At 30.3% G+C, this 57,671-nt stretch carries 62 protein-coding genes, 4 tRNA genes and 1 CRISPR repeat array (2 of these 67 only partly in view); of the genes, 20 read left to right on the top strand and 46 right to left on the bottom strand.

The genetic code is table 11. The features are described from left to right. The 18 genes from BLQ93_RS05220 to tatA all read right to left on the bottom strand — a co-directional run. A protein-coding gene (locus BLQ93_RS05220; protein ID WP_092128696.1) for a methyltransferase crosses the window boundary here: on the bottom strand, window positions 1-304 show its 5' portion. The gene continues 353 nt to the left of window position 1, outside the view; 304 of the gene's 657 nt are visible here — the first part of the coding sequence; its start codon is at window positions 302-304; its stop codon lies beyond the left edge, outside the window. After that, window positions 294-1,280 (bottom strand): UDP-glucose 4-epimerase GalE, encoded by a 987-nt coding sequence (gene galE, locus BLQ93_RS05215; protein ID WP_092128694.1) that lies wholly within the window; start codon window positions 1,278-1,280, stop codon window positions 294-296. The genes BLQ93_RS05220 and galE overlap by 11 nt, the downstream gene beginning before the upstream one ends. Window positions 1,281-1,343: 63 nt before the next feature. Further along, window positions 1,344-2,249, bottom strand: a complete 906-nt coding sequence (gene lpxC / locus BLQ93_RS05210; protein ID WP_092128692.1) for a UDP-3-O-acyl-N-acetylglucosamine deacetylase — start codon at window positions 2,247-2,249, stop codon at window positions 1,344-1,346. Beyond that, the gene (gene carA / locus BLQ93_RS05205) at window positions 2,227-3,381 is read right to left on the bottom strand and encodes a glutamine-hydrolyzing carbamoyl-phosphate synthase small subunit (protein WP_025391712.1); all 1,155 of its coding nucleotides are present in this window, start codon (window positions 3,379-3,381) and stop codon (window positions 2,227-2,229) included. The genes lpxC and carA overlap by 23 nt, the downstream gene beginning before the upstream one ends. Further along, on the bottom strand, window positions 3,378-3,653 hold the full coding sequence (locus tag BLQ93_RS09800) for a DUF507 family protein (protein ID WP_025391713.1): 276 nt from the start codon (window positions 3,651-3,653) through the stop codon (window positions 3,378-3,380). The genes carA and BLQ93_RS09800 overlap by 4 nt, the downstream gene beginning before the upstream one ends. Further along, window positions 3,650-3,931, bottom strand: a complete 282-nt coding sequence (locus tag BLQ93_RS09795; protein ID WP_092128690.1) for a DUF507 family protein — start codon at window positions 3,929-3,931, stop codon at window positions 3,650-3,652. Before BLQ93_RS09795 ends, BLQ93_RS09800 begins: the two co-directional genes overlap by 4 nt. A 2-nt stretch (window positions 3,932-3,933) precedes the next feature. Next, window positions 3,934-4,533 carry a glycerol-3-phosphate 1-O-acyltransferase PlsY gene (gene plsY / locus BLQ93_RS05190; protein ID WP_159427502.1) on the bottom strand — a complete coding sequence of 200 codons (600 nt, stop codon included), beginning with the start codon at window positions 4,531-4,533 and terminating at the stop codon, window positions 3,934-3,936. 4 nt (window positions 4,534-4,537) lie between these two features. Then, the gene (gene ftsZ, locus BLQ93_RS05185) at window positions 4,538-5,659 is read right to left on the bottom strand and encodes a cell division protein FtsZ (protein WP_092128686.1); all 1,122 of its coding nucleotides are present in this window, start codon (window positions 5,657-5,659) and stop codon (window positions 4,538-4,540) included. After that, window positions 5,660-6,898, bottom strand: a complete 1,239-nt coding sequence (gene ftsA, locus BLQ93_RS05180) for a cell division protein FtsA (protein WP_092128683.1) — start codon at window positions 6,896-6,898, stop codon at window positions 5,660-5,662. It abuts the gene before it with no gap. Further along, complete coding sequence (locus tag BLQ93_RS05175) at window positions 6,888-7,688, bottom strand: cell division protein FtsQ/DivIB (RefSeq protein WP_143338699.1); 801 nt, start codon at window positions 7,686-7,688, stop codon at window positions 6,888-6,890. The genes ftsA and BLQ93_RS05175 overlap by 11 nt, the downstream gene beginning before the upstream one ends. Then, window positions 7,675-8,571, bottom strand: a complete 897-nt coding sequence (locus BLQ93_RS05170) for a D-alanine--D-alanine ligase family protein (RefSeq protein WP_092128679.1) — start codon at window positions 8,569-8,571, stop codon at window positions 7,675-7,677. The genes BLQ93_RS05175 and BLQ93_RS05170 overlap by 14 nt, the downstream gene beginning before the upstream one ends. Then, entirely contained in the window at window positions 8,568-9,377 is an 810-nt protein-coding gene (murB, locus tag BLQ93_RS05165) for a UDP-N-acetylmuramate dehydrogenase (RefSeq protein ID WP_159427501.1), read from the bottom strand. Before murB ends, BLQ93_RS05170 begins: the two co-directional genes overlap by 4 nt. After that, window positions 9,364-10,701, bottom strand: coding sequence for a UDP-N-acetylmuramate--L-alanine ligase (murC, locus tag BLQ93_RS05160; protein WP_281182325.1), 1,338 nt, complete (start codon window positions 10,699-10,701; stop codon window positions 9,364-9,366). The genes murB and murC overlap by 14 nt, the downstream gene beginning before the upstream one ends. A gap of 29 nt (window positions 10,702-10,730) precedes the next feature. Continuing rightward, window positions 10,731-11,369, bottom strand: a complete 639-nt coding sequence (locus BLQ93_RS05155; RefSeq protein WP_092128675.1) for a beta/alpha barrel domain-containing protein — start codon at window positions 11,367-11,369, stop codon at window positions 10,731-10,733. Beyond that, a complete protein-coding gene (gene lgt, locus BLQ93_RS05150) occupies window positions 11,359-12,177 on the bottom strand; it encodes a prolipoprotein diacylglyceryl transferase (RefSeq protein ID WP_092128673.1) in 819 nt (272 codons plus the stop codon). Before lgt ends, BLQ93_RS05155 begins: the two co-directional genes overlap by 11 nt. Then, on the bottom strand, window positions 12,174-12,899 hold the full coding sequence (locus BLQ93_RS05145) for an SPOR domain-containing protein (RefSeq protein WP_092128671.1): 726 nt from the start codon (window positions 12,897-12,899) through the stop codon (window positions 12,174-12,176). The genes lgt and BLQ93_RS05145 overlap by 4 nt, the downstream gene beginning before the upstream one ends. A gap of 7 nt (window positions 12,900-12,906) precedes the next feature. After that, window positions 12,907-14,538, bottom strand: coding sequence for an arginine--tRNA ligase (gene argS, locus BLQ93_RS05140; protein ID WP_092128669.1), 1,632 nt, complete (start codon window positions 14,536-14,538; stop codon window positions 12,907-12,909). Further along, window positions 14,535-14,714 carry a twin-arginine translocase TatA/TatE family subunit gene (gene tatA, locus BLQ93_RS05135; RefSeq protein ID WP_025391725.1) on the bottom strand — a complete coding sequence of 60 codons (180 nt, stop codon included), beginning with the start codon at window positions 14,712-14,714 and terminating at the stop codon, window positions 14,535-14,537. Before tatA ends, argS begins: the two co-directional genes overlap by 4 nt. A gap of 135 nt (window positions 14,715-14,849) precedes the next feature. Here tatA and BLQ93_RS05130 point away from each other — a divergent pair. Continuing rightward, a tRNA-Pro gene (locus tag BLQ93_RS05130) sits at window positions 14,850-14,927 on the top strand. Between the two features lie 6 nt (window positions 14,928-14,933). Further along, a tRNA-Arg gene (locus BLQ93_RS05125) sits at window positions 14,934-15,010 on the top strand. Window positions 15,011-15,048: 38 nt separating this feature from the next. On the opposite strand, the gene BLQ93_RS05120 is transcribed toward BLQ93_RS05125, so the two are convergent. From BLQ93_RS05120 to wecB, 18 genes are all read right to left on the bottom strand, one after another. Further along, window positions 15,049-15,804, bottom strand: coding sequence for an NRDE family protein (locus tag BLQ93_RS05120; RefSeq protein WP_092128667.1), 756 nt, complete (start codon window positions 15,802-15,804; stop codon window positions 15,049-15,051). 12 nt (window positions 15,805-15,816) lie between these two features. Next, window positions 15,817-17,016 carry an SAM-dependent methyltransferase gene (locus BLQ93_RS05115; RefSeq protein ID WP_092128665.1) on the bottom strand — a complete coding sequence of 400 codons (1,200 nt, stop codon included), beginning with the start codon at window positions 17,014-17,016 and terminating at the stop codon, window positions 15,817-15,819. A 542-nt stretch (window positions 17,017-17,558) separates the two neighbouring features. Beyond that, a complete protein-coding gene (locus tag BLQ93_RS05110) occupies window positions 17,559-18,425 on the bottom strand; it encodes a thiamine pyrophosphate-dependent enzyme (protein WP_092128663.1) in 867 nt (288 codons plus the stop codon). Continuing rightward, complete coding sequence (locus tag BLQ93_RS05105) at window positions 18,422-19,564, bottom strand: hypothetical protein (protein WP_281182324.1); 1,143 nt, start codon at window positions 19,562-19,564, stop codon at window positions 18,422-18,424. Before BLQ93_RS05105 ends, BLQ93_RS05110 begins: the two co-directional genes overlap by 4 nt. Next, a complete protein-coding gene (locus BLQ93_RS05100) occupies window positions 19,552-20,106 on the bottom strand; it encodes a 2-oxoacid:ferredoxin oxidoreductase subunit gamma family protein (protein ID WP_092128659.1) in 555 nt (184 codons plus the stop codon). Before BLQ93_RS05100 ends, BLQ93_RS05105 begins: the two co-directional genes overlap by 13 nt. A gap of 2 nt (window positions 20,107-20,108) precedes the next feature. Then, complete coding sequence (locus BLQ93_RS05095) at window positions 20,109-20,498, bottom strand: ferritin family protein (protein ID WP_092128657.1); 390 nt, start codon at window positions 20,496-20,498, stop codon at window positions 20,109-20,111. A gap of 92 nt (window positions 20,499-20,590) precedes the next feature. Continuing rightward, on the bottom strand, window positions 20,591-21,061 hold the full coding sequence (locus tag BLQ93_RS05090) for a redoxin domain-containing protein (RefSeq protein ID WP_025391731.1): 471 nt from the start codon (window positions 21,059-21,061) through the stop codon (window positions 20,591-20,593). Between the two features lie 20 nt (window positions 21,062-21,081). Then, on the bottom strand, window positions 21,082-21,561 hold the full coding sequence (locus tag BLQ93_RS05085) for a COG4315 family predicted lipoprotein (protein ID WP_092128655.1): 480 nt from the start codon (window positions 21,559-21,561) through the stop codon (window positions 21,082-21,084). Between the two features lie 18 nt (window positions 21,562-21,579). Further along, window positions 21,580-21,813 carry a ferritin family protein gene (locus BLQ93_RS05080; RefSeq protein ID WP_092128653.1) on the bottom strand — a complete coding sequence of 78 codons (234 nt, stop codon included), beginning with the start codon at window positions 21,811-21,813 and terminating at the stop codon, window positions 21,580-21,582. Between the two features lie 23 nt (window positions 21,814-21,836). Then, window positions 21,837-22,514 (bottom strand): cytochrome b5 domain-containing protein, encoded by a 678-nt coding sequence (locus BLQ93_RS05075; protein ID WP_092128651.1) that lies wholly within the window; start codon window positions 22,512-22,514, stop codon window positions 21,837-21,839. Beyond that, on the bottom strand, window positions 22,514-24,082 hold the full coding sequence (gene acnA / locus BLQ93_RS09765; protein WP_173801015.1) for an aconitate hydratase AcnA: 1,569 nt from the start codon (window positions 24,080-24,082) through the stop codon (window positions 22,514-22,516). Before acnA ends, BLQ93_RS05075 begins: the two co-directional genes overlap by 1 nt. Before the next feature lie 25 nt (window positions 24,083-24,107). Then, a complete protein-coding gene (locus BLQ93_RS09760) occupies window positions 24,108-25,268 on the bottom strand; it encodes an aconitase family protein (protein ID WP_173801013.1) in 1,161 nt (386 codons plus the stop codon). 15 nt (window positions 25,269-25,283) lie between these two features. Beyond that, window positions 25,284-25,847 (bottom strand): nitroreductase family protein, encoded by a 564-nt coding sequence (locus BLQ93_RS05065; protein ID WP_092128649.1) that lies wholly within the window; start codon window positions 25,845-25,847, stop codon window positions 25,284-25,286. A gap of 10 nt (window positions 25,848-25,857) precedes the next feature. Then, window positions 25,858-26,163, bottom strand: a complete 306-nt coding sequence (locus BLQ93_RS05060; protein ID WP_025391737.1) for a hypothetical protein — start codon at window positions 26,161-26,163, stop codon at window positions 25,858-25,860. A 137-nt stretch (window positions 26,164-26,300) separates the two neighbouring features. Beyond that, the gene (locus BLQ93_RS05055; protein ID WP_159427500.1) at window positions 26,301-27,482 is read right to left on the bottom strand and encodes a glycosyltransferase family 4 protein; all 1,182 of its coding nucleotides are present in this window, start codon (window positions 27,480-27,482) and stop codon (window positions 26,301-26,303) included. Next, window positions 27,431-28,561, bottom strand: coding sequence for a CDP-glycerol glycerophosphotransferase family protein (locus BLQ93_RS05050; RefSeq protein ID WP_092128643.1), 1,131 nt, complete (start codon window positions 28,559-28,561; stop codon window positions 27,431-27,433). Before BLQ93_RS05050 ends, BLQ93_RS05055 begins: the two co-directional genes overlap by 52 nt. Then, on the bottom strand, window positions 28,545-29,228 hold the full coding sequence (locus BLQ93_RS05045) for a phosphocholine cytidylyltransferase family protein (protein ID WP_092128641.1): 684 nt from the start codon (window positions 29,226-29,228) through the stop codon (window positions 28,545-28,547). The genes BLQ93_RS05050 and BLQ93_RS05045 overlap by 17 nt, the downstream gene beginning before the upstream one ends. Continuing rightward, the gene (gene wecB / locus BLQ93_RS05040) at window positions 29,225-30,325 is read right to left on the bottom strand and encodes a non-hydrolyzing UDP-N-acetylglucosamine 2-epimerase (RefSeq protein ID WP_092128639.1); all 1,101 of its coding nucleotides are present in this window, start codon (window positions 30,323-30,325) and stop codon (window positions 29,225-29,227) included. Before wecB ends, BLQ93_RS05045 begins: the two co-directional genes overlap by 4 nt. Before the next feature lie 87 nt (window positions 30,326-30,412). Between wecB and BLQ93_RS05035 the strand changes: the two genes are divergently transcribed. Both BLQ93_RS05035 and queC read left to right on the top strand, forming a co-directional pair. Next, entirely contained in the window at window positions 30,413-31,063 is a 651-nt protein-coding gene (locus BLQ93_RS05035; RefSeq protein ID WP_092128637.1) for a 7-carboxy-7-deazaguanine synthase QueE, read from the top strand. Continuing rightward, the gene (gene queC / locus BLQ93_RS05030) at window positions 31,064-31,780 is read left to right on the top strand and encodes a 7-cyano-7-deazaguanine synthase QueC (protein WP_092128635.1); all 717 of its coding nucleotides are present in this window, start codon (window positions 31,064-31,066) and stop codon (window positions 31,778-31,780) included. It abuts the gene before it with no gap. Here queC and lysS read toward each other — a convergent pair. From lysS to ubiE, 5 genes are all read right to left on the bottom strand, one after another. Further along, complete coding sequence (lysS, locus tag BLQ93_RS05025; RefSeq protein WP_092128633.1) at window positions 31,746-33,218, bottom strand: lysine--tRNA ligase; 1,473 nt, start codon at window positions 33,216-33,218, stop codon at window positions 31,746-31,748. The two genes, queC and lysS, sit on opposite strands and share 35 nt — an antisense overlap. Beyond that, window positions 33,211-34,291, bottom strand: a protein-coding gene (gene prfB, locus BLQ93_RS05020) for a peptide chain release factor 2 (RefSeq protein ID WP_425389228.1) whose coding sequence is annotated in 2 segments (ribosomal slippage) — window positions 33,211-34,245 and window positions 34,247-34,291 — 1,080 coding nt in all. Because the reading frame shifts where the segments join, the coding sequence is not laid out codon by codon here. Before prfB ends, lysS begins: the two co-directional genes overlap by 8 nt. After that, entirely contained in the window at window positions 34,257-34,631 is a 375-nt protein-coding gene (locus BLQ93_RS05015) for a type II toxin-antitoxin system PemK/MazF family toxin (RefSeq protein WP_159427499.1), read from the bottom strand. Before BLQ93_RS05015 ends, prfB begins: the two co-directional genes overlap by 35 nt. Next, entirely contained in the window at window positions 34,612-34,818 is a 207-nt protein-coding gene (locus BLQ93_RS05010; protein WP_092128629.1) for a hypothetical protein, read from the bottom strand. The genes BLQ93_RS05015 and BLQ93_RS05010 overlap by 20 nt, the downstream gene beginning before the upstream one ends. Window positions 34,819-34,821: 3 nt before the next feature. Then, window positions 34,822-35,511, bottom strand: coding sequence for a bifunctional demethylmenaquinone methyltransferase/2-methoxy-6-polyprenyl-1,4-benzoquinol methylase UbiE (gene ubiE, locus BLQ93_RS05005; RefSeq protein WP_084323551.1), 690 nt, complete (start codon window positions 35,509-35,511; stop codon window positions 34,822-34,824). Between the two features lie 93 nt (window positions 35,512-35,604). Between ubiE and BLQ93_RS05000 the strand changes: the two genes are divergently transcribed. Genes BLQ93_RS05000 through BLQ93_RS04965 form a run of 8 tightly spaced genes read left to right on the top strand, consistent with a single transcriptional unit; the run spans window position 35,605 to window position 40,447 of the window. Then, complete coding sequence (locus BLQ93_RS05000; RefSeq protein WP_092128627.1) at window positions 35,605-36,753, top strand: M24 family metallopeptidase; 1,149 nt, start codon at window positions 35,605-35,607, stop codon at window positions 36,751-36,753. After that, window positions 36,750-37,094, top strand: coding sequence for a DnaJ domain-containing protein (locus tag BLQ93_RS04995; protein ID WP_092128626.1), 345 nt, complete (start codon window positions 36,750-36,752; stop codon window positions 37,092-37,094). Before BLQ93_RS05000 ends, BLQ93_RS04995 begins: the two co-directional genes overlap by 4 nt. Before the next feature lie 15 nt (window positions 37,095-37,109). Then, window positions 37,110-37,418: an MTH1187 family thiamine-binding protein gene (locus BLQ93_RS04990; protein ID WP_025391750.1), complete on the top strand. Its 309-nt coding sequence runs from the start codon at window positions 37,110-37,112 to the stop codon at window positions 37,416-37,418. Continuing rightward, on the top strand, window positions 37,418-37,753 hold the full coding sequence (locus BLQ93_RS04985; protein WP_025391751.1) for a NifB/NifX family molybdenum-iron cluster-binding protein: 336 nt from the start codon (window positions 37,418-37,420) through the stop codon (window positions 37,751-37,753). The genes BLQ93_RS04990 and BLQ93_RS04985 overlap by 1 nt, the downstream gene beginning before the upstream one ends. 12 nt (window positions 37,754-37,765) lie before the next feature. Continuing rightward, window positions 37,766-38,263, top strand: coding sequence for a ribosome hibernation-promoting factor, HPF/YfiA family (hpf, locus tag BLQ93_RS04980; protein WP_092128624.1), 498 nt, complete (start codon window positions 37,766-37,768; stop codon window positions 38,261-38,263). Between the two features lies 1 nt (window position 38,264). Next, complete coding sequence (locus tag BLQ93_RS04975) at window positions 38,265-38,717, top strand: PTS sugar transporter subunit IIA (protein ID WP_025391753.1); 453 nt, start codon at window positions 38,265-38,267, stop codon at window positions 38,715-38,717. Further along, a complete protein-coding gene (rapZ, locus tag BLQ93_RS04970; protein WP_092128622.1) occupies window positions 38,710-39,579 on the top strand; it encodes an RNase adapter RapZ in 870 nt (289 codons plus the stop codon). Before BLQ93_RS04975 ends, rapZ begins: the two co-directional genes overlap by 8 nt. A 4-nt stretch (window positions 39,580-39,583) precedes the next feature. Then, window positions 39,584-40,447 (top strand): aspartate carbamoyltransferase catalytic subunit, encoded by an 864-nt coding sequence (locus BLQ93_RS04965; RefSeq protein WP_092128620.1) that lies wholly within the window; start codon window positions 39,584-39,586, stop codon window positions 40,445-40,447. On the opposite strand, the gene BLQ93_RS04960 is transcribed toward BLQ93_RS04965, so the two are convergent. From BLQ93_RS04960 to BLQ93_RS04950, 3 genes are all read right to left on the bottom strand, one after another. Next, entirely contained in the window at window positions 40,444-41,565 is a 1,122-nt protein-coding gene (locus BLQ93_RS04960; protein WP_159427498.1) for an HD-GYP domain-containing protein, read from the bottom strand. The genes BLQ93_RS04965 and BLQ93_RS04960 overlap by 4 nt on opposite strands. Window positions 41,566-41,633: 68 nt before the next feature. Further along, window positions 41,634-42,977 (bottom strand): aminopeptidase, encoded by a 1,344-nt coding sequence (locus BLQ93_RS04955; RefSeq protein WP_092128616.1) that lies wholly within the window; start codon window positions 42,975-42,977, stop codon window positions 41,634-41,636. Further along, window positions 42,974-44,692: a proline--tRNA ligase gene (locus tag BLQ93_RS04950; RefSeq protein ID WP_092128614.1), complete on the bottom strand. Its 1,719-nt coding sequence runs from the start codon at window positions 44,690-44,692 to the stop codon at window positions 42,974-42,976. Before BLQ93_RS04950 ends, BLQ93_RS04955 begins: the two co-directional genes overlap by 4 nt. Window positions 44,693-44,898: 206 nt before the next feature. Here BLQ93_RS04950 and BLQ93_RS04945 point away from each other — a divergent pair, with 206 nt between their 5' ends. Then, a complete protein-coding gene (locus BLQ93_RS04945; RefSeq protein ID WP_216818742.1) occupies window positions 44,899-45,399 on the top strand; it encodes a septal ring lytic transglycosylase RlpA family protein in 501 nt (166 codons plus the stop codon). A gap of 46 nt (window positions 45,400-45,445) precedes the next feature. Here the strand turns inward: BLQ93_RS04945 and pckA are convergent, their stop codons facing one another. Beyond that, the gene (gene pckA, locus BLQ93_RS04940; RefSeq protein WP_092128611.1) at window positions 45,446-47,032 is read right to left on the bottom strand and encodes a phosphoenolpyruvate carboxykinase (ATP); all 1,587 of its coding nucleotides are present in this window, start codon (window positions 47,030-47,032) and stop codon (window positions 45,446-45,448) included. A gap of 122 nt (window positions 47,033-47,154) precedes the next feature. Here pckA and BLQ93_RS04935 point away from each other — a divergent pair. The 3 genes from BLQ93_RS04935 (at window position 47,155) to BLQ93_RS04925 (ending at window position 48,468) form a co-directional block, all read left to right on the top strand. Further along, window positions 47,155-47,228 (top strand) — tRNA-Gln (locus BLQ93_RS04935). Window positions 47,229-47,231: 3 nt separating this feature from the next. Next, window positions 47,232-47,306: transfer RNA gene (locus BLQ93_RS04930), tRNA-Glu, on the top strand. A 109-nt stretch (window positions 47,307-47,415) separates the two neighbouring features. After that, window positions 47,416-48,468 (top strand): O-methyltransferase, encoded by a 1,053-nt coding sequence (locus BLQ93_RS04925; RefSeq protein ID WP_092128609.1) that lies wholly within the window; start codon window positions 47,416-47,418, stop codon window positions 48,466-48,468. Between the two features lie 609 nt (window positions 48,469-49,077). Continuing rightward, window positions 49,078-49,497: direct repeats of the CRISPR family, unit length 27 nt; unit sequence CGTAATTCCCTTCAAAGCGGGAAAGAA. Window positions 49,498-49,989: 492 nt separating this feature from the next. On the opposite strand, the gene lptE is transcribed toward BLQ93_RS04925, so the two are convergent. Next, entirely contained in the window at window positions 49,990-50,523 is a 534-nt protein-coding gene (lptE, locus tag BLQ93_RS04915) for an LPS assembly lipoprotein LptE (RefSeq protein ID WP_092128606.1), read from the bottom strand. Between the two features lie 170 nt (window positions 50,524-50,693). Here lptE and BLQ93_RS04910 point away from each other — a divergent pair, with 170 nt between their 5' ends. The 4 genes in view from BLQ93_RS04910 to BLQ93_RS04895 are tightly spaced (at most 35 nt apart) and all read left to right on the top strand, a layout consistent with a single transcriptional unit that may run on beyond the window. Next, window positions 50,694-51,170 (top strand): YuxH family protein, encoded by a 477-nt coding sequence (locus BLQ93_RS04910; protein WP_092128604.1) that lies wholly within the window; start codon window positions 50,694-50,696, stop codon window positions 51,168-51,170. Further along, window positions 51,154-51,915 carry an EAL and HDOD domain-containing protein gene (locus BLQ93_RS04905; protein ID WP_159427497.1) on the top strand — a complete coding sequence of 254 codons (762 nt, stop codon included), beginning with the start codon at window positions 51,154-51,156 and terminating at the stop codon, window positions 51,913-51,915. The genes BLQ93_RS04910 and BLQ93_RS04905 overlap by 17 nt, the downstream gene beginning before the upstream one ends. Before the next feature lie 35 nt (window positions 51,916-51,950). Then, window positions 51,951-55,013 (top strand): UvrD-helicase domain-containing protein, encoded by a 3,063-nt coding sequence (locus BLQ93_RS04900; protein WP_092128600.1) that lies wholly within the window; start codon window positions 51,951-51,953, stop codon window positions 55,011-55,013. Further along, on the top strand, window positions 54,991-57,671 hold the 5' portion of the coding sequence (locus tag BLQ93_RS04895) for a PD-(D/E)XK nuclease family protein (protein ID WP_159427496.1). Its footprint extends 85 nt past the window's final position; 2,681 of the gene's 2,766 nt are visible here — the first part of the coding sequence; its start codon is at window positions 54,991-54,993; its stop codon lies beyond the right edge, outside the window. Before BLQ93_RS04900 ends, BLQ93_RS04895 begins: the two co-directional genes overlap by 23 nt.

The following is a 57,671-nucleotide window of genomic DNA, read 5'->3' as shown; positions in this document are numbered from 1 at the left end:
TATTATCTGGCAACTTTTCAATACCATCTATAATCTCAATGTTTTTAGCATTATTTATACACATATTTTTTTGTATTATTTTAATATAATCAACGTTTGTTTCAACTGCAAATATTTTTTCTAAATGAAACTTTTTTGATAGTAAAATTGCAATAATTCCACAACCACTGCCAAAATCGGCTGCGAATTTGATATGTTTTGGTAAATCTATATCGGTTAGAATAAATGGTTCGAAACTGAAACGATAGCCAAATTTTGGTTGATAAAGCTGAATAAACTTAAAATCGCAAAGTTCAAGCTCCATAATAACTAAGTTTTTTTTCCCATTCCCACGCTGTTTGTATAATATATTCTAAATTATTATATTTAGGCTCCCATTTAAGTAATTCTTTAATTTTATCATTTGAAGCTACAAGATAGGCTGGATCACCTTGTCGTCTTTTTGCTTCAACAACCTTAAAATCAATTTTTGTTACTTCTTTGACCTTATTAATTACTTCTTTTACAGAATAGCCATTTGAGTAGCCCACATTGAACGCTTCATTTTTTGTATTGTTGAACAGTGCTTTAAGTGAAAGCAGGTGTGCAAAAGCCAGATCATCAACGTGTATATAATCTCTTATACAGGTACCATCTGGTGTAGGATAATCTGTTCCGTATATTTCTAATTTTTCAAATTTACCTTTGGCAGTTTTTAGTGCTCGTGTTATCAAGTGCGTAGCAAATTTGTATGCCTGTCCAATTTGTGCATCTTTGTCAGCGCCAGCAGCATTAAAATACCTTAGCGCAATGTACTCAATTTGATTTGCGAAAGCCATATCGGATAATATTTTTTCTATCATTAATTTTGTTTGACCGTATGGGTTAATAGGCAAAGTCTGGCATGTTTCTTTTACGGGATTGTTGTCTTTTGGTATTCCGTAAACTGCAGCACTTGATGAAAATACAATTTTGTTTACATTGTTTTTTATCATAGCATTTAGCAGGTTGATTGTATTTTTTACATTGTTTGAATAATACAAAAGAGGATTTACAACAGATTCTCCAACCTGTATTGATGCTGCAAAGTGAATGACTGCATCTGGCTTGAAGTAAACAATTGCTTTATTTATAGCTTCAATGTCTGCTAAATCACCTACAAATAATTTTTCGCCCAGTAAAGCCCATTTATGTCCAGTTGATAGATTGTCAAATGTTAGTGTATCTATACCTTCATTTTTTAAAGATTTAATTGTATGTGAACCAATATAACCAGCACCGCCAGTAACTAGAACTTTCATTGTTTTTCCTTTTAGTTGACATAATGTAAATTATACGAAGTTAAATATTTTTCTAAATCTGATTCAACCAATAGCTGGTTTTAAAAAGCCTAAATCTTCCAATACTTGCACTTCTTGCTTTGGAGAACCAATTATTACATAAGATTTTTTATCTTTTAATAAACTTGAAACAAGTTTATAATTTAAATTGTGACCTGATTTATATGCAATATAATGAGCTTTTAAATCATAATTTAAAATTGATAAGTCTCCAATCGCATCAAGTATTTTATGTCTTACAAATTCATTTTCATACCTAAGGGGATCTTCATTAATTACACCGTAATCATCAACCACAACTGCATTGTCAAGGCTTCCGCCAAGTGCTAAATTATTTTGCTGCATATATTCAATGTCTCTTAAAAAACAAAAAGTTCTTGCCTTGCTTATTTCTTTAATAAAACTTTGTTCATTAACTTCAAGTTCATATTTTTGTTTATTAATGAAAGTACCTTCAAATGAAATTGCATAACTTATTTTAAATTTTCTACATGGCACAAGTGCGACAAATTTACCATTTTCTTTAATTTTTACAGGCTTTGTTATTATTAAAACTTTTTTATAATGTTTTTGCTCAACATAGGAAGCATTTTTTAATAAATATACCCATGGAGCACTAGAACCATCCAATATAGGCACTTCTTCATTATCTATTCTTATAATGCAGTTATCTATATTTAATGCATACAAACTTGCAAGCAAATGTTCAACAGTTTTAACATAGACTCCATTTAAACCTATTGTAGTGGATAAAGTTGTATCTACAACATTGTTTTGATTTACCGGTATTAGAACGTTTTTATCTGTTCTATAAAAAACTATGCCTGTATCATCTGGAGCTGGTTCTATTATAACATCAACTTTTTTCCCAGTATGGACGCCTATACCAGAAACTTTCACAATTTCTTTAATTGTTCTTTGTTTTCTCAATTTCGCCTCCTGTAACCATTTTATAAAACTCATCAAAAAGATAATTTGAATCGTGAGGTCCAGCACTGGCTTCTGGGTGGTATTGAACAGCAAATATTGGTAATTTTTTGTGCTTTATGCCTTCTATGCTATTATCGTTTAGATTCTTATGTGTTATTTCAAAATCATTTTTTAATAAACTATCTTCTGTAGCTGCATAATTATGGTTTTGAACAGTTATTTCTATTTTTTCAGTAAGTAAATTTTTAACGGGATGATTTGCTCCATGATGACCAAATTTTAATTTATAAATTTCTGCGTTAAAAATTCTGGCAATTATTTGTAATCCAAAACAAATACCAAATGTTGGATATTCTAAAATTGTTTTTTTTACTTCTGTTAAGTGTTTATCACTAAGACCTCTTGGGTCTCCTGGTCCATTGGATAAAAAAATAGCATCAGGTGATAATTTTTTAATATCTTCGTATGTAGTGTAAGCATTTACAACCATTACTTCAAAACCTGTGCTATATAGGTGTCGTAAAATATTTCTTTTTGTGCCAAAATCGAATACTATAACTCTGGGTCTTTTTTGTATATTTTTTGTTTGCGTTTTGTTTTCAAAATCAAAGTGATATAATGGTTCGTCCCATCTATATGAAGTTGAGCATGTAACATATTGTACTAAATCTTTTCCCACAATTGTGCCTAAATTTTTAGATTTAGCTATAAGTTCATTTTTTGTGAGTTCTTCAGTTGTTATCATGCCCATCATACTACCGTATTCACGTAAAATTTTGGTCAAATACCTTGTATCTATATCCGAAATGCCAACTATTGAGTACATTTTAAGATACTCATCAAGTGTATATTTGCTTCTGAAATTTGAGGCTATTGGAGACAATTCTTTTATAATAAAACCTTCAACTGTTGGTTTTTCACTTTCAAGATCTATATCATTTGTTCCATAATTGCCAATTTGGGGGTATGTCATAAGTACAATTTGACCTTTATATGAAGGATCTGTCAGTATTTCCTGGTAACCGCTCATGCTTGTATTGAATACAATTTCACCTATTGTCGTACCTTGAGCACCAAATGACTTTCCTTCAAATATAGTGCCATTTTCCAAAACTAAATAAGCTTTTGTCATTTTAATAACCTTTTATTTAACTCTTGTTCGTATATCTGATTAAACGTTATATCCCACTCAATGCTTCCAGCCATAATTTTCTTTTTCTTTTTAATTTCTTCCAAAGCAGCTTCGTAAGCTTGAATATTTATTTTAAAATAATCCTCAATAACATTTTCAATCTCTGACAATAGAATATCTCTTGATACTAAAAAGTCAACAACTTTGTTGTTTTCTAGATTTTTTACTATATTTCTAGCTATATTGCGTATTCTATCCTTTGAGTATTTCATAAAACAAATCCTTCTCTTTCTGCAATTTTTCGTTTTATCATTTGAAAAAATTTTGCTTGATCAATATTTTCCTGTTTTATTTGTTCTTTGTAGTTTTCAATGTACAAAAGTGTTTTTTGATCAATTTCTTTTTCTCTTTGAGCATCTTGTTCTAAAGTTTGTTTAACAAAATCTACTATTACCGGCTTATCTTTTTTTAATTGAATAAGGCCTTTTCTAATAAGAGTATTGACAATTTTATCAGCTATAAAATAGATTTCTTTTTCATTTAATGCCATATTTAAACTCTCCCTTCAATTTTATGTTCTTTTCCTTCTAATATTCTTTTTATATTGCTGAAATGTCTAATTATCATTAGACATAATAAAATTAAAAAAGTGATTTTTACTTTAATGCTTGTTTCAAATATTAAAACAAGCAGAACCGTAATGCTAAACGACAATAAAGAAGCAAGGGAGGCGTATTTTGTGATTTTTAAAATAATTAGCCATAGCAGTAAACCAATATAAGCATAGTTAGAGTATATAAGTATGCTACCATATGTTGTAGCTACGCCTTTCCCACCTTTAAATTTTAAGAAAATTGAAAAATCATGACCTAAAACTACAAATACTATTGCAATAGGAATTAAAAATTCTTTTAAATTTTGAGCAAACGGGAGATTTTTGACACATATAACGACAATAAAACCTTTTGCCATATCAAATAGTAGAGTAAGTAAAGCCTCTTTTTTGCCAAGAACTCTATACGCATTTGATGCGCCAATATTACCACTACCAGTGGATTTTAAATCTACACCTTTAGTTTTTCCTATCAAATAACCAGAAGGTATACTCCCAATCAAAAAAGAAAAAAAAGCAATTAAAAATATTAGGCCCAATTTTCTACTCTTCTTTATTTCTTATGTAAGTTGGTATATCAAATTTATCTTCAATTGGCATTTCAGATATTTTCCTTATTTCATTGAAGTAATTTTTATCTATATTTTTATACTTTATATTGGTTTTTTTTATTGAATCTTTATTTTTTTCTTCAAAACCAGTTGCAATAATTGTTACTCTTACTTTATCTTCTAATGCATCATTGACAATAAAACCATATTTAAATATTGCTTGCTCATTCATGGCATTTTGGATTATGCTAGCCGCTTCTTCCAATTCTTGTAATCCAAAATTACTGCTTGCTGTGATATTCATTAAAATACCTTTTGCGCCTTCAATGCTAGTATTTTCAAGCAAAGGGTTTGATATTGCCATTTCTGTAGCTATTTTAATTCTGTTATCGCCAGTTGCTTCGCCTATTCCCATTAGAGCAATACCTTTTTCACTCATTATTGTTTGTGCATCTGCAAAATCAATATTAATAATAAATGAAGCATTATCAGAAGGTTTTTGAACAAGTTCAACTATACTTTGTACTGCTTGTCTTAAAATATCATCAACTTTTTTAAAAGCATCAATAAGTGTTAAGTTTTTATAAAAATCAAACAGTTTTTGATTAGGCACGATAATTATACTATCAACAATTTGTTTAAGCGATTCTAAGCCTTCTTTAGCAATTTTTTCTTTATTTTTTCCTTCATAGCTGAATGGTTTTGTTACAACACCAATTGTTAGTGCCCCTAATTCTTTAGCTACCTTTGCTATTATTGGGCTTGCGCCTGTGCCTGTGCCACCTCCCATTCCTGCTGTTATAAAAACCATATCAGCGCCTTGAAGTGTTTTTTTGATATCTTCAATGCTTTCTTCTGCGGCTTGTTTGCCTTTTTGAGGATCACTGCCTGCACCTAATCCTTTTGTTAAATTAACACCGATTTGTAATTTATTTGGGGCCAAAGATAAATCCAAAGCTTGTTTATCTGTGTTAATTGATATGAATTCTACATGTTTTATTCCATATTTAACCATATTGTTTACTGCGTTAGATCCACCACCGCCTACGCCAACAACCTTTATAATAGCCCCATCACGAAATGTCTCAGTTATTTTTTGCTTTGCTTCACTCATTTAAAACATCTCCTTAATCCATTTCTTCATTTTTGAAATAATTGAAGAAAAAGACGTATCACCACTATTTGGTGTTGCTAACACATCACCTTTTTCTTGTCTATTTTCTACTGCATACATTGTAAGACCAATAGCCGTTGAATACATTGGGTTATCCAATGCATCTTTTATACCACCAATGTTTATAGGATAACCTACCCTAACAGGTAATTTAAATATGTTTTCCGCTAAATCTGTTATATTTTCAAGCATAGCAGTTCCACCAGTTAAAACTACACCAGCACCTAATAGTCCTAAAATATTCATTTTATCAAGTTCTTCTTTCACTAAAGAAAATATTTCTTCTATTCTTGGTTCTATTACTTGAGCTAAATCACTTTTGTAGATTTGTTTAATTTTTGATGAAAAATTTCTTTGAAGTTCGATTGTTTCGTCTTCGTAGTTACCTTCTATCATGGCTGTACCATAGTTGATTTTTAAATTTTCCGCTTCTTTATATGGCAGTCTGAATGCTACGGAAATGTCATTTGTTATATGATCTCCACCAATTGATAAAACAAAAGTATGTCTTAGTGAATTGTTTAAAAATACAGCTACATCAGTAGTGCCACCGCCAATATCAACCAAACAAACTCCAATATCTTTTTCATCTTGTGTTAATACAGCAAGTGATGATGCTATTGGTTGCAAAACAATATCAACTACATTTAAACTACTTTTTTGGCAGCATTTTATAATATTTTGTATATTTGATACGCTACCTGTGACAACATGTACTTTGGCTTCAAGCCTGGTGCAAGACATACCAAGTGGTTCTTTTATTCCAGTTTGTTCGTCAACAATGAATTCTTGAGGTATGACATGTATAATTTCTCTATCTGGAGGAATAATAATAGCTTTAGCGCCATCAATTACCCTTTTTATATCGGATTCTGTAACTTCGTTACCTTTTACAGCTATCACGCCAGTCGAATTATAAGAACGTATGTGGCTGCCAGAAATACCAGCATAAACATTTGTTATTTTAATACCGCTCATTTGCTCAGCTTTGAAGATGGATTTTTTGATTGAATCAACAGCTTGATCTATGTTTATTACAATACCTTTTCTAAGGCCGGAAGATGGGTTTGTTCCAATACCAATTATTTTTAGCTCTGTTGAATCATATTTGCCTACAACTGTGCACACTTTGGTTGTACCTATGTCCAAACCTACTATAATTCTACCGCTATCTTCCACTTTTTGTCTCCTTTGTTTTCCATTTTATAATAATTCTATCTGGATAACATATTGATACATTTTCAATCTTATCAGCGTCAGGCAAAAGTTTTGGCCAAATCGTTTCAAGCCTTTCTACTGATTTATCATAATCACAATTAAACATATTAGCTGTTACCATAATCCCATTTTTCAAATTAACCCCAAACTTATTGTCTTCCATTATAATATAACTAATTTTTTCTAGTTTGTCTAATTTTTTGTATAAATTTACAAGCTCTAATACGACCTTTTTATTGTTAATTTGAGGTGTTAAATTCGCCATTTTAATGTGTAAAATTTTATCGACCTTAATTTTTTTAGGATCAATATTATCAGTTATATATTGACCATCATTAGAGAATAGTAACTGTTTGTTATTTACCTCTAAGATACATAATGGGGTCTTTTCATTAATATCAATATAAAGCGTATCTGGTTTAATAATAGCAATTTTTGCGTTTGCAATAAATGGGTTTTTTGTTAATTTGTTGTAAACATCTAATTTTAAGTGTGAATTTAGTTTTGTATTATTGGTTATCCCTAAACTGTGAATTAGATAGCTTGATTCAAGAATTTTATTTCCTTTTAGATATACGTATCTTAATTTTGATTCTTGAGCATTTTTTAAGATATGCAAAACTTGATATATTCCATAAGAAAAAATAATGAGTATTAATACAAGTAATAAATTCAAAAATATTTTTCTTTTAATTATAGAATAGTTTTTTTTTGGTTTTTTATAAGTTTTAAAATTCTTAAAATCCTTCATATGCAGATTTAAGTATTTTTTCAACAAGCATTTCAAAATTTATATTGACACTTTTTGCTGCTTTTGGTAACAGACTTGTTTGAGTCATACCAGGAATTGTATTTATTTCTAAAACGTATGGTATGTTTTTTTCTATCATCATATCAATTCTTATTGCACCTTTACAATAAAATGCTTTATATATTGTTTTTCCAATTCTATTAATTTCGTCAATAGTTGATTGATTTATTCTTGCGGGTATTATATATTCGGTTGCACCAGATGTGTATTTGTTTTGATAATCATAAAAGCCTTTTTTGGGTGCAATTTCTATTAAAGGTAGGCATTCTGAGTTTATCATGCTAAGTGTTACTTCTATGCCTGTAATTTTTTCTTCAATAATTAATTCTTTAAATTGTTTTATAAGTTCGCTAAATTTTGCTTTGAGTTGAATGTCATCGTAGGCGAATTCAACACCAATTGAAGAGCCTTCATTGTTTGGTTTAATGCATACTGGAAAACTATTTATATTAATTATATCTTTTATATCCTTTGCTAAAAGTGCGGGTTTTGTGGGTATATGATATTCTTTTAAAATAGCTTTTGTAAAAAATTTATTCATACATACTTTACTGGTTAGTGAATTTGAACCAGTATATTTTATATTATGCATTTCAAGTGCTGCTTGAAGAGTACCGTCTTCACCAAATCCACCATGTAAAGCTATAAAAACTACATCAGGTTTTTTCTTTAGTATTGTTTCTATACAATCTTTTTTGTTTTCGCAAATATATTTTTGCGCATCATATTTTAAATTTAAAAGAGCTTGGTGAATCGCGCTTCCGCTTCTTATTGATACTTCTCTTTCTGATGAATCACCTCCACACACAACAAGTATGCTCATAAAATTACAACCTCCTCTTCAAGCTCAACATTGAATTTTTTATAAACATTGTTTTTTATAATATCAATTAAATACAAGACATCATCTGCAGTGGCTTTGTTTAAATTTACTATATAGTTGGCATGTTTTTTGCAAATCATAGCATCACCTATAATTTTACCTTTAAGATAACATTCTTCAATTAATTTACCAGCCACCATGTTTGGTGGATTTTTAAACACGCTTCCAAATGTACGAAGTAATGGAGCTTTTGAAAGTCTTATTTTGGTGTTTTCGTTTAATTTAGTTATGATATCGTGATAATTTGATTTTTTAAGCCTTAGACCTACTTCTAGAATAACATTATCCTTAAAATTTGAATTCCTGTAGGAAAAATAAGCATTATCTTTATGAATAGTATAAATGCCTTTATCATGATTATAACATATGGCATACTCAAAAATATCTGAAATACTTTTTCCAAACGCACCAGCATTCATTCTAACACATCCTCCGATGCTTGCTGGAACTCCGCCTAGAAATTCAAGGCCAGATAAACCATTTTTTATTAAAATTTTATTTATAAGACTGATTTTAGTTGATCCTCCGACAATAACCAAAGAATCTACAATATTTACATATGAAAATGTTTTAGAAAGTTTATATAAATTTTGATGGTTTCTTATTATAATATTGCTTCCTTCGCCGACTAATTTGCCCTGCTCTATTTCATGCAAATCATCCATATTTTCTATGACATTTAGTGTGCATGTTCCATTTTGCTTAAAAGATGTTATAAGATTGGTATTTATTTTAATTTGTTTCATTAGCATTAAGCTGATAAGAAAGTTTAGTAATGTCGCCTGCTCCCATTGTAATTACTAAATCGCCAGATTTTGTTTCTTTAAGTAACATTGGTTTTATTTTTGATATGTCATCAATATAAATACAATTGTTTGAAAATTTATTGATATTTTCTGCAAGTATTTTTGAATTTATTCCCTCAATTGGGGACTCACCTGCCGGATAAATATCAAGCAAAAATACCACATCAGCAAGTTTAAAAGATTTTGCAAACTCATTCATTAGAGATTGTACTCTAGTGTAGCGATGTGGCTGAAAAATTGCAATAACCCGAGATTTAGCAGTTTGTTTAGCTGCTTGAAGCGTAGCTTCTATTTCTCTTGGGTGATGTGCATAATCATCATATACTTCAACGCCATCTTTTAAAAACGATCTGAAACTAAATCTTCTATCCACACCGCTAAAAAACTCAAGTGTTCTTTGTAAATAATGTTTTTCTATGCGCAATATATGTGATAATGCTACGATTGCTAAAGAGTTTGAAATATTATGAATTCCTGGTATATTTAGTGTTATATCAATATTTTCTTGAGGCGTGTGGACAACAAATTGACTTGATTTTCCATTATGCGTTATATTTTCAGCCCAAAAATGAGCGTTTTTATTTTGTATAGAATAAGTAAAACAACGCTCTTTGTTTAATTCCTTAATAATTTTTGATAAATTTTCATCATCTATATTTAGTATTGCATAATTACTTTTTTTAATAAATTCTTTAAACGCTTCTATTTCATTTTCAAAATTTTTGTAAAAATTTAAATGGTCGTTGTCTATGTTTGTTACAATAGCTATTTTTGGGTTTAAAAGCAAAAAACCTCCATCGCTTTCATCTGCTTCGGCAATAAAGTAATTACTGTTTCCACACATTACATTTTGTTTTATTTTTTGGATTTTGCCGCCAATAATAGCTGTAGGGTTTAAAGATGCTTCACATAAAAGTTCTGTGGCAAGCGATGTAGTAGTAGTTTTTCCATGAGATCCTGCAATTGCTATACCAAATTTTTCATTAAAAAGCAAAGCCAGTAATTCATACCTTTTTAAAACTCTTATATTGTTTTTTTTGGCTTGAATAACTTCAGGATTATCCTCTTTTATAGCAGATGATATTACAACAAGCGCTATATCATCAGTTAAATTTTGCGGAAAATGTCCTATATTTACTTTTATACCTAATTCTTTTAATGCTGAGACATTTTTATTTTCGCTTTGGTCTGAGCCTTTTATTTTATAACCTTTTGTATGTAAGTATTGTGCAATAGAACTCATTCCAATGCCACCAATGCCAATAAAATATATAGTTTTTTGTTTAAATTCATCTAAATTAAAACCCTGATAAATATTTTTGCCCCCCTTTCAGTTAAATTTTCTTTATTTTTTGCTGTGTCGTAAAAAATATTGAATTTAGTTTTTTTAATATTTGATATTAGATTTTCATTTTCAAAAATAAACATATTGGCAAAATCAAATTTTTTTAATCTATCTATATCATTTTGTGTTCGTATCTCGTATATTGGCTCAATACCCATAGCAAGGCTTAATAGTGAAATTTTTTCTAATGTTTGATCATCAATTAAACTTGGCTCTATAATAATGCCATCTGCTTGGTAAATCCTTATTAAATAAACCTGATACTCTTCCAAAAAAAAATCTCTTGCTATTACTGGTAAATTAAAATTTTCTTTGGCATAAGAAATATTTTCCAATGAACCATGTAAAAATACATCATCAGAATTGATAATAAGAGCACTTGTGATTTTAGTAATATCGTAAGTCTTATCTTGGTCGAAGTTTTTTATTTCTGCTATTTCACAAAAGTCTTTTGAAAATACCTCTTTTAAATCTATAGGTTCCTTATATAACATATTTAGACCCATTTCTAGTATATGATAAGGTAACTCTTTTTTTTTATCTTCTATAGATTTAAGTTTTAGTGATATTATTTCTTCAGGTTGCATTTTTCCATTTTTTTCTTAGGACAATAAAGAAAATTGTAGATACTAAAATCATAGCTAAACACAACCATTGTCCCATAGTAAAACCCAGAATAAAACCTATTTGAGGGTCTGGTTCTCTTGTAAATTCAACAAAAAATCTAAATATACCATATAACAATACAAATAACCAGAATAAAAAACCTTCTTTTTTAATTAGTTTATCACGCGAAAAATACAAGATCAAAAATAATATTAGACCTTCAAATAAAGCTTCGTAGAGTTGAGATGGTTGCCTTGGAATATAGCCGCCTCTTGGAAAGGCAATTGCCCATGGAAGATTTGATGGCCTACCCCACAATTCGTCGTTTATAAAATTTGCAATTCTTCCAAAGAAAATACCAACAGGAGCAATAACAGCAACTTCATCTGCAAGTTTATAAAACCTTACATTGTATTTTTTGGAGATATACAAACCTACCAAAACAAGACCTATTAAAGCACCGTGGAAACTCATCCCGCCTTGCCATACATAGAATATTCTAAGCGGGTGATTCATATAATAAGCAAAGTTGTAAATGAGCACATAGCCTAGCCTACCACCAATTATTACTCCTATTATGGAATAAAATATCAAATCATCTGCTATCGATTTGTTTTTAAAATAATCAGAAATTTTTATTCTGTGTTTGATATAAAAATATCCTATTAAAAAACCTAATGCATAAGCTATACCGTACCACCTTGCATTAAATGGTCCAATTGTTTTGCCAAAGATATGAAATGGTCCAATTGAAAAAGCTATTGGGTTAATGTTTGGATAAGGTATCATTGTTTCCTCTCATATATTATAGGCAGATTTGTTATGCCTTCTGTTTTTAATTTTTCTGCAATTTTATTTGCCTGTGAAAGACTATGAACTGCTATTATTACTCTTGTGTATGGAGTATTGTTTATTATTGTCTGCTCACTTGAAGCATTATAGCCTTTTTGGATAAGTGAAATAACCAAATTTAATGCTTTCGATCTATCAGGAAATGATGCAACTTGAACGATGTAATTGGCTTGTTCTTTAGGTACCTTTTGCTGACTAGATACTTTTTGTTCATTAACGTTTGTAGTTGAGTTTTTAATTTCATGTATTTTTGGTTTAGCCTGTGTAGCTATTTGTTGCGCAGATTTTTGGATTTCTTGCGTTTTTGAGCTTTTGGTTTCATTTGTTTGATTGGCAAGACTGTTAGCAATTGCATTTATCTCAGATTTCGTGGTATTTGTGCTATTTGTTTGAATAGTTATTTTAGCCTGGTTATTTGTAATTGATTTTGGTTTTTGTGGTTCGGCAGATGAAGTGTTGTTAGCTTGAAGTATCTGTATATTACTTGCAAGTTCTTTGTTTATATTGATATTTCTAAAATAAGCAGATGAAACAAAACCTACACCATAGCCAAAACCAAAAGCAATTATAATTGAGATAATCAATGTCCAAATTCCAAAACTCGTTTTTCTTTGTGAGTTTTGGTTGCTTTGATCAAATTTAAATTTTTCTTGATCCATAATAACCTCACATTTTGTTCTTTGCTTGAATACCAATTAATGATAAACCCAAAGCCAAAACAAAAGCAACGGTTTTAATTAATCCCACCCTTGCACAACTTAAATCTTTATTTTCACCAATAACTTTGTGTTTATTGTAAAATTGATGTAGTTTTTCTGAAATCATAAGCAAAGATTTTGTAATCAGATATGGTTCTAAAGTTTTTGCGCTATCATGCAAATACTCTTTAAACTGAAGTAAAGATTTAATTAGATTAATTTCTTCAGTTTCTTGCAAAAGCTTGATCATACTTTCATCTAATTCGTTATTGCAATTACTTTTTTCTAAAATGCTCATAATTCGAGCATGAGCGTATTGTATGTAGTAAACCGGGTTATCCATAGATTTTTTCTTTAAAAGTGAAATATCTATATCTAAATGTGAATTAATGCTTTTTGATACAAAAATAAATCGAGCAGCATCTGTGCCAATTTCGTTTATGAGTTCTTTTAACTCAATATATGTAGCTTTTCTTGTTGACATAGAAATTTTATTATTTTCTTGGATTAAATTTACGAATTGTACAAGTAACACAATTAATTTTTGACTATCAATGCCTAAAGCTTCCAATGCAGCTTTAAGCCTTGCAACATATCCATGATGATCTGAGCCCCAAATATCTATAACCATATCGAATCCACGCTTTAAAAATTTGTTTTTATGGTATGCAATATCACTTGATAAATAAGTATATTTGCCATCTTGCTTTATAAGGACTCTGTCTTTGTCGTCGTTAAACTGTGTTGTTTTAAGCCATAAAGCACCATCTTTTTCGTAAGTAAAACCTTTAGATTTAAGAAGTTCAATGGTGTGTTCTACTTCGTTGTTTTGGAATAAACTACTTTCGCTAAAGAAAACATCAAATGTTACCTTAAAATTTTCCATATCATGCAGAATATCATTCATAATTGTGTTTTTAGCTTTATCTAAACAGATGTCGATAGCATTATCCATGCTGAGTAAATTATCCTGGTAAGTTTTTATTAAATCACGTGCAATATCTTTTATGTATTCTCCCTGGTAAGCATCTTGTGGAAATTCTATTTTTTGACCAAGCAACTCTTTATATCTTAAGAAAGTTGATAAACCAAGCATGTACATTTGGTAACCAGCATCATTAATATAGTATTCTCTAACTACATTATAGCCCAAAAAATTAAGTATTCTTGCTAAACTATCTCCTATTGCAGCACCTCTGCCATGTCCTATATGAAGTGGTCCTGTTGGATTAGCGCTAACAAACTCTATTTGAATCTTTTTTTCTGGTATGTCTTTCAATTTGAAATATAGCTCTTTTTTTTGCGACAATGTTAAAAATTCTTTAGATATGGTTTCATTGGTTAGGAAAAAGTTAATAAAACCTGGCTTTTCAATTTTGATTTTAAATTTGTTGCTAAATTCAGAATTTTCACAAAAAGCTTTAAAGTCTTGTGCTATATTTATGGGATTCTGTTTAATTTTTTTTGCTAAAACCATTGCAAGGTTTGTTGAGTAATCGCCAAATACTGCTTCTGGAGGATAATCTATACTATAATTTACGTACTCATAAGACTTATTTTCTAAATATTTATCAATGATTGGTTTTATTAAGAATTTCATTTTGTGTTTTCTTTATCTTCGAGTTTTTCTGGCTCTTCTTCCTTAGTATCTTTTATGGAATTTTTAAAATTTTTAATACCTTTTCCTAACCCTGCCCCAATTTCTGGTAATTTTCTTGCGCCAAAAATCAAAGCCACAAGTAATACTACAAGAATAATATGGGTTTCACTAAGCATCTTATACCTCCTTGTTTGTATATATCATAAGTTTTAGAAACTTGCAAATTGTATTTTTAATTAAAATAAATAATTTGACAAACAAAAAGTGTTGCAATTTTAGATTAAATATGATAAAAAATTGAAGCTGTTTTACGGGGTGTAGCGCAGTTTGGTTAGCGCACCTGCCTTGGGAGCAGGGGGTCGGTGGTTCAAATCCACTCACCCCGACCACTATAAGCGCCCGTAGCTCAGCTGGATAGAGCAACGGCCTTCTAAGCCGTGGGCCAGAGGTTCGAATCCTCTCGGGCGCGCCATTTTTTTGTGAGTATTAAATGATTATGTAATAATTGATTCAAGTAATTTCGAAAGTAAATGTTTCTTTTGTTTTTTGCATATGATTTTCTTCCGTAAGGATAGCTTTATTATTATTGTCTATTATTAAGACATACGAGTATTGGGTTCCATAATTTTGAGTTTTGACAAAAATCGAAGAAAGCTCTATTTCAAATGCTTTATCAATACCTGTATTTGGTAAATTATCTTTAAATTTTGTGGTATCATGTAGCATTTCTAATAATGAATCAATTAGTGTATTCTGATTTTTAGTTGATGATATGATATTTTGAAAATTTATTTTTGCTTTTTGAGTTTTGGGCCAATTTGCATCTATAAAACTATTACTTAACGTGTGAATTCCATTTTTTATTTTAAGTAGTTTTTTATTGATATTGGAAAAATAATAAAGCTCATCAATTGTACCAAATACAAAATTAAAAGGGTTAAATTTTTCAGGTTGTATATTTTTTATAAACTTTTTTTCGTCAATATTTTTAGTTAGATAATCCCATACAATTAAACCTCTGGATGGTGCATCTGTTTTTAATAAATAAGGATTTCTATAATTTGTTAAAAATGCTAATTTACCTTTTTTTGTAATTCCAAAAAAGCTCCCAAATGCCTGTAAATCTCTTGGAGCAAGCAATGTATCATGATCAAACTTATACCAACCAAAAGGTAAACTTTTTCTTTCAAAATATTCATCACGATTGGCTGCTAAAATTAATTTGTATTGTTGCAAATGGTTTATAGAAAAGACAACTAAACACATATTTATTATAACTTAAAATCCATTATAAATTTCTCCCCTATAAAGCGGTATATCTATTTGACCTTTTGAGAAGACTATCTGGTATAGCTGAGTATTCCCCCATTTAAATGACGCTTGTGCCCCATTTAGGTATAGCCTCCACATTTTAACAAACTTATCATCAAATAGTTGTTGTACTTTATCAATGTTTTTTTCAAATCGTTCAATCCAGTGATGTATTGTTTTTGCATAATGAGGTCTTAAGTTTTCTATATCAATAATGTAGAATTTTACTTTTCTGATTCTTTTTACAAGTTCTTCTAAAGATGGCAGATAACCACCCGGAAAAATATACTTCAGTGTCCATGGATCTGTTGGAAGCGGTTCATTGTGCCCTATTGTATGTAAAAGACCTATTGAGTATGGCTCAAGAAGAGTATCTATTTTTTTAAAGAATGTGTCTGCATAGTTTTTTCCAACATGCTCGTATGCGCCTATGGAGACAAATTTGTTGAACTTGCCTTTTAAGTTTCTATAGTCTTCGTATATTACTTCAATATTTTTTTCCAAGCCTTCTTCTTTGATTTTGTCTTTTGCAAACTCATACTGGTTTTTGGATATAGTGCAACCCAAACCCTTTATATAATTTCTTTTTGCTGCATATATCAAAAAACCACCAAACCCACAGCCTACATCTAAAACAGTATCATTATCTTTCAGATGAATTTTTCTACATATAAGCTCATACTTGTTGTTTTGAGCATTTTCAATTGTGTCGTCTGGGTTTTTAAAGTAAGCGCATGAGTAAGTATAGCTTTTATCCAAAAACAAACCAAAGAATTCATTGCCTAAATCATAATGGTGTGATATGTTTTTCTTTGAACCTTTTTTGGAATTTATATTTGAAAGCTTGTTTGCAAGGATTTCGAGTTTTGTTTTTACAGGTGCTTTTATGCCTATTTCTCTTATAAAATGTTCAAGGTATAAAACATCCTGTAGGTTGCCTTCTATCTCTAAATTTCCATTTGTGTAATTTTCTCCAAAACCAAGACTCAAATCACTCATTAGCTCTTTTAAAACCAAAGGGCTATTTATCTTTATTGTTATCTTGCCCGGTATTGTTCCAAACTGTTTTGTAGAGCCATCCCAGTAAATAATCTTTGAAGGAATGCTATTGCTTACTTTCTCTAATATACTTTCTATTAGCTTTTGAAAATCAGCTATTGCATCCATATAACCCTCCTTTTGCTAAAATATATCAGCTAAAAGAGTTTTTCTACAATAAACTTTAGTAGTTTTGGTAGAGGTTTTTTACCTCAATAAATAAATTTAATCTACTTATTGTTAATATCAAGTTAGCTTAGAATATGTAATAATTTAAGTTTTTGTATTTTTTATATCGATTATTGATTATTTGTACGTTATATTTTTTATCAAGGGTTTTTTGAAGGTGTATAAACCATGAAATAGTATAAAAATATTTTAATTTATAAAATGCTTAAAGAAATTGTTAAACCTGTACGTTCTTTTCTGATTGTATGAGATATTAAGAATACCCTTGTCAAAAACATATTTAATAAAAGAGAATTTATTTTTTAATAAGTAATTTTATAGATAAAATAAAAAATCAAGTATTATAAAATTTCAATATTTATTTTTTCCATATGGTTTTACATATAATCATTTTGCAAAAATTTTAATATTTTTTTATCCTCTATTAGTTTTTTCTTACATTTCCTATACGTTAATTTAAAATTTGATAAAATTGATTTATGCTAAAAATTTTCATCTATAAAATGTTTAATTTTATCGATTTGTGTACTCCTTTTAAACAATGGTGTATTGTCTTGTTTGTAACACATTAGATTTTCTTCAAATGTTTTTTTATTGTTTATGTAAAAAACACCAAGTGGTATGGGATCGTTTTCAAGTGCTTTTTGGAGTGCGATCATTTTATTTTTGGGATCGTGATTTTGCATTATGTATGTGTGTTCACTATACCATTGATAGGTATTGACTTTATTAAAACTGACACATGGTTGAAACAGTTCAACCACAGCAAAACCTTTATGATTTATTGCTTGGGCAATAATATCTGCTGTGTAATCTTTGTTTCCAACATAAGCTCTTGCTACAAATGAGGCATTTAAAACTATTGCAAGCGCAATTGCATTTAATGGCTCTTCAAATACGCCAAATGGCTGAGTAGTTGTATGCTGACCCATCATTGTTGTAGGTGAGCCCTGCCCTTTTGTTAAACCATAAATTTGGTTATTATGTATGATAACTGTAATATCTGAGTTTCTCCTTATACCATGCAAAAAATGGTTTCCCCCTTCTGAATACATATCGCCATCGCCACCTTCAGCAATTACGACGAGATTTGGGTTTGAAGCTTTAAGTGCCGAGGCAATAGGTATTGCTCTTCCGTGTAGCGAATGAAAACCGTGCGTATTTATATAATGAACTATTTTTGCAGCCTGCCCTATGCCGCTAACTATAGCTATATCTGTTGGCTTTAAATTCAATTTTTTGAAAGCTGAAGCCAGTGCATCTCTTAGTGGAAAATTGCCACAGCCTGGACACCATGATACATCATAAGAATCAGGTCTTTTTGGTTCAAATTCACCAAGCGTGCTCATTTAACCTCCAATGCCATTTCAAGTTTTTCTTTTAATTCTTCAACAAAAAATTGTCTTCCTGTGTACTTATTTATGAGCTTATCTACTTTTATGCCATATTCTTTCCAGATCAGGTTTGCAAATTGACCTGAAAAGTTTTGCTCAACAAAGATTAATTTCTGTGCTTTTTTAAGGTAATTTAAGCCATCATCATTTAAAGGGTACAACTGAGAATAGCATAATAGTCCTGTATCATCTCTTTTTAATAATTCTAAAGCCTCTTTTGTATTTTCATACAATGAGCCATAACAAACAACTAAATTTTTAAATATTTGTGGTCCTATATACATCGGTTTCAATGATTCACTTTTTATACCATCTATTTTTCTCATTCTTTTTTCAAGCATGAGTTTAGACAACGTTTCATCTTCTGTAATATCTCCATACTCATCATGCTCGTTGCCATTTGCTACAATAATTCCATCGCCAAAACCTGGGATGCCTCTTTTTGATATACCGTTTTGAGTTAATTCGTACCTTTTGTAATCTTGAGGTGTTTGAATGATATAGTTTTTGGGTTCCAAAAATTCTAATTGCGTTGAATCAATATTATACATCATGCTCATAAAATATTGGTCAGTCAAAATATAGCTTACACATTGGTATTTATCAGCTATATCAAAAGCTTTTTGCGTTACAAAAAACGCATCTTCTAAATTTCTAGGTGAAAATATAGCTCTTGGAAAATCACCGTGAGAAGAGTACAAAACTAAGTTGAGGTCGCTTTGAGATGTTCTTGTAGGAAGACCGGTTGCAGGCGATGGTCTTTGAGCTAAATGAACCACAAGTGGTGTTTCAGTCATACCAGCAAGACTTACGCCTTCTTCCATAAGAGCATAACCTCCGCCAGATGTTGTAACAAAAGCTCTAACTCCGCCAAACCATGCACCAATTGCAGCGTTAACAGCTGATATTTCATCTTCAAATTGTTCTACTACGATATCAAATTTATCCATTTGATGGGCTAAAAATATTGCAACATCTGTAGATGGTGACATTGGATAAAAAGATAAAAACTTTGCATTTGAAGATAATGCTCCAAGGGATACAGCCTGTGAACCACTTAGTAAAGCATATTTTTTTGGTGTTAGGTAATCAATTTGTGGTTTGATTTTGCTATATGAGCTATCTTTAAATAGATTATAGCCAGCATTGTATGCCTCAATGTTTTTTTGTGCAACATTAGGATCTTTAAAATGTTTTTAATTGCATTATGTGCAATGTCAGCATTAATCTTAAAAATTGATGATATAAACCCAAACGCAACAGTATTGGCAAATATTGCGCTGCCAAGATTTTTAGCTATTTTTAAAAAATCAACTGTAAAAAATTGAGACTTATACTCATCTGTTATAAAATCTTCTTCTGAAAAAATTATTGTATCTTTTGATATTCTATTTTTTGAATGATCAAGTGCATTTTTTGTAAATAAGAATAAAAAATCGGCAAACTGCTTGTAACCTTTATTTTCTTTTGATGAAACCCTTATGGTGGTAGAGTTTACGCCACCTCTTACCCTTGACATATATTCTTTATCGGAAAACACAAAAAAATTTGCTTCTTTAAAGGCTTTTGAGACTAATGCTTCAACCGTTTCAACGCCTTGACCTGCTGCGGCTGTAAGGACAATAGTATAATCCATATTTACTCCTTTCTTAACTGTTCTTCGATATGGCTAAACTCGGCTGATTCAACCCATTCCTGACCTTTCCTTATAAATTCCATTAAGTTTTCAAGGATAATTCTGTGTTTATCTTCTTCTTTTGAAATTAGCTGGAGTATGTTTTTTTCGTTTTCATTATCGGATTCAAGAGATTTTTGTTTGTACAAATCTCTTGAATCTATTTCTATTTTTATTGCTTTACTGTAGACGTCTAATAAATTTTGTTCATCTGAAAAATCACTATTTTGATTTTTTAGTTTTTTAAATAAATTTGGCACATTGTCAAATGTTGAGGTAGGAAGGTATTCATATACACCTTCTTTAAATTTTTCTATAATTTTATAATGTCTTGTCTCATCAACTGCAAGCATTAAAAATAAAGACCTAGTCTCCTCTTTTTTTTGCTTTTAAAGCTTGTTCATTGTAATAGTTTTTGCCATCTTCTTCTAAAGCTAAAGCATAATCAATTGCGTTCATGATTTTCCTCCAAAAACTTGATAATCTCGTTTATATCCGGTAATTCTTTGATTGGGTAAACTTTAGTAAAAATTACATTAAAATTTTCATCAAGCAGCATGTTTACTCTGCCTGAAAAGCCGTATTTTTCAATAAAAACATCGAGTTTTTTTGAAACTTCTCCGTGGGGCCAAAAATCACACAAAAGTGGTGTCTTTTCTATATTTAGGCTTTTGGCCCAGGCTTTTTTAGATGGTACTGTATCTATGCTAAGACCCAGACATACAGTATTTAATTGTTTGAAAATATCAAAATTTTCTTCTAAACTTTGCATTTGTTTTGCACACACATCTGTCCATGCAAGTGGGTGGAACGATAGTAATACTTTTTTGCCCTTATAAGAATTTAAACTGATATCTTTAGAGTTCTGATCTTTTAATGTAAAATCCTCAACTTTAGAACCAATTGCTAAAGCCATAAAACCTCCTTTATTTTTAATTATTCCTGACTCATTGGTATTTTAACCTTTATAATATGCCATATACCAACTGGTGTTTTTAAATTATTGCCAAAGGTATCACCGGGTTTTTTATCGCCTTCAAAGTAGTAAAGTGGTTTATTGTCGTATGAAATTTGTAATTTACCATCAGGTCTTTTAAATACTTTAAAATCTTTAGATTTTAACATTCTTGGTATAAAAAGTTCTTTTTCATAAAAGATAGGCCATTTAGACAAACAAACTTCATTTTTACATTTTATGTTGTTGTCAGTTTCATTTTCTAAATAATATAGAGTCATACCGGTTGGACCTACTAAATATGTGCCAATTTCTGGTTTTTTGGCTATATTTACAGTAAAAGTTGTTACAATTGAACAATCTCCTTCAACTTTTAGTCCAGAAAAATTAGTCGCAAATGCATTATTTAGACCTAAAAATGTAAAAAAACCAATACCTGCTATAAAATACTTGAGTTTCATAAAAAATACCTCCTTAGATTATTTTGAATTTTTTATTTTTATTATGTTTTCTTCTATATCTTTTAGTATCTTTCTTAAAGAAGCTTCGTGTCCTTTTTCCTGTTCAGCAAGAGATAAAAAAAGCTGGATAGATTCTTGAGTTTTGAATTTTTTTGCTGCATTCAAGTAAAAATCTCTTGCACTGATTTCTTTAGGGATTGCTATTAGAATAATTTGTTTCATTTCTTCTAACTCTTTAAGCGTGTAATCCATAAAACATCCTCCTTCTATTAAGTTTAAGCCCAAGTAATCTTTCCGCCTTCATACGCTATAAAAAGCACAATAGGTAAATTTGCAAAAATAAGGACATTATATATGATAAATGCAAGGCTATTTGTGCTTGAAATATCTGGATTTGTAATCCTGATAACTATGCCTGTAATACCTATTAAAACTAATATAATAGAAAATGTTATCTTATTTTTAAAAATTTTTGTTGTTTGCTTATCATAGTTTATCCACCAGCTTAAGAAACCAGCTGATATTGCAGGTATAGCCATAATAGTAGCAACAAAGAAAGCATAAATAGCGCTTAATTCAAAGCTTGAAAGTGAAGTTAAAAGAAAAAGTAACTGCATAAGCGCAGCAAAGAAGAATAAACCCAAAGGATAGTGGATTAGAACTGGGTGCGGATGAAATTTCTGATAAAATTTTATCAGTGTTTCTTTTGAAGTTTGTGTTTTTGATTCATCAATTTCAAGCGTATCTACTACTTCAAATGATTTTAAAACTTCATCAGTATGTGGAGCTAAAGCCAAAAAATCTGTTAAATCTTCTCCAGCCCTATGACGAGCCATATGAACTCCGTTTTGCCATCTTTTAGAATTTGTTACATCATAAACTTTGCCTTTGTAGGCAATATAAGCTTTTTCTCCATTTTGACCATTATGTTTTGAGAGTTCTTCCAATTTCATTAGTTCCCCCTTGCCTGTGTTTGTTTAAGTAATTTTCTTAAAACAAAACTTAAAATACCGTCATTTTTGTAATATTCAATTTCTTTTTGCGTATCTAATCTGGCAATAACATCAAATTCAATCTTTTGTTTATCAGATTTTATTGCTGTAATATGTAATAATTTATTTGGATTAAGATCTTCGAGTCCTTTTATAAAAAAAATTTCGCTCCCATCAAGGTTTAATGTTGCATAATCTTGATTTTCATTAAATTGCAAAGGTAATATGCCCATATCGATAAGGTTACTTCGGTGAATTCTCTCAAAAGATTTTGCAAGAATTGCTTTAACTCCAAGTAATTTTGGACCCTTTGCAGCCCAATCGCGAGATGATCCGCTTCCATATTCTTTTCCAGCAATAACAATTAAAGGAATTCCTTCTTGTTGATATTTTACCGATGCATCGTATATGAACTCAATGTTTTTTTGATCAAACTTAAGTGTGTAAGCCCCTTCTTTTGGTTTAACCAAAAGATTTTTTAACCTTACATTTCCAAATGTGCCTCTTGTTAATACCTCGTGATTACCCCTCCTTGATCCATATGTATTAAAATCTTTTTCTTCTACACCGTTATGAATTAAATAGTTACCTGCAGGGTAATCTTTTGGTATTTTTCCAGCTGGAGAGATATGATCTGTAGTAATAGAATCTCCAAATAACGCAAGTACTCGTGCGTTATTTATTTCTGAAATCGGGTTAATATCGATTTTAAAATTATCAAAATAAGGGGCTTTTTTTATATAAGTAGAATTATTTTGCCATTTATATAAATCAGTAGCTTCAACTTTTAAATTATCCCAGATTTTATCATTAAAAATCGTGGCATACTTATCTTCAAATAGATCTTTTTTGAGATATTTACTAATATAGTCATTAATTTCATAACTGGAAGGCCACAAATCTTTTAAAAAAACATTATTGCCATTTACATCTTTTCCTAAAGGTTCAGTTGTCATATCAATATCAATATTTCCAGATAAAGCAAAAGCAACAACAAGCATAGGTGAAGCAAGGTAATTTACTTTTACGCTATTATTTATGCGCGCTTCAAAATTTCTGTTGCCTGATAATACGCTTGCCACTATTAAATTTTCTTTTTTAACAACTTCTTCTATTACAGGGTGAAGTGGACCGGAATTTCCAATGCAAGTTGTACATCCATGACCTACAACATGAAACCTCAAAGCTTCTAAATATGGCAAAAGATTTGCTTTCTTTAGATATTCATCAACCACCCAGGATCCAGGAGCCAGTGATGTTTTTATGTATGGTTTAACACTTAATCCTAACTCTACAGCTTTTTTAGCCAAAAGACCCGCTCCAATCATTACATATGGGTTTGATGTATTGGTACAAGAAGTAATGGCTGCTATTGCTATACTACCATCTGAGAGTATAAACTCTTCGTTTTCAAATTCAATTTTAACAAACTTTTTTTTGTTATATACCTTTACTTCACCTAATTTCATATTTTTTAGTAGTTCGTCTATTGAAGTTTCGTTTTTTAAAGTATTTTCTTTACTTTGCATATTTTTATTTAATAATTCATTAAAATTACGCTTTAGATCCTTTTAAAATTATTTTATCCTGCGGTCTAGATGGGCCTGCGAGAGAAGGTTCAATGCTAGATAAATCAAAATCAATGATTTTAGAATATTCTGGTTCATATGAACTATCATAAAATACACCTTGATGTTTTGCATAAGCTTCAATTAAATCAATTAAATGTGACCTGTTTGTTAGCTCCAGGTATTCTAAAGTTTGATTATCTATTGGAAAAAAACCTACCGTGGAGCCATACTCTGGCGACATATTGGATATTGTAGCTCTATCTGGAACGCTCAAATGGTTTAAAGCAGGACCAAAATACTCAACAAAGCTGTCTACCACATTATTCTTTCTGAGCTCGTTTGTTATGCTTAAAGCTAAATCTGTTGGTGTTGAGCCCTCTTTTAGTTTTCCTTTTAATCTAACTCCAATAACATTTGGTATTTTCATGTAGTATGGTTCACCTAAAATTACAGCTTCTGCTTCTATACCTCCAACGCCAAAGCCAAATATACTTAAACCATTTATCATTGTAGTATGTGAATCTGTACCAATTAATGTATCAAAAAAAGCCATTTTTTCATTGTTTATTTTTTTTGTTTTTACAACTTCACCTAAATATTCAAGATTAACCTGGTGCACGATACCAGCATTTGGTGGGAACGCTCTAAAATTTTTTAATGAAAGACTTGCCCATTTAATCAATTCGTAGCGCTCCATGTTTCTTTTGTATTCTTTTGCAAGATTATAATCCATCGCTTTAATTGTTCCATATTGATCTACCTGAATTGAGTGGTCGATAATTAAATCAACCGGTACTGATAAATCAACTTTCTTTGGATCACCGCCAAGAAAAGCATAAGCATCTTTAAGTGTTGCAATATCTACAATAGCCGGTACACCAGTAAAATCTTGCATGACAACTCTTTCTGGGAAAAAAGTTATTGCTTTTGATTTATCTGTTTTATCAAAGTTAATTAGGTTTAAAATGTCGTATTTGTTTATATATACATCATCTTTATGTCTAAGCATATTTTCAAGTAAAATTTTAATGCAAAATGGCATTCGTTCTATTTGTTGGTATGTTTTAGCTATAACTTTTAGACTATGTATAAGGTAATTCTCATTTTTTATTTTTAAAATCGTTTTTGCATCTAAATCAACCATTTTCCCCCAGTTTATTTAATCTTTTAAGCAATAAGTATTTAAGCAGGCAAATTCTTCAAAAGCTTTTCTTGGCGGTCTTTGAAGTTCATCCTGTTTTTGTTTTTCACTTAAAAGTGGGTTTATTTCTTTATTATGTTTGCCAAATATTATTAAAGCAATAATTTGCAAATCTTGTGGACTATTAATTACATTTCTTACTTTTAACGGATCATAACCTGCAATTGGGTGTGCAACATAGCCAAGCTCTTGAGCTTTAAGCATCAAAAAAGCAACGCTCATTCCAGTATCAAACAAAAAATACTTTCTATCGCCCAGGATACAATCATCAGTTTCTTTTGATAATACTGTTATTATCATTGAAGCATTATATGCCCACTCATTGCCTTTAGATAAAGACTGCTTTAAATTGCTCAAATAGGGTTCATCGTAGACAAAGACAAATCTTTGTGGCTGTTTGTTAAAACACGATGGAGCCAAAGAAGCAGCACCAGCCAAATCTTTTATAAGTTCCTGTGTTATTTCTACCTTTAGTAAAGACCTAAATGAACGCCTTTTTTCTATTGCTTCAGCTACATTCATTTTTCCCCCTTTATTCTCTTAATTTTTTAATTTTAGATTTACTATAGTTAGATTTTGTAGCATTATTTTCAAAATTTATAATTTTATCAATTGCTAACAAAAAAAGGCCAAACCTATACTCGCCTACCTTGTTTTTGTCGTAGTTTTGCATAAAAAAAGCATTTTCATCTTCTTCTTCGAAAATCTTCATTTGATGAAATATTTCTATTTGAGCTTTTAATGGCAAATTGCAGAAATAATCCAATTTCTCTTTAAATTGATTGTTTGGTATTTTAGTTATTTGTTCTATAAATCCGATATCAAAATTTAGTTTCATTTTTAAATTTGTAAAAATAACAACCCAGCATACTTTTTTTAACAAATACAACAATTCTGTTTTTTGCTTTCAGAGATTCTAAAAGTAAAATAATTCTCTTTTAAATATTGTCAATGATTGTTTATAATTTTATTTAGCTATTTAATTACTTTAACTAAATTTGAGTAGATTTCAAAATATTCTTGTGTTATTTTTTGCCATGAATAATTTTTTCTTATAAATTCATCGGCTTTAAAGTGATTTCTTTCGTCTATTAAGGATTGTTTTATAGTTTTATAAATTGATTGCAAATCGTTGCTATTGCAAAAATATGCATAATTTTTAAAATACTCAAGTGTACTATCGCACATTCCTATAACTAGATTTGCACCAAACAAACCAGCTTCTAAGCTTGCAAGTCCAGGTGTTTCAAGCCAGCTTACAAGTGCGTGTGTATGTGCAGCCTTGTAAGCGCCAGAAATTTCTCTTTGATCAAGTGTTGCATTTATGTGTATTACTTTGTCTGGTTTTATGTATTCAAGACATTTTTTGTAGTACTCTTTGTGTGTTGGATAAACTTTTCCAATTAAAACTATTTTGATATTCCAATCATCAGCCGTAGCTTTAAGAAGATTTAGTATGTTTTTTCTTTCATCAATACGAGCCACGCACAAAACAAACTTCTCAAAATTGATTTTGTATTTTTGTTTAAACTCTGATGCACTCATTGAATCAGATAAAAGATTTTCATCAACGCCATTTTTTATGACTTTAATTTTGGATTCATCTGCAACGAAGTTTTTGAGATAGTTTTTTTCTGCAATTGAATTTGGCAATATAAAATCACATGCATTTAGTGTTTTTTTAAATAATTTATCAAAGTTGTGTATGTTTTCTTTTAAAAATGTTTTATAAGATAGACCCTTTGTTACTCTTTTAATATCTTTTGCTAAGTTGAAAATGTTTTTTGGCAGTATTTTTTTTATTAGTTTGTAGTAGATTGACCTGCCCCTTTTTTCAAGCTCTGAAAAGTCCGCGTAAATGGGTGATATTACAATTTTCTTATTGTGTTTTTTGGCTAGTTTTACAAAAAAAGCAGTTTCGCTTAAGCGCTGTATATTAAATATATGGACAATATCGAATTTGTCTATGATTTTTTCTATAATGTTTGGGTCCGTTTGTATTGAGCTTTCAATTTCATCTTTTAAGTTATTTATTATAGCAAGCATTTGTATAGTATCGCCACCTAAATTTTCTAAATAATCTTTTCTGTTTATAAATAAAATCTTTAGTTTTTGGCTATCTTTTGTAAAAATTTGATTATTCTGCAACTTGAACACCCACTGCGATTGAATTTTTGGGCAAATTTGCCAATCTCGTCCTTTTTGTAATTTTCAAATATGTTTGTTAGAGACTCTTTTATTTCGTTCAAACTGTAGCATTTATAAAAAGGTAGATTTTCTATGTCTAAATAAAAACCGTTCCTTAGATCTTTGTATTCTTCGATGTCGTATAAAAACAAAACAATTGGTCTTTCTAAAATTGAGTAATCAAAAAAAACAGAAGAATAATCGCTTACCAAAATATCGCTTGCAATTAAGAGCTCTTGGATATCTATATCTGGCTGTTTAAAATAAGCTATATCTTTATCCAACGGGTGAAGTTTAACAATCAGTTCAATCTCTTGTGAAGTAAATATGTTTTGAAGCTCTCTTATTAAATTTACCCTGCATGTGTGCTTATCTCTAAATGTTGGTGCATAAAGGGCAATTTTTTTTGCGCTAATACCTAGCTTTTTCTTTACAGACTCTTTTATATTCAAAGCTAATAATGGGTCTTGTTTACAATAAAAAAGCAAGTCATTTCTGGGCTGACCTGTTGGTAAAATCTTTTTTGTAGGTAAACCAAAAGAGCTTTTGAATGCATTTATAGTATAGCTTGAAGCAACGCATAGATAATCAATATATTTGTGCTCAAAAAGCCCTAATTTCTTTTTTAAGTAAAATTTTTTTGCGTCGATAAATGTATCAAAGCCCATTTTTTTTAAAGGTGTACCATGCCATAAATTAACCACGAGGGTTTTTTTATTTTTTACATAATACACATCTTGAAAGTTATGTGTGGTTATAAAAAATTTTGCTTTTATTGCTTTAAAAAACATTCCAAAGCCAATTTTAATTACAGGCAGGTTTTGTTTTTTTAACAAATTATAGGTATTTATATCGTGGGCAACATAAAAAGCTTTAAAGCCCTTATTTTTAAGCATAGCTAAATACAGATACTTTGTATTGTCTGTAAATGCTCCATTTAGAGAAGAAAATAGCACAAGACTTCTATCTATTTTTACAAATGGACTAAAAAGTGCCTTTGCAATGTTTAAAAAAAGAATAATTGAGTATTTTTTAAGCTTCCTTATCACTAAAAAGCGCCTTTGCTAAATTTAAATCTTCTAAAAAATCAATTTCTATACAACGCTTTTTGCCTATATCAAGAGCAGAAATTTTTACATCTTTTTGTATTAGTTTGTTTATTCCTTCTTCAAAATAGTCTTTATTTGTGCACTCTTTTAAGCAATTTTTAAATAATTCCAGATGTTGAGCCTTGATAAAATTGATACCAAGTGCTTCACCTTTTGCATTTTCTAAATTCTTTGACACTTGCGCGATGTAGCCATTGCTATCTAGAATGTACTTTACCTCTTCTTGTGCTACAGCTGATACATTTGTTGCCATGCAGTTAGCATCAAGATTTAAAATATCTGAAATAATTTCATCATCGAAAACAATATCAGCATTAAGCCACAACACATCTTCGTTTTTAATTTTATTTAAGGCAAGTAAAAGACTTTTGGCAGTATTGGTTGAGTGAAAATTGTTGTTGTATACAAATAAAAGTTCGGGAAAAGCTTCCATAATCATTTCTTTTTTAAAACCTATAACAATTAAAATATCATTTATATCAATATATTTTGTAATATTTTCTATTTGTTTTTCAAGAATTGTTTTGTTATGTATCTTTGTAAGTGTTTTTGGTATTGAATTTTCAAGTCTCATACCAAATCCAGCAGCTAATATTACAACTTTCATTTTAGCTCCTTTAATATATTGATTATTCTTTGGGATGTTTTTCCATCGCCATAAGGGTTTACACGGTTAGACATCGATTTGTAAAAATCTAAATCTGTAAGCAATAGTTTTGCCTCATTGTATATTTTTTGGGTATTTGTCCCAACAAGTTTTGCTATATTAGCCACAATACCTTCCTGCCTTTCTGTGGTATTTCTAATGACCAAAACTGGGATGCCAAATGCTGGAGCCTCTTCTTGTACACCACCAGAATCGGTTATAACAAGGTAGGATTTGCTTAATATATAAACAAATTCAGGGTAAGTCAGTGGCTTTGTAAGTTTGATATTTTTAAAACCAGTTAACATTTCAAATGCTAAATTTTTAACATTGGGGTTTAAATGGACAGGATAGACTATTTCAACATCATCAAACTCCTGTGCTATTTGTTTTATGGCTTCAAATATTGATCTCATGGGTTTGCCAAAGCTTTCTCTTCTGTGAGATGTAAATAAAATAATGCGTTTTGTAAAATCAATGTCTTTGAAAACATCAAAATGAGTGTTTTCTATTTCAAGTTTTTCCAAAATTAAATGCAATGCATCAACAACGCTATTTCCTGTTAAATAAACATTTTTTTTAATCCCTTCATTTTGCAAGTTATCATAAGCAAGTTTTGTTGGTGCAAAATGATAGGTAGCTATTGCAGAAATTAGTTTTCTGTTTGCTTCTTCTGGGTATGGATTAAAAAGATCAAAGCTACGAAGTCCTGCTTCAACATGTGCTATTTTAATTTTAAGATAAAATGCAGATAGGGCCGCAGCAAAAGCCGTTGTTGTATCACCTTGTACAATAACTATGTCTGGTTTTTCTTTTTCATATATGCTTTTTATTTTTATTAATATATTGCTTGTTATATCAAAAAGTGATTGAGAATTTTTCATTATATGCAGGTTGTAATCTATGTTTATATTAAAAAAATCTGTAACCTGGTATAACATTTCTTTATGTTGTTCGCTAACGCATACAACTGTATCAAAATATTTTTTTGATTCTAAAATAATTGGCGCTAATTTGATAGCTTCAGGTCTTGTGCCAAAAACAAACATTGTTTTCATAAAGCTTACTTTTAGCATATATTGTCAAAAAAAACAAGGAATTGAAGAATTGCTAGTGGAAAAAAAATATGTTAATATGATTTTATAATGAAAGCTAAAGTTTGTGAAATTTTTTACTCTCTACAATTAGAAGGCTCAATGTTGGGCTATCCGGCTGTTTTTGTAAGGTTTAGCGGGTGTAATTTAAATTGTAAATTTTGTGATACTAAGTATGCTTTTAATGATTATGAAATTATGTCTTTGTTGCAAGTAAGCAAAGCAATTTGCAATTATAATTGTAAAAGAATAATTTTTACTGGTGGTGAGCCATTGCTAAATGCTTCTTTTATAAAATGCTTAATTGACGAGCTTGGAAGCAAATATGATTTTTTTTTAGAGACAAATGGCACGATATGGGTGGATTTTGCAAGCAAGTTTAAACACATTGTAGTTAGCCCAAAATTTGACAATTTAAATTTTGATGTATTAAAAAAATATAGCTTGCAAAACAATGTAGAGTTTAAAGTTTTAGTTGAAAACCCTGATTCTCTAAAACAAATTGAAGATTTTCTTAAAAGTTTAAATATAAATTCTGCCACACTGCAACCTATTTATTTTCCAGATGAACCTCTAAATCAATTTTTAGAGCGCACAAGAAATATTATTGAAGCTTTTAAACAAAGTAAACTTACAAATAAAGATGTAAGGCTTATTATACAAAATCACAAAATAATCTACGAAAAACAAAGGGGTGTTTAAATGAAAAAATGCTTGTTAATATTTTCTGGAGGCCTTGATTCAACAACATGCCTTTTTTGGGCACTAGATTATTATGATGAAGTGCATACAATTACATTTGATTATCACCAAAGGCATGTAATAGAAAAGAAAATGGCTTTAGAAACTATTAAATTAGCAAAAAGCATAAAGCAAAAAGACATAGATTATTTTGAGTTTAATATAGATTTATCTAAAATTGGCGCAAGTGCTCTTACAGATTTTTCAATTAATGTGCCTAAAAATAGAAATATAGATAATCAGATACCAATAACATATGTACCTTTTAGAAATGGTATATTTTTGGCAATTTCTGTTGCCTATGCAGAAAAGCTGGACATAAGCAACATCATTGGGGGATGGAATGTTTTAGATTACTCAGGATACCCAGATTGCAGACCAGATTTTTTGGAAAGCTTTAGACAAGCAGCTACACTTGGCACGAAAATTGGCCAAACAAAACCTTTCAATATCATAGCACCATTAATTGGATTAAAAAAATCCGAAATTATAAAACTTGGAAAAAAACATAACGCCGATTATTCTTATGCTTATTCATGCTACGAAGGCAACGAAATACCTTGCGGTCAGTGTGATTCATGTATCCTGCGCGCAAAAGGTTTTGAAGAAGCAGGTTTTGTAGATGACTATATGGTTAGGCTTGCTACTTCATCAAAGGAAACAAAATCACATCCCTGATGGATGTATTGTTTGTTAAAAGCATTACAAGCCTATCAATACCAATGCCTTCTCCTGCCGTAGGTGCAAGTCCATATTCCAGTGCAACTATATAATCTTCATCATACATAGAGGCTTCTTCATCGCCTTTGTTTCTTTCTTCCAATTGCTTTATAAATCGCTCTTTTTGGTCAAATGGGTCGTTAAGCTCTGAAAATCCATTTGCAATTTCCATATTTGCAATAAACAACTCAAACCTATCTGTAAAAAGAGGGTCTTGTTTGTTTTTCTTTGCAAGAGGGCTTATCTCAACTGGGTAATGCGTGACAAATGTAGGGTTTATTAGTTTTGGCTCAACCAAAGCATCAAATAGTTCGGCTAAAATTTTTGCGTGGGGAGTATTTTCATCAACCTTTTTTTCTAATTGCAAAGCAAGTTTTAAACACTTATCTTTATCTGAGATTATATCATCTGTGAGTTCACCTATTTCCTTTAGGGCATCTATAAACTTTATGCGCTTAAAAGGTCTTGAAAAATCTATCTCAAGCCCACCATAAGTTATTTTTTTACCTAGATCTAAATTATTTAATAGATAATCGAACAGTTCTTCTGTAAAATCAAGCAAAAAATTGTACTCTTTGTATGCACAGTAAAATTCCATCATTGTAAATTCTGGGTTATGCTTTAAGTCCATACCTTCGTTTCTAAAGTTTCTGTTTATCTCAAAAACCCTCTCAAGCCCTCCTACAACCAAGCGTTTTAAGTAAAGCTCTGGTGCAATTCTTAGGTACATATCAATATCAAGTGCATTTAAATGCGTAACAAAAGGTTTTGCCGCAGCTCCACCAACGAGTTTATGCAGCATAGGTGTTTCTACTTCAAGAAATTTATTATTTATCATAAATTCTCTAATCAAAGCAATAATTTTTGAGCGTTTAAAAAATGTTTCTCTAACGTCGTCATTCACAATTAAGTCTACATAACGCTGTCTGTATCTGAGTTCTTTATCTTGTAAACCGTGGAATTTTTCAGGCAATGGCCTTATTGATTTAGTTAACAAATGTAGCTTAGTTGCATTAATTGTAACTTCTTGTGTTTTTGTTTTAAAGACATTGCCTTCAATACCTATAATATCTCCAACATCAAGTTTTTTATATAAAGCATATTGTTCACCCAGTACATTTTTTTGGCAATATACCTGAAGGGTTCCACTTACATCCTTAAGTTTCAAAAAAGCTGCTTTACCAAAATCTCTAATGGAAATAATTCTTCCTGCAATTTTAAAATTAGTATTTATACTTTTTAATTTTTCACTATCAATACCTTTGTATTTATTTAAAATGTCATTTAAAAAATATTCTGGCGAAAATCCGTTATAGTAAGGATCGATACCTAAGGCTTTTATCTCTTCTAATTTTTCTATTCTTCTTTTTATGAGTTTATTTTCTTCTTCAATCATTTTCTTCTCCTTTTAAGTATTTTAAGTCTTCATATAAAAAGTCATTTATATCACCATTTAAAACATTTTCTGCTGCAACATTTGTTTTTTCTAGGTTGGTTCTATGGTCTTTCACCATTTTATAGGGATGTAGCACATAAGATCTAATTTGACTACCCCACTCAACTTTCTTTTTTTCACCACTTATGTTTTTTAGTTGTTCTGCCTTTTTTTCTTCTTCAAGCTTATATAATTTTGACTTTAGTATTTTCATAGCGGTAGCTTTATTTTTCATCTGGCTGCGTTCTGTCTGGCATGTTACAACTATGCCGGTTGGAAGGTGTGTTATTCTTATAGCAGAATCAGTTTTGTTAACATATTGACCGCCTGCTCCGCTTGCTCTAAATGTATCGATTTTTAAATCTTCCGGCTTTATATCAATATTTATATCATTTTCTATATCTGGTATTACACTTACAGCTGCAAACGAAGTGTGTCTTCTTTTATTTGAATCAAAAGGTGAAATTCTAACCAAGCGATGTATGCCATTTTCACCTTTCAAATAACCGTATGGATGATCCCCAGACACAATAAATGTAATACTTTTATAGCCTGCTTGGTCACCTTCTTGCATATCTGCTATTTCAATTTTGTAATTATTGCTTTGAGCCCACATGGCATACATTCTAAAAAGCATGGCAACCCAGTCGCAACTTTCAGTCCCCCCTGCTCCTGAGTGAATGGTAACAATTGCATCATCTTCATCATGGGGACCTGATAAAAGTGATTGTACTTCAAAGGACTCAACTTTTTTGCTTAATTGTTGTATTTCACTTTCAAATAAACTTTCATCATTTTCCTGCAGAATCATTTCTTCGATTAAAGTTAGTTCATCATCTAGATCTTTAACCTGGTTTATAATATTTTGTAAGTTTCTTTTTTTTCTTTCAAACTGTTGCAAAAGAGCGTAGTCATTCCAAACTTCTTTGTTTTGAAGTTTTTCTTCTATTTCTTTTATTGTTTGTAATTTACTTTCTAAGTCAAAGATACTCCTTTATATTATCTAATTTTTTCCTTAATTCTTTGAGTGTCATCGTCTTTCTCCCTTTGATTATTTAAAAACATTTTTCTTAAAATTTTTCGCGCTTTTTTAATTTCTTCTGGTGACAACTCACCTATTTTTTTATACATATCTTTTCGATTCAGTGTTGCTATTTTGTTAAATCTTACATAGCTTGGCATAAGCAAGCCCTTTTCTCTATAATTTTCTATTTCAAGTTCCATTTCCTCGTTATGTTTGTGTGTCGTTATCCTTGCAACTACAATATCTTCGTCACCAGTGTCAATAAGTACAAGCGCAGGCCTTCTTATTGTTTTGTCTAAATTTGTAAAAGGAAACGACACTACAACCACATCACCAAATGCATATTTCATCATATATGCTATCCTCAAATAAATCGTCAAAAAAATAGTTGTATGTCAAAAGCATCCATAATTTATCTTCTTCTGCTAAAAAAACGTTACAAACAATATCAAACACACAATAGTTAATAACTTCCGCTTGCTGAAAAAAGTTTATTGCATTTTGTTGTACCTGTATATCCAAGAGATGTTTCTCCATAAACTACCCCTCCTTGCATGCAACATGCAAACAAGCTATACCAAAACTCAAAAGATTAAAATTTACTTGTTTGAAACCAACATGCATTATTGCATCTGATAAAAATTCTGGGTTTGGAAAATACCTTATTGTTTTTGCAAGGTATTTATAGGCGTCTTTGTTGTTTGAGATAATACCAGCTATATTTGGCAAGCAGTAATCCTTATAAAAAATGTAAGCATAATTTATAATAGGATTTTTTGGTTTTGAAAACTCCAGTATGATTAATTTTCCTGATGGTTTCAAAACCCTTTTAAACTCATATAAAGCTTGTATTTTATTTTTTATGTTTCTTATGCCAAAGGATATAATTACATTGTCAAAAAAATTATCTTTAAATGGTAAATATAAAGCATCTGCGCATACAAGCTTTATACTTGTGTTTTTAGTTTTTTGTTTAGCAATTTCTAACATACCAAAGCTTATATCTGAGCCTATAATATTTTTTTCCGGATCTTTTTTATAAATTGCTAACGCAATATCAGCAGTACCTGTTGCAATATCTAAAACATTTTTGCCTTTAATATATGATATAGCAGTTTTTCTCCAGGATTTATCTATATTAAAACTCAAAACATGATTTAATAAATCGTATGTTTTTGAAATATGTGAAAACATCTGCCCCACGTGCGTCATACGCTTACTTTTTATCATTAATAAGATTCTAAGTCAAATACTTTAAAACAATAGTTGAATTTTTTATTTTTTGCGTGTATTATTACATAAACTCTTTAAGTAGGAGGGCGATTGAGAACAGAAATTTTCTCAAAAACTTTGAAAGAAAAAAACATAGACATAGCCATCTTAATGCAGTCAACTGACATTTTTTATTATAGTGGTACGTTTGCTAATGGCGTGCTTATTATAACAAAAGATAATGAAAAGTTTTTGTTTGTAAGGCGTGGACTTGATAGAGCGTTAAAAGAGACAAATATAAGCGTTTCTTATATGCATAGTTTTTCAGATATAAAAAAATTTATACAGCAAAATGGTTTTAAAAGTGAAACGGTTGGCCTTGAATTTGATGTTTTGCCTGTTAGTTTTTACCAGAAATTTAAGGAAATTTTTGATAGAAGTCAGTTAATAGATATTTCAAATGATATTAGATGGCAAAGAAGAATAAAAGATTCAATCGAGCTGGAAAACATAACGCAAGCTGCCAAAAGCCTTGATTGTCTAATGAGCGATGCAAAAATATACCTGGAAGAAAATAAAAGAGAAATTGATATTAGCGCCAAACTTGAATACTTTGCGCGCCTTAGAGGACATCAGGGCAGAAACCGCATGAGAATGTTCAATGGCGAGATATTTATGGGGCATGTTATATGCGGATTTAATGCTGTGGGCTTTTCTGGTTACTTAAAACCACTAACAGGCAAAGGCATGTATCCTACATACCCAGAAGGTGCAAGCACAGATAGAATTGAAAAAGACAAACCAATTATTGTTGATTTTGTTTTTAATTATAATGGGTATTTGGCAGATCAAACACGCACTTTCGTAATTGGTGACTTAAATAGCGATCTTTTAAAAGGCTACCAGTTTTGTTTTGATTTAATAAATTGGTTTGAAGATTATGCAAAACCTGGCACAAAAGCTGTAGACATATATACAAAATCACTTGAAAAAGCGAAAAATGCTGGTTATGAGAATATCTTTATGGGAATTGGAAAAGATAGGGTAAGTTTTTTGGGTCATGGCCTGGGTCTGGAGCTTGATGAATATCCGTTTATTGCAAAAGGAATGGACTATCCCTTGGAAGAAAATATGGTATTTGCATTTGAGCCAAAACTTATCTTTAAAGAAGGCGCAGTGGGTTTGGAAAATACATATGTTGTAAGAAAAGATTGTGTCGAGAGTTTAACCAAATTTCCAAAACAACTAGTAAAGTTATGATATACGATTTTGAATTTAGAAAAAATATTAAAAAAAAGAAACTATACGAAGCCATAGCAAAAGAAATTTTAAATGCATGGGATGCAAAAACACCGATTGAGATAAAAAAACGTTTCTTGCATCTAGCAAAAAAATATCACCCCGACATTAACCATAAAGAATCAGCCAAAAAAAAATTCCAAGACATATCATTGTCTTATAGAATTTTAACTCAATGGGATGATTCTATTTTAAATGAAAAGTTTTCCACAATTAGTGAGTTTGATGTTAAGATAATCAAAATAAAGGCTAATATAAATGATGAAAAATCTCATATTGAAAGATTCAAAAACCTTTATTAAAAAAGGAGGTAGCTTATGGCTGTTTGTGGCATTACAGTTATACCAATTGGTACATCTTCACCAAGTGCAAGTAGTTATATTGCAAAAGTAGTCTCTTTAATAAAAGAAAGTGGATTTAAAGCTATGCCTACACCTATTGGTACAGCAATAGAAGGAGATCTTGAAGAAATTTTAAGTATAATCCCAAAAATCAGAGATGCAATTTATTCTGAAGGATTAAATAGAGTTGTTATGAATGTTTATATTGATGATAGAAACGATAAGCAATTAACTTTAAAAGGAAAAATGGAATCACTTGAAAATAAATTAGGAGGGAAGGTTTAATGAAGGTAATGATGCCATTAGTTGGCGATATTTTAAGTGAACACTTTGGTAGAGCGCAGAGATTTGTGATTTACGAAATTGAAAATGGTGTTGTAAAAGACAAAAAATTTTACGATGCAATAGAACACTTTGAAGGTGCTTTTCCTGCGTGGGCAAAATCTCAAGGTGTTGACTTAGTTATACTTTGTGGTGTTGGGCCACGAGCAATAGAATTTTTTAATAGTTATAGCATAGATGTGATTTCAGGTGTTGCACCACAGGAACACTCAAAAATAATTCAGGATTATTTAGCTGGTACATTAATATATACAAATAAATCTGTTTGCGAACATTAATTTGGAGGTTATATGGAATTTGTTTTTGCTTCAAAAAATATAGAACTTACAGATGCTATAAAAACTTATGTTACAAAAAAATTAAGTAGATTGGAGAAAATTTACGATATTTTGCAGGCCGAGGTAATGATAAGTGTTGAAAAATACAGACATATTGCTGATGCAAAACTTATAACAAAAAAAGATGTTATAAAAGCTTCAGAAACATCACATGATCTTTATGCAAGTATTGATTTACTTTACGAAAATCTTGAACGTCAGTTGAAAAAAATTAAAGGCAAGAAAACTGAAAAAAGAAAAGAAAGCACGGTAAGTCAGGCAGAAAGTGAGTTTGAAGGTGTTGAAATTGTTAGAAAGAAGATTGATGAAAAACCAATTACTTTAGATGAAGCTATAAACCTAATCCAAAAAAACACAGAAGGTGTTTTAGCTTTTTACAATTCTGAAACAGAAAATGTCAATGTTTTATATAAAAATAGCGATGGTAGCTATACATTAATAGAAACCTAAAATGGATTTTAAAGATCTTTTAAGTCAAATAAATGATGTTGAAGTAGACATTTATGCAAAAGATAAATTCGAATTATTTCAAAAGATAAGTCAGTATTTAGCTTCTAAAATTAATGTAGATAGCAGTATTATTTATGATTTATTAAGGGAAAGGGAATTGCTTGGGTCTACTGCAATAGGTAATGGATTTGCCCTGCCCCACTTAAAACTTAAAGGTATAAAACCTTACATTGGTATTTTTGTTTTAAAAACCCCGCTTGATTTTGATTCGATTGATAATATGCCAGTAAGCGTAGTGTTTGTTGTATTGTCGCCTTCTGAGAAACCTTCATTGCAATTAAAAACGCTAACTTTGCTTGCCAAAATGCTAAAAAATGTTGAGGTAGATAGCTTTTTGAATAAAAACCCTCAAGAAATAAAAAATTATCTGAATAATTTTAAAAAAAATGAGTAAGATTAATAAGTTTATTTTTATTAGTGGTTTGTCTGGCTCTGGCAAAAGCAGTGCCTTAAAAGTTTTTGAAGAACTTAGATTTTTTTGCATGGATAACTTTCCTTTGCAATTAATAAAAAAATTTATAGATATAGTTGAAGAAGGTACTTTTGCTGTTAAAGATATAGCTATAGTTTGCGATATAAGAGAAATTGATTTTCAAAAATATTTTTTTGAGTCAGTTGAGTGGCTCAAAAGTAAAAATATTAATGTCATTATATTGTATCTTCATGCAAGTAAAGAAAAATTGATTACCAGATACCAGGAAACTAGAAGGCAACACCCTTTGAGCATAATAAAACAATTATCTTTAACTCAAGCTATAGAAGAAGAAAAAGCAATTATGGAATGTGTTGCTAAAATTTCGGATTTTATTATAGACACAACAGATCTCAATGTAAATAACCTCAAAAATTTAATTTTGGCAAAGTTTGGGGATACTCAGGCTTTAAAACCTATCGTACAACTTGAATCATTTGGTTTTAAGTATGGTTTACCAGCAGAAAGTGATTATGTTTTTGATGCAAGATTTTTGCCAAACCCGTATTTTATTGAATCGCTTAAAAATACAACGGGCTTAGACGAAGTTACTTATAATTTTGTATTAAATCAGCCTAACGCTAAAGAATTTATTGATAAAATAAAGGATTTTTTGCAATTTGTATTGCCTTTGTTTAAAGATATGTCAAAAAGCTATATTACGATTTCTATTGGCTGTACTGGTGGCAAACACCGCTCAGTGGCTATTGTTAAACATTTAGAAGGGTTTGTAAAAAGCATGGACTATATTGTAAACACAATCCATAGAGATATAGGAAGGTAAATTTATGCATTGTCTGGGTTTAAAATATTTTAATAAAAACCAAGTTGAAAGCATTTTAGAAAAGGCCGTTTATTTTAAAAGTACTAAAAATTACACTAAAAGTCTACAAGATGCAATTGTTATAAACATGTTTTTTGAAAATAGCACAAGGACAAAAACTTCATTTGAGATTGCCGCGCTAAAGCTTGGCGCAAGGGTTGTAAATTTTGATTATACAAAGTCAAGCTTGCAAAAAGGTGAAAACTGGATTGATACAATTACAAACTTAAACGCTATGCACCCAGATTTTTTTGTAATCAGACACTCTTATTCAGGTTTTGCTTACTATATTAGCCAATTTACTCAAGCAAATGTTATAAATGCAGGCGATGGCACGAACGAACACCCTTCTCAAGCTCTTCTTGATTTGATGACAATGTATGAGCACAAAAAAGATATAGAAAATCTTAAAGTATGTATAATTGGTGATATAATTAATTCACGTGTAGCAAGAAGCCACATGTATTTAGCAAAAATGTTTAACTGGGATTTAAGTTTTTATGGACCTAGCACATTCTTACCCCAAAATATAGATATAAAAATAGAAAAAGACTTAAACCAGGCAATTTCAAACAAAGATTTTGTTATACTTTTGCGCATACAGCTCGAAAGAAAAAGTGGTGTAAATATACCATCTCTTGGCGAATATAATAAATTTTTTGGCATAAAAGAGCCCATTGGTGCTTATATTATGCACCCAGGACCGGTAAACAGGGATGTCGAGTTAGATTCAACTGTCTATATAGATAGAAACGTACTTATTACAAAACAGGTTGAAAATGGCGTCTTTGTAAGAATGGCAATATTCGACTTTTGTATTTCAAATTAATAATAATGCCATAATCTTACCGATAAAGGTATTGCATCTATTATAAACTTACTAATTTTACCTTTGTTTGATAAGCCATACAAAATTTCCAATGCTTGGTTATGATCAAGTGAATATTGTCTATATGGTCTGATTTGTCTTAGTGCAGAGTATATATCTGCAACAGCCATTATTTGATCAAATACTGACAATTGAGTTTTGTCAAGACCAAAAGGATAACCACTACCATCCAAATATTCATGATGATTTGAAGCAATAGAAACGATCTGTTTATCAAGTCCAAGTTTTGTTAAAAAGGAAAATGTATAAAAGGCATGCGACTTCATTTTAAGCCAATTTTTACCTTCAAGTTTGCCACCAAAGTCCAGTATGCTGTTTGGCACAAAAAGTTTGCCTATATCGTGTAAAAAACCAGCAGTTTGTAAAAGATCACAATCGCTATCTGCAAAGCCTAAATTTTTTGCAATACTTGATGCAGTATATGCTACATCCATTGAGTGGGTTAGAGTAAATTTACTTTTTATATCTATAAAATTTTTGGCTATTGCTTTTGCAAGCGTCATTAATTTTAAATTATCTAAAACTATAAATCTATCTTTAACATACGAAGGCAAAAAATGTTTTATTTCATCAATATTGTTTAGAATAATTAAAAATGCATCCGTTTGTGTTGACGCTAAAAAAGCATCCAGTATAGGTTTAAATTGAGATTTGCCTTTAAATTTGGCAAAAACTTTGGCTTGCAAGTCCTTTGGGTTACAAAACTCTTGTTTTCTTGAAATGACATCAACTTCGTCGGCAAAGTATATTATACGCGAAAGAAGGCTGGAAGAAGATACGTTGTGATGGTCTTTTACGATAAGTGCAATATTTTCGCAAAATGGTATTTGGCTTAGAATTTCGTAACCAAGTTGCGCATGTTCTTGAAGATTAATCATATTGCGATTTTCTTCTAACAACAACTGGCCTTCGATACCAACAGCGCCAACATCATGGACCAGACAGGATAAATATAAATCTATTTTTTTCGTTCTTGTTAAATTTAAAGTATTGGCAATAATTATTGATATAAAGCCAACTCTTAGGGCGTGATGGCTTGGGTTTTCCCCAAAAGCCATTAGGTCTAAAGAGTTAGAGATGTTTTCAATTAACTTTGTAAAATTTATTTTTCTATTTAAAAACATCTCTAATAGCTAAAAAAGGCCTTATAAGCTTTATATGTTTCAAAAAGATCCGCTTTAGATGAAATTTCGAATGGTGAATGCATAGAAATTAGAGCTGGACCACAATCTATGGTTTCTATATTGTGGTTTGCTATATATTTTGCAATTGTACCACCACCACCTTCATCAACTTTGCCTAACTCGCCCGTTTGCCACACTACATTGTTATCGTTGAAAATTTTTCTAATTTTGCCTACAAATTCAGCATTGGCATCGTTTGCCATGTATTTTCCCCCATGACCTGTAAATTTTGTAAGCACAACACCATTGTTTATGTAAGAGGCATTGTCTTTTTCATGTACTTCTTTATACATTGGATTTACTGCACCATTTACATCCGCCGATAAACATTCTGAGTGTTTAAAGAAAGACACGATATTTTCAAATGTTGGTTCAATTTTTTTTGCTTTTAAAATTTCAATAACAACTTCAAACAAAAAACTAGATTGTGCCGATGTATTTCCTTCTGAGCCGATTTCTTCTTTATCTACCATTAAAACAATTTGAGTTTGGGCTGCTTTTTTTGAATCAAAGAAAGCTTTAAGACTAGTATATGCGCAAATCCTGTCATCCTGACCGTAACCAGCTATTAAACTTTTATCAAACCCTACATCTTTTGCTTTAAACGCCGGAGTAAGTGTAATTTCGGCTGAGATAAAGTCTTCTTCATAAATGCCATAGGTTTCGTTTAAGATTTTTAGTATATTTAGTTTAATCTGGTCTTTTTCTTCTTTGCTAAATGGAATTGAGCCTACAATTAAATTTAACTTATCAGCATCAAAAGCTTCTTTTACTGGTTTTTCATCAACAACTTTCTTGGATAGGTGTGGCAGCAAATCTGGTATGACAAATACTGGATCATCTTCATTTTCACCTATATTAAATTCTAATGTTTTTAAATCAGATTTAATGATTACACCGTGCAGCGCAAGTGGTATATTTAGCCACTGATATTTTTTTATGCCTCCGTAGTAGTGAGTGTGAAACATAGCAATATTGGAATCTTCAAAAATTGGATTTTGCTTTAAATCTATGCGAGGTGAATCAATATGACTAGCTATTAGCCTTGCACCATTTTCTTTTCCAATGCGCACCAACGCAACATTTTTATTTCTGTTTATAAAGATAAGCTCATCTTTTGCATGATTTGAAAAATATTCTTTAACATAATTAACCGTTTCACGCTCAGTTTTGCAAACATTTAAAAAATCAATGTAGTTTTTAGCAAATTTAAATATTTCTTCTTTTTTATTTTCTAACCATACATTTTTTTGAGTTCTAAAGAGCTTTTCTTTGAGATCTTTCATATTGCCTCCAATTCTTTGTAAAGATTGTTTCTTATATCCATTATTATATTAACAGACTCATCAATATTGCAAAGTATTTTTTCTTTAGTTTTTCTTAAACGTATTTCTACTTTGTTATTTTGGAAATTTTTAGACCCTACTATTATACTTATTGGTATACCTATTAAATCCATATCTTTTAACTTTACACCAGGGCGCTCTAATCTATCGTCATATAAAACTTCTATATTTGAAGCATTTAATTGATTGTATAAATTTTGACAATATGAATTAATTTTGTCGTCTTGATCAAGTTGAACTATTTCTACTTCAAAAGGTGCTATCGAAATTGGCCAAATTATTCCATCGCTATCGTGATTTTGCTCAATGCATGCTTGAGCGCACCTGCCAACGCCAATGCCATAACAACCCATATAAATATATTGTTGTTTGCCATTTTTATCCAGATACACAACATTCATTGCTTTTGAGTATTTTAAGCCCAATTTAAAAATGTGGCCCACTTCGATTCCCATATATTTTTTTAACTTACCTTTGCCACAAACTGGGCAGGTTTCTCCTTCATTTACATTTCTTATATCAAAATATTGAGCATTTGTATTTTTCATAGATACATTCTTTAAATGGTAATCTTTTTCATTAGCTCCAACTATTATATTGTTTATTTGTTCTAAGCGCTTATCTGCAACAATGCTTATATTTCTTGGAAGATTAATTGGTCCAACAAAACCATTTATTAGACCCAGGCGCATTATTTCTTCGTCTGTTAATGCGAAAAGTTCTATACTTGATGTAGCATTTTTAGCTTTTGTTTCATTTAATGAATCACTTCCTAATAGCATAAAACAAAAGATTTCACCTTTTTCGTTTTTGTATAACAATGATTTGGCAACTTTAGTGTTATCTATGTTTAAGAACTTACAAATCTCATCAATTGTTTTAATATTAGGCGTATATACTTTTTCAATTTCACCTGGTATGGTAATGTCTTGTGAGGTTATGCTTTGAGCCTTTTCTGCATTTGCAGCATAATCGCAATTATCGCAAACAAAGATTTCATCTTCTCCAACATTTGATAAAACCATAAATTCTTCTGAGTCTCTACCGCCAATAGCTCCACTATCAGCTTTTACAATTCTGAAATTTAAACCACAGCGTTTAAATATTCTGCAGTAGGCATCACGCATTTTCTCATAACTAACATCTAATCCTTCGGGGTTTGCATCAAAACTGTATGCATCTTTCATTATAAACTCTTTTGCTCTCATAAGGCCATATCTAGGACGTATTTCGTCTCTAAATTTTGTCTGGATCTGGTATAGGTTTATAGGAAGCTGTCTGTAGCTGTTTACATATCTTCTTACAATATCTGATACAACTTCTTCATGTGTAGGACCTATGACAAAATCTCTATCGCTTCTATCTTTAAAACGCAACAATTCTTTGCCATATTGACTCCATCTGCCAGATTCAACCCATAACTCAGCTGGTTGAACTGCTGGCATTAAAATTTGTTGAGCTCCTTTTGCGTCCATTTCTTCTTCTATAATTTTTGAAACTTTTTTGATAACTCTAAGACCGAGTGGCATATATGTATAAATACCGCTGGAAACCTGGCTGATAAAACCACCCCTTATTAGTAATTCATGACTATCAATTGTAGCATCTTTTGGTTTTTCTTTTAATGTGTAAATTGAACTTTTAGAAAATAGCATTAGCCAACTCCTTTTTGTTTGTCATTATACAAAATGAATATCAAAAAATCAAAATGTTACAATTTATAATTGAATTTAGTATATTAGTTTATTACTTATTTAAAATCTCTCAAAAAATTTAGATTTTTTGGTGAGAAAAATTATCTGATTTTTAAAATATGCATTTTTTCTTGACAATTTTGTATCTATTTTTTATACTTGAAAACATGAAAAGGTTTTGGTTAGTTTTAACGGTGTTATTTTTTGTTAGTTTTTCACGGGCATTTGCGGGTGAAGCTACAGTTGATGACATTTTAAAATCACTTTCAAACGAAAACAATGCGTGTCAGATTCAAAAAGGTTATGCCTCATGGTATGGTTTAAGTGATTCTTTAATGCAAACAGCAAATGGCAATGTTTACAACAGTGATGAAATTTTTGCAGCTAGCAAAACTCTACCTTTTGGTAGTAAGGTGTTGGTAAAAAATCTTTACAATGGTAAAGAGCTGTTTGTAAAAATTGTAGACAGAGGACCATATGTCAAGGGGCGCATACTGGATTTATCAAGAGGAGCAGCTAAAGAGCTTGGTATGATTAATGCGGGAGTAGTACCAATTAAAATTTATACTTTAGGGTGCGAATACGCATTAAATAAACTCAAAGATATGAATTTTTATTCAGATTCAACAGTAGCTTCAACCGCTTCTAATTCAACATCACAAAACTAACAAAAAATTAGGGAAGCTTAAAGCTTCCCATTTATTATTTTTTTAATTAAATTTGAGGACCTGCTTGAATAATATCTTTATCAATTTCGAAGCCAAATGAATCTAGGTTTTTCTTAAAAGCCAGTGCTAATTTTTTCAACTGATTATCATAAGCATCTTTATCTTTCCAGCTTTGTCTAGGATTTAAAATGTTTTGAGGTACCTCTGGACAATTTTTTGGAATACGAAGATTAAATATTGGCAAAACTTCGTACTCTACATCATTTAATTCATTGCTTAGAATAGCTCTAATTATAGCGCGCGTATGTGATATGCTAATACGTTTCCCAATCCCATATGGACCACCATTTAAACCGGTATTTACAAGCCAGCAATTAACATTGTGTTTTTGTATTTTTTCTCCTAATAGTTTTGCATAAACGGTTGGTGGCAAAACCATAAATGGCGCGCCAAAGCATGTAGAAAATACTGCGGTTGGCTCTTCAACACCAGCTTCTGTACCCGCAACTTTTGCAGTATATCCACTAATGAAATGGTACATTGCTTGATTTGTAGTAAGTTTTGATACAGGAGGTAACACCCCAAATGCATCGTATGTTAACATTATTATATTTTTTGGGTGTGGGCCAATACCTTCTTTTAACGCATTTGGTATGTAAGTTATGGGATAGGATGCCCTTGTATTTTCTGTTATTGAATCATTAAATAAGTCAACCCTGCGCGTTTGTTTATCAATTACAACATTTTCTAGTATTGTGCCAAATTTTCTGGTCGTTTCATATATTAAAGGTTCGTCATCTTTAGAAAGATTGATAACTTTTGCATAACAACCACCTTCAAAATTAAACACACCATCATCACTCCAGCCGTGTTCGTCATCTCCAATCAAAAAACGTTCTGGATCAGAAGACAGTGTTGTTTTACCTGTACCAGATAAGCCAAAGAAAATTGCCACATCGCCACCTTTTCCTAAATTGGCACTTGCATGCATACTCATTATGCCCTTTAGTGGCATTAAATAGTTCATTACACTAAAAACAGATTTTTTAATTTCACCTGAGTAACCACTGCCACCTATTAAAACTATTTTCTTTTCAAAATTTAACAATACAAATACTTCGCTTCGTGTGCCATCAATTTCAGGTATAGCTTTAAACTCAGGTGCAGCTATAACAGTAAATCCAGGTTCAAAATTTTCAAGTTTTTTTGGATCAAGTTCTCTTATAAACATATTTCTTGCAAATAGTGATTGCCAGGCAAGTGTAGAAATAACTCTAATTGGTAATCTATATCTTGGATCCGCTCCTGCATAACCATCCATTATATAAATTTCTTTTTGTTGTAAATAAGCTACTACTTTTTTGTAAAGATTATCAAAAGCTTGTGGACTAATTTCTTGATTTTCTTTACCCCACCATATATGGTCTTTGCTGGGATCTTGCTTTACAATAAACTTGTCTTTTGGCGATCTTCCCGTGTATTTTCCGCTTTCTACAACAATAGGTCCCATATGGGCTAAAATGCCTTCTTTATTTTCGAGAATTTTTTCAACTAATACAGGTGTTGGTAAATTTCGGTAAACCTTTTTGAAGTTTACTATTTGCAAATACTCAAGCTGTTTTTCTAAATTCATAAAAACCTCCTTAATTTTTATATATATTTTAACACAAAGTACATAAGTTGTAAAATTTTTCAAAATAAAATTTTTTACTGTTTGACAAAAGCACAATTAATTAATACAATATAGCCTGCATTTGGGAGATCGTCTAACGGTAGGACCGCGGACTCTGGATCCGCTAGTGGAGGTTCGAATCCTCCTCTCCCAGCCATGTGGCCTCATCGTCTAGCGGTTAGGACGCCGGCCTCTCACGCCGGTAACGGGGGTTCGATTCCCCCTGAGGCTACCATTTTTTTATTTTAACACTAAAACTTTGTTTTTTAATGTAAGCTAAGGGATTGTAAAAATCATATTTAGGAAATGAAAATGTTAAAAAAACTTAAATTCTTTTTTTAGGTGTGTTTTTAATCGGCACAAGCTTTAATTTACAAGGCTGCGCGGGATACTCTACCGCTATATTTGCAAGCGCTATAAACAGCAGATACACAGACATAAACTTACAGCCTGAAGCAAAAAGAAACATTCAGCAAACCTATAACGCAGCGCTTGATACACAAAAACAATATCCAACGGGAACTGTAGATGTGGTATTTAATGATTTAGCAGTTAGAATGAATCCGAGAATTACTGAGCCGGCAGTTTATCTAAACGGCAGTAAATACCTGTCTGAGCAATACATAGATACAGTTTTATCATATGCGAAGCAGGTTATGCCTAATGTAAACTTTGTGGTAAAAAACAAGCCAGATTTCAGCAGCCAAAATCCGCAGTTAGTGTTGTTTCCAAGTTATTTTAACCATGCAACAGGTGGTCTTATTGCTTTTCTACAGACTATTTACAATTCAACCTACGCTATTTTTGAGTTAAACGGCAAATACTACGCATTTAACAATGAGATTTATGATAACGGCTATCCGTTTTTTGTTTTTACTGCTTTTAGCAACTACTTCAAAGACTACTACAAATCTGAACTGCTGGCATATTACCCAATCTTTCCTGCAGTTAAAGCCATTATGCTGAAAGCGCAAAACCAGACTTTAAGTCCTTATCTTGAGCGATGGCTTAATGCGGTTAAACAGTGGCAACCAGCCCCTGTAAACGACGACAAGGTAGCTTTTAGGGTGGTATCTGATGCCAAACTGCCGTGTGTGTATAATTATAAATGGACTGAGCACAAAAAGAACGCACAAGGCAAAGAATACGGTAAAGCAGAGCCAGAGTGGTATCAAAACCTAAAAGGTATTGCGCCTTACCTGTTTATGCCAGAAGACAGCACAGAGTGCCAAAAAATAGAAAAGAAAGTAAAAGACGGCACTGAGATTACTCAAGCCATCTTGGAAGTGGTAGGCGAAAACTGGGAAAAAGAAACAAAACCCCTAATGGACAACTGGGACAAAGTGAGCAAATTAACCGTTGGGGCTGACAATCAGACTTTGACAGCACAGAATTGAAAAAAACAAAACAATCAATCTTTAGCCAGTGTAATTCTTAGAAAAAATAGAATTGATTAAGAAAATTGCTGTAAAAACAAAATGCTACACTCGTAATTCCCAAAGCGGGAAATAATGCAACAATTAATTTTTTATAAATACTATCGAAAAAATCCATTAAAAATTTAAAAAAAGAGTTTATCGTTTTTTTGCCCCTTAACTAAACCCCTAAAAAAATGTAATGTGCCATTTTTTATATTCATTTCTTAGAATACTCTCAATATACGTACAACCATATTTTAACCCTATACTACAGAAAAAGGAATAATTACCGCTAAAGCAATATAAACAAGAAACAAAAATTTATCTAATGCAGAAATCGACTTGTCCCATATAGGTCTTATTGCCACCAAGGGCGTTGTGTATTCTGGTTTGAATTAGCACTATTTTATGGATTACTACTATGGTTTTGATTTTCATTCTTGTTAGCGTTAGATAAAGGCTTACCATATTTACTACAAAAAAATCGCATCATCTGGATTTGCACTAACACAATAAGGACAAAATTACAGAAACATCCAAAAAAATTTGTATTGTAATTTTTAACAAAATACTTTTCTTTATATTTGTCGTAATTGTCTTCAAAGCGGGAAAGAACAACAAGCTTTCATCTTGCCAACAAAGCCAATAACTAGCTTGCGGCAAAACGCCCGTAATTCCCTTCAAAGCGGGAAAGAATGCAACGGTTTGATTTGGATGAATGGTATAAGAACTTTGATAACTACCCGTCGTAATTCCCTTCAAAGCGGGAAAGAACAACAAGCTTTCATCTTGCCAACAAAGCCAATAACTAGCTTGCGGCAAAACGCCCGTAATTCCCTTCAAAGCGGGAAAGAATGCAACCTTGCCATCCACACTTTTAAATGTTGATGAAGAGCAGGACTTGTCGTAATTCCCTTCAAAGCGGGAAAGAATGCAACTGAAAGCTTTGGGAAGCATAAATTTATATTTGATGTAAAAGGTCGTAATTCCCTTCAAAGCGGGAAAGAATGCAACAGTCACCTTTTATAAAGGTTATGATAACAGCATTCTTAAATTTGATACTTTTATATTAGACATAACGAATCTTTTGTTTTAAAAACATTTTTGTTGCATTCAAATTTGTAGGGGATAGCGGGGGATAGCGCCTATTTTCTTTTAAAAGAACTTGGTTATTGACAGACTTTTTGACAAATCTAAATCCAATATTGCTTACTGTCAAACCGCTAATTTCACTAATACAATAATCTTTTTAATTTGTCAAGTAAAAAAATCATGTAATAAAAATGTTATGTACAAGGATTAATCGGGTGATTAATATAGCACTATGGTTAAAAAAGCAAGTTTTAATATATTAATACTTTGGTACAAAGAATATTTATATGTTAAAAAAATTTATTGTAGTGTTTAGTTATTTAAAAAAATAAAAGGGTTAAAAAGTCAAAAGGTTTGCACTAGAATTTAAACAATCAAAAAATTGTATTAATATTTTATTTGGTATTTTTAAAAACCTGATGACATAAATAATTGTTCTCTAATTAGAGATGCCATATCAGATATTGCATACTTTGTTGCTTGAAGTTTTGCTGATTCTATAGAACTAATGGTGTTTGTATTTATATTTGGTATACTGTAGCTTCTTGAACTTGTCAATATTTTGTCTGATATAATTTTTTTACCATCTTTTGTTGTTAAAGAAAGCTTAACAGTAATTGTACAACTATACATAGAAGCAAAGCCGCTTGCCGTATATGCAGTTGGGATTGCTGAATATGATATGATATCGGTTTTAAGAAAAGCTTGAGCCTCTGATTTATTTGTTACTACAGAAATATTTGGTTCTAATTTTAAGTCATCTATTATGGCTTTTTTTAAATAAATGCTAATATTTGGCTCGTATGTAGAATTTTTTGGGTTTTCTATGTAGACATTTCTTATGTTATCTGGCAGATAAATGTAATTTTCACTTAAATGATAGCCGCAGGAAGCAAGTAAAAAATCAATAATAATAAAAGCTAAAACAAAGCGTAATTTCATAGTATTATATTTACATATTTAGAACAAAAAGTCCAGCAAAATTTTAGCCAATTCATTTAAATTACAAAATACATACAAATATATAATTATTTTTAAATTTACTTTAGTATAATATTGTATAAAATTACAATTGCAGTTGCTTTGTATTTGTAAAAATAGCATGAGGTTTTATGCAGGATTATTTTATTGGAAGACAGCCTATAGTTAACACAAATCAGGATATTTTTGCATATGAACTTTTATATAGGGATAGTTTAAAGAATTTTGTTACTGTAAATGATAATAGATTTGCTACATCTCAAACAATCATTAATTTATTTGAAAGATTTGGTATAGAAAATGTTATTGGCGATTACTTGGGTTTTTTAAACCTCAGTGGTGATTATATTTTAAGCGAGACAATCGAATTAATCCCTAAAGAAAAGTTTGTTATTGAAATTTTGGAAGGTTTTTCAAGTGTGGATAAATTAATTACAAAAGTATTACAATTAAAAGATAAAGATTATGTATTTTCTCTTGATGATTTTGTATATAAGAAAAGCTACCATGATTTTACTCCCATAATAAACTATATTGATTACATAAAAATTGATGTCAGGCTTGCTGATAGAGTGGAAATTGCAAAAAAAAATGGATATACTCTATAAAATTTCAGATAAACTTATCGCAGAAAAAGTTGAGACAAAAGAAGATTTCGAATTTTTTAAACACCTGGGGTTTAAGTATTTTCAAGGTTATTTTTTTGAACGCCCAACAATTCTCAAAACAAAAGATTTAGAGCCAAATCAAGTAGGCGTTATCAAACTTTTGAACCTGTTAAATTCATATGCTAGCATTAAAAAGGTAAAAGAGCTTTTTGAAGCCATGCCGGATATTACACTTAGATTAATAAAATTTATAAACTCAGCTGCTTTTGGTTTGAAACAAAAAATTAATTCTATAAATCAAGCTATAAACTTAATTGGATATAATAGGCTTAAAATCTGGCTTTTAATTTTGACTTATGCAGACAAACAGAACATTAAAAAATCACCTGTTTTTCAAACAGCTGTTATTAGAGGAAAGCAATTAGAAATACTGAGTGAAAATTTTAAGGATATTGATAAAGATAGTGCGTTTTTGGTAGGCATATTGTCTTTGATTGATGTTGTTATCCAGAAACCTAAAGAAGAGTTATTTGAACAAATAAATATTGATGATTTGGTAAAAAATGCTGTTCTTTTTAAAGAAGGAAAAATTGGTACCATGTTGTTTGCGCTTGAGCTTGATGAAAAAAATGATTATTTGGTTTTAATAGAAACACTTTCAAACCTTGGTATTTCTATGGAAACTTTTGTTGAGTCAAAATTAAAAAGCTATGCATGGCTTCAAAGTCTTTTGAAAGATATTTGATTTTGTCTTGAATTAGAAAATAATTCTGTTAATATATGTATGTGAATAAACAAAATACAAACGAAGTATTAAATACACTTTTTGCTTCTGATTTTCCACACATACAGATTGTACAGGCAAGTGCAGGCTCTGGCAAAACATATGTTTTAACTCAAAGAATAGTCCAATTTTTACTTTCAAAAAATATATTAAATAACAAAATAAACAACATAATTGCCATAACCTTTACAAAAAATGCTACAAATGATATAAAAAATAAAGTTTTAGAGTGGTTAAAGAAAATATACCTTGATTTGCTTACAAAAGAAGAAAAACAACATTTAATTAACCTTATAGGTATAACAGATTCTGATTTGATAAATCAAGTTTTAAAAACTATTGAAGAAATTTTAGACAATTACAGCGATCTTGTTTTAACTATAGATAGTTTTATTACAAAAATTATACGTTCAAGTGCAATTGAGCTTGGCTTGAATCCTGATTTTGATGTTGATGTGGATTCTAAAAGCATAATAGATTATGCTTTTGATGAGTTTTTAGAAAGCACGCCTTCATCAGATTTGATTGATTTTTTGAATTTTCTAAATGAAAACTCTAAATTTGTTGTGGATTTTCAGGTTGTTGAATCGATAAAAACAAGACTGAGTAATTTGCTTGACAAAGAGTCTGCCCATAAAAGTTTCTTTTATTTTGATAAAAATATGCTTGATAGGCTTAAAACAGAGCTAAACCCTATATTTGATATTATGCTTGACTTACTGGAAAAGCACTCAATGGAAAAAACTTCAGGAAATGTTGGTTTAAAGAAGATTGAAAGTTTAAAACTTGCATTAAAAGAAAAAAATATACTAAGCGTAGTGGATAATAAGATAAACTTTCCTTATAAAGATGAAACAGCAAAAAAAATATGGAAAGAATGCCTTGAAAAAATAAATTCAAAATTATATGAAATTGCAAAAATAAAACGTTTACCTTATTTGAAATTATTTGTAGACTTTAAAAACCACATTGTTAAAACCTACAATATATTAGGCAAGACATTTTTGCCCGATGTAAATAAACGCATTATTAACTTGCTAGAAGAAGGTTATGTGCCCACAATTTACTTCACACTTGGAAGCTATATATATCATTATTTAATAGATGAGTTTCAAGATACATCAAAAATTCAGTGGGAGATTTTAAAACCTTTGATAGAAGAATCCCTTTCAAAAGGCGGTTCTTTATTCATAGTAGGAGATTTAAAACAATCAATTTATGGTTTTAGAAAAGCAGATTTTGAAATAATGAAGAATTTAATAGATGATCCGGTAAGATTTTTTCCTCAAAGTAAATGCATAAATAAAACGCTTAATTATAATTACAGGTCTTTTGGTCATATTGTGGATTACTCTAAAAAAGTTTTTCAAGAATACCTGAAAGATACAATAAGTAAAACTAACGATCCAACGCATTATCTGGATTTTGAATCAATTTCGCTTGATAAACATTTGTTTAAGGGTTATGTAAAAACTCAGTTGTTTGGTTTTGCAAGCGATGAAGGCATTAAGTGCATAAAAGATAGTTTACTTAAAACTATCGATGATTTGTTAAATAGCGGTTTTAGACCTGATCAGATTGCAATTTTAGCCCTTACAAACAAAGAAATAAATACTATAAGTGGCTGGCTTTTAGAAAAAAACTATACAGTGCTATCTCAGAGTGCGAGTGACATAAGGCAAAGAAAAATAATAAACGAAATTATAAGTCTTTTAAAATTCTTTAACAATCCGCTTGATAATTTAAGTTTTGCTACTTTTTTAATGGGTGATATATTCAATTTTATTATAGATAGATCAATAATTTTGGATTTTTTAGCTGAAAATATAGCTCCAAAGTTTTTATACATAAAATTTAAAGATTCATTTGCTGAAAAATGGAATATGTATTTTAAGGAAATTTTTAACAATGTGGGATATTTACCTGTTTATGAGTTAGTATTAAACATAATAAAAACATTTAAAATAGATGAAAATTTTCAGCAAGAAAGTCATTACTTAAGTTTTTTGCTTGATAAGATATTGGAATTTGAATCCGTTGGTATAAGTGATTTAGGTTCTTTTATTGACTATTTTGAAAATAACAAACAGGGTGAATCTAACATATTTTCCTGTGAATTTTCACGATCACAAGAAGGTATACAGTTACTTACGATACATAAATCCAAGGGTTTGCAATTTGATGTTGTAATAAATGTACTTAATGCGGATAAAAATTTTGCTTTAAATCCAAACAAAAGATCAAATGGGCAAAACGAATTTATTTTTGAAACAAAAGACACGCTTGATTTATTATACATTACAAAAAATCTTACTTCTAATGAAAATCTTTGCCAGATTTACAACAAGGATCAATTAAAAAAAAATATAGAAGACTTTAACGTTTTATACGTTGCACTAACAAGAGCAAAAATGCAGATGTATAATTTTATATATTACAAAGAAAACGAAACAAAGTGTTCAATAAAAGAAGAAGAGATTGGCACAAAGCTTTCAATTAATAAAGAACAAAGTTTTTATACAGGCAAAAACCTTGTAAAATTTAAAACAAATTTCAATAAACTTTTATCACAATCTCCAGCCTGGACTATAAAACGTATAAAAGATTCAAAAAAAGGTGAAATTTATCACAAGATACTTGCACATTTAAAGTATGAGGACGATTTTTTAAAACTTGATGATTATATTTTAAAATACTCAAGATTTATTGATTTTGATATAAATAAACTAAAACAAGAAATCCTGGACATTCTAAATATAGATGAGCTCAAAATTTTATTTAACAAAGAAAATAGAGTATTTACAGAAAAAACCTTTATAGACAAAAAAGGCAATATTTTTAGAATGGATAGAGTGGTGATTGATAAGAATAATAATATATATGTTTTAGATTACAAAACAGGAAAATCGACCAAACAAGAGATTGCAAATTATAAGTCACAGGTTTTAAATTATATGAATATTTTAAAAGATGTTTTTGGTCAATGTAATTTATTGGGTTTTTTATATAACGTTAATACAAAAGAGGTCATTAAAATTGAGCAAAGCTTATTTGATTGATAGCTCAAGTAATTTGATAGAAGACTTATCAAATTTAATTTTGAATGAAGACTTAAAGCAAATTACCGTAATTTTTCCAAATAGAAGGCCAACTATTTACCTCTCTAAATCGCTTGCAAGCAAAAAAAAGAATGCTTTGAGTTTTATAGAACTTTTTTCAATTGATGATTTTGTAGATAGAATTTACGAACTTCATAGCGATATAGTTTATCCTGAAATTTCAACACTCGAAGCTGTTTTTTTACTATATGAGCTTAACCAGAAAGCTTCTTTTGTAAATACTAAAAGCATTGATTACTTTTGGACCTGGGGTTATAAGTTATACTCTGATTTTGAAGAGTTATATTTAGAACAAGTTGATATTTCAAGTATAGATTATTTATTGCAAAGTTATTTACCTGATAACCTGATAAATTTTAATGATAGATTTACAAGATTTTCTTATATTTATAAAACTTTTTATGAAAAATTAAACGAAAATGGTTTTTGCACAAGATCTGTAAAGTATAAAAAAGCTTCATTGTTTTCAAAGGATTATAAACAAGAAAATACAGAAAGTATAATTTTTGCCGGATTTTATGATTTAACAAAAACTGAGCAAGAGCTTTTTAAAAATATGCTTGAATCTTTTAATGGTATTTTTATTTCGAAATATGGTCCAAAAATAAAAGATTTGTTAATAAAGCTAAACATTAAAAACATTGAAGAAAAAGCATCATACAATAAAAAAACCAGGTATCATTTTATTAAAGCGCCTTATTTGCATAACGAGATTTTTAAGTTAAAAGAGCTAAAAGAAGAACTAAATGGTTTTAGAGATGATGATTTAATTGTACTTTCAAGCGAAAATTATCTTTTTGCCTTACTTCATAATTGTCTGGATCCAAAATCGGATGTTTTTAACATTTCAATAGGGTATCCTCTATCAAGAACACCAATAATATCTCTTCTTGATAAGCTTTTAAACCTCCATAAAAAAGCAACAAGTTCTATATACATAAGCGACTATGTAAATGTAATTTCACATCCTTATATAAAAAGCTTAAGGCTTGGCAGTACAGATATTGCAGCTAAAATTTATGCTTACAGTATAAAAAGTTTCTTTTTAAATAACACCAGATCTTTTGTAGAGCGAAAAGACTTAGAAGATAAACAATTGATTTTAGACTCTATAGACAAGCTTAAACAACAGGGTTTTGAGATTTCATACAGTGAGTTTTTGGATTTTGTAAAACTTATAAATCTCTATATTGTAGATAATTTTTTAAATATTAAAAATATAGGTGATTTTTTAGATAAAGTTGTTGATTTAATAGATTTTTTACAAAACAACTCCAATGCAGGTCTGCATGCAATTGAATCAAAATATATTGAAAGAACTTTAGAAATTCTAGATGAACTTTCAAATTTGAATATAAAAAAATATAAACTGGATTCTTCTTCGAGCTATTTTAATTTACTTAAAAATTTTATCAAAACAAAGAATGTTTCTTTTCCTTCAAGTCCAACTCAGGGTTTTCAAATACTCGGTAGTTTGGAGACCAGAAATTTGACATTCAATCGAGTTTTTTACCTGGGTGCAAACGAAGGTATAATGCCAAATATACCAAAACAAGACACAATTCTAACTGATAATATCAGGAAATTTCTTGGCCTTTCGACGTCAAAAGACAGGCTTGATATGCAAAAGTACAATTTTTTTAATCTGATCTATAGCGCAAACGAAGTGTATTTCTTTTACGAAACCGCACAGGATAAAAATAAATCAAGGTTTTTAGAAAGCATTTTCTGGGATATACAAAAACAGGAAAAACGTCTGGACCTACCACAAGAAGAGGACGCGTTGATGGAGGTTACATTTGCTCAAGGAAAACCGCTGATTATAGAAAATTCTCAAAAAGTTAGTCAAATTTTAAATGGAGATAATTTTTATTTTTCTGCTTCAGCTATTGATACTTTTTTAAGTTGCAAGGCAAAGTTTTATTTTTCACATATTTTAAAATTAAAAGAAACTTCATATGAAGAAAATTTGGATCCAATGTCCATAGGCACTATATCTCATAAAGTTTTATATGAATATTTTAAGGATTACAAAGGTAAAGAATATAACCCAGGAAATTTACATAGTGAGTTTAAAAAAATAGATGCAATTATAGATAACCATATTCAATCACCTTCAAAATATGTATTTTTACAAAAGGAACAGATGAAATATGCAATAAGACGTTTTTTTGAGCGTAATTTTGACAGTATAAAGCAAAGGATTGTGCTACAATTAGAATTTCCGTTGCACATGAAATTAAATATTAATAACATAAATTATCGCATAACTGGCATACTTGATAAAATAGATAGTATAAATGGCACAGTTGTAGTTGTTGATTATAAAACAGGAATGCCAAAAGAACCAAATGTTGATTTTGTGCCAACAAAGGAAAATAGAGACCAATGGTTCAGCAAAATAAAGTCTTTTCAGCTGCCATTGTATGGACTTTTGATTAAAAAAAATTTTACTGTAGAAAATATTAGATTTGAATTTTGGAGCCTAAAGGAATCCAAAATCATATCTTTTGAAATTACCAATAAACAGCTTGAAGTCTACGAAGAAGCTTTAAAAATCATTATAGATGAGATTTTATTTTGCAAGTATTTTGATTG

It is taken from the genome of Desulfurella multipotens, assembly GCF_900101285.1.
Classification (GTDB): Bacteria; Campylobacterota_A; Desulfurellia; order Desulfurellales; family Desulfurellaceae; genus Desulfurella; species Desulfurella acetivorans.
The sequence above is the reverse complement of the archived record's forward strand: the minus strand, read 5'-3'. Positions and strand labels throughout refer to the sequence as shown.

Excerpts from the sequence above, each read along its gene's own strand:
- argS (WP_092128669.1), bottom strand. The coding sequence starts at position 14,538 with ATGAAATTCTTAATAAAACCAATCATTGATAAATATTTAGAAAATAAG.
- BLQ93_RS09800 (WP_025391713.1), bottom strand. The coding sequence starts at position 3,653 with ATGAAATACTCAAAGGATAGAATACGCAATATAGCTAGAAATATAGTA.
- BLQ93_RS04900 (WP_092128600.1), top strand. The coding sequence starts at position 51,951 with ATGTATGTGAATAAACAAAATACAAACGAAGTATTAAATACACTTTTT.
- BLQ93_RS05045 (WP_092128641.1), bottom strand. The coding sequence starts at position 29,228 with ATGAAAGTTGTAATATTAGCTGCTGGATTTGGTATGAGACTTGAAAAT.
- BLQ93_RS05085 (WP_092128655.1), bottom strand. The coding sequence starts at position 21,561 with ATGAAACTCAAGTATTTTATAGCAGGTATTGGTTTTTTTACATTTTTA.
- BLQ93_RS05145 (WP_092128671.1), bottom strand. The coding sequence starts at position 12,899 with ATGGATCAAGAAAAATTTAAATTTGATCAAAGCAACCAAAACTCACAA.
- BLQ93_RS05015 (WP_159427499.1), bottom strand. The coding sequence starts at position 34,631 with ATGAAATATGCATTTGGTGATGTGGTTGTAGTGTCGTTTCCTTTTACA.
- lysS (WP_092128633.1), bottom strand. The coding sequence starts at position 33,218 with ATGATTGAAGAAGAAAATAAACTCATAAAAAGAAGAATAGAAAAATTA.
- BLQ93_RS05010 (WP_092128629.1), bottom strand. The coding sequence starts at position 34,818 with ATGGAGAAACATCTCTTGGATATACAGGTACAACAAAATGCAATAAAC.
- ftsZ (WP_092128686.1), bottom strand. The coding sequence starts at position 5,659 with ATGAGTGAAGCAAAGCAAAAAATAACTGAGACATTTCGTGATGGGGCT.
- acnA (WP_173801015.1), bottom strand. The coding sequence starts at position 24,082 with ATGCAAAGTAAAGAAAATACTTTAAAAAACGAAACTTCAATAGACGAA.
- BLQ93_RS05155 (WP_092128675.1), bottom strand. The coding sequence starts at position 11,369 with ATGCAACCTGAAGAAATAATATCACTAAAACTTAAATCTATAGAAGAT.
- BLQ93_RS09760 (WP_173801013.1), bottom strand. The coding sequence starts at position 25,268 with ATGGTTGATTTAGATGCAAAAACGATTTTAAAAATAAAAAATGAGAAT.
- lptE (WP_092128606.1), bottom strand. The coding sequence starts at position 50,523 with ATGAAATTACGCTTTGTTTTAGCTTTTATTATTATTGATTTTTTACTT.
- lgt (WP_092128673.1), bottom strand. The coding sequence starts at position 12,177 with ATGATACCTTATCCAAACATTAACCCAATAGCTTTTTCAATTGGACCA.
- BLQ93_RS04950 (WP_092128614.1), bottom strand. The coding sequence starts at position 44,692 with ATGCTATTTTCTAAAAGTTCAATTTACACATTAAAAGAAAAACCAAAA.
- carA (WP_025391712.1), bottom strand. The coding sequence starts at position 3,381 with ATGACAAAAGCTTATTTAGTTTTGGAAAATGGCACTATATTTGAAGGA.
- tatA (WP_025391725.1), bottom strand. The coding sequence starts at position 14,714 with ATGCTTAGTGAAACCCATATTATTCTTGTAGTATTACTTGTGGCTTTG.
- BLQ93_RS04990 (WP_025391750.1), top strand. The coding sequence starts at position 37,110 with ATGGCTGTTTGTGGCATTACAGTTATACCAATTGGTACATCTTCACCA.
- BLQ93_RS04975 (WP_025391753.1), top strand. The coding sequence starts at position 38,265 with ATGGATTTTAAAGATCTTTTAAGTCAAATAAATGATGTTGAAGTAGAC.
- BLQ93_RS05035 (WP_092128637.1), top strand. The coding sequence starts at position 30,413 with ATGAAAGCTAAAGTTTGTGAAATTTTTTACTCTCTACAATTAGAAGGC.
- BLQ93_RS05120 (WP_092128667.1), bottom strand. The coding sequence starts at position 15,804 with ATGTGTTTAGTTGTCTTTTCTATAAACCATTTGCAACAATACAAATTA.
- BLQ93_RS05175 (WP_143338699.1), bottom strand. The coding sequence starts at position 7,688 with ATGAAGGATTTTAAGAATTTTAAAACTTATAAAAAACCAAAAAAAAAC.
- BLQ93_RS05100 (WP_092128659.1), bottom strand. The coding sequence starts at position 20,106 with ATGGATTATACTATTGTCCTTACAGCCGCAGCAGGTCAAGGCGTTGAA.
- BLQ93_RS05065 (WP_092128649.1), bottom strand. The coding sequence starts at position 25,847 with ATGAATGTAGCTGAAGCAATAGAAAAAAGGCGTTCATTTAGGTCTTTA.
- BLQ93_RS05060 (WP_025391737.1), bottom strand. The coding sequence starts at position 26,163 with ATGAAACTAAATTTTGATATCGGATTTATAGAACAAATAACTAAAATA.
- BLQ93_RS04945 (WP_216818742.1), top strand. The coding sequence starts at position 44,899 with ATGAAAAGGTTTTGGTTAGTTTTAACGGTGTTATTTTTTGTTAGTTTT.
- hpf (WP_092128624.1), top strand. The coding sequence starts at position 37,766 with ATGGAATTTGTTTTTGCTTCAAAAAATATAGAACTTACAGATGCTATA.
- BLQ93_RS04905 (WP_159427497.1), top strand. The coding sequence starts at position 51,154 with ATGGATATACTCTATAAAATTTCAGATAAACTTATCGCAGAAAAAGTT.
- BLQ93_RS05095 (WP_092128657.1), bottom strand. The coding sequence starts at position 20,498 with ATGCTTGCAGTTGATGAGACAAGACATTATAAAATTATAGAAAAATTT.
- pckA (WP_092128611.1), bottom strand. The coding sequence starts at position 47,032 with ATGAATTTAGAAAAACAGCTTGAGTATTTGCAAATAGTAAACTTCAAA.
- queC (WP_092128635.1), top strand. The coding sequence starts at position 31,064 with ATGAAAAAATGCTTGTTAATATTTTCTGGAGGCCTTGATTCAACAACA.
- BLQ93_RS05080 (WP_092128653.1), bottom strand. The coding sequence starts at position 21,813 with ATGGATTACACGCTTAAAGAGTTAGAAGAAATGAAACAAATTATTCTA.
- ubiE (WP_084323551.1), bottom strand. The coding sequence starts at position 35,511 with ATGATAAAAAGTAAGCGTATGACGCACGTGGGGCAGATGTTTTCACAT.
- wecB (WP_092128639.1), bottom strand. The coding sequence starts at position 30,325 with ATGAAAACAATGTTTGTTTTTGGCACAAGACCTGAAGCTATCAAATTA.
- BLQ93_RS05090 (WP_025391731.1), bottom strand. The coding sequence starts at position 21,061 with ATGGCTTTAGCAATTGGTTCTAAAGTTGAGGATTTTACATTAAAAGAT.
- BLQ93_RS04985 (WP_025391751.1), top strand. The coding sequence starts at position 37,418 with ATGAAGGTAATGATGCCATTAGTTGGCGATATTTTAAGTGAACACTTT.
- BLQ93_RS05170 (WP_092128679.1), bottom strand. The coding sequence starts at position 8,571 with ATGAGCATACTTGTTGTGTGTGGAGGTGATTCATCAGAAAGAGAAGTA.
- BLQ93_RS09795 (WP_092128690.1), bottom strand. The coding sequence starts at position 3,931 with ATGGCATTAAATGAAAAAGAAATCTATTTTATAGCTGATAAAATTGTC.
- murB (WP_159427501.1), bottom strand. The coding sequence starts at position 9,377 with ATGAAACAAATTAAAATAAATACCAATCTTATAACATCTTTTAAGCAA.
- BLQ93_RS04960 (WP_159427498.1), bottom strand. The coding sequence starts at position 41,565 with ATGGCTTTTGGGGAAAACCCAAGCCATCACGCCCTAAGAGTTGGCTTT.
- BLQ93_RS05075 (WP_092128651.1), bottom strand. The coding sequence starts at position 22,514 with ATGAAATTGGAAGAACTCTCAAAACATAATGGTCAAAATGGAGAAAAA.
- BLQ93_RS04910 (WP_092128604.1), top strand. The coding sequence starts at position 50,694 with ATGCAGGATTATTTTATTGGAAGACAGCCTATAGTTAACACAAATCAG.
- rapZ (WP_092128622.1), top strand. The coding sequence starts at position 38,710 with ATGAGTAAGATTAATAAGTTTATTTTTATTAGTGGTTTGTCTGGCTCT.
- galE (WP_092128694.1), bottom strand. The coding sequence starts at position 1,280 with ATGAAAGTTCTAGTTACTGGCGGTGCTGGTTATATTGGTTCACATACA.
- BLQ93_RS04995 (WP_092128626.1), top strand. The coding sequence starts at position 36,750 with ATGATATACGATTTTGAATTTAGAAAAAATATTAAAAAAAAGAAACTA.
- BLQ93_RS05115 (WP_092128665.1), bottom strand. The coding sequence starts at position 17,016 with ATGGATGCAATAGCTGATTTTCAAAAGCTAATAGAAAGTATATTAGAG.
- BLQ93_RS04955 (WP_092128616.1), bottom strand. The coding sequence starts at position 42,977 with ATGAAAGATCTCAAAGAAAAGCTCTTTAGAACTCAAAAAAATGTATGG.
- BLQ93_RS04965 (WP_092128620.1), top strand. The coding sequence starts at position 39,584 with ATGCATTGTCTGGGTTTAAAATATTTTAATAAAAACCAAGTTGAAAGC.
- BLQ93_RS05110 (WP_092128663.1), bottom strand. The coding sequence starts at position 18,425 with ATGAGCACGCTTGGTGAATTTGAACCAAAAAGACCTGATTCTTATGAT.